The sequence below is a fragment of the Burkholderia sp. AU4i genome, assembly GCF_000466765.1.
Taxonomy (GTDB): Bacteria; Pseudomonadota; Gammaproteobacteria; order Burkholderiales; family Burkholderiaceae; genus Burkholderia; species Burkholderia cepacia.
In genome coordinates this window covers 1-56936 of record NZ_ASSI01000009.1, presented here as the reverse complement: position 1 = coordinate 56936, position 56936 = coordinate 1, and the positions used below count along the sequence as shown (strand labels likewise).

Annotated in this window: 52 protein-coding genes (1 of these 52 running past the window's edge); 27 read left to right on the top strand and 25 right to left on the bottom strand. The window is 66.9% G+C overall.

Annotated elements, in window-relative coordinates; genetic code table 11:
- From L810_RS00840 to L810_RS00830, 3 genes are all read left to right on the top strand, one after another.
- Positions 1-236: the 3' portion of an MFS transporter gene (locus L810_RS00840; protein ID WP_021156444.1), read on the top strand. It extends 1087 nt beyond the left edge of the window; only the last 236 of its 1323 coding nucleotides appear in the window; its start codon lies beyond the left edge, outside the window; its stop codon occupies positions 234-236.
- 2 nt (positions 237-238) lie between these two features.
- The gene (locus tag L810_RS00835; protein ID WP_021156443.1) at positions 239-1171 is read left to right on the top strand and encodes an amidohydrolase family protein; all 933 of its coding nucleotides are present in this window, start codon (positions 239-241) and stop codon (positions 1169-1171) included.
- A gap of 176 nt (positions 1172-1347) precedes the next feature.
- Positions 1348-1743 carry a tautomerase family protein gene (locus L810_RS00830; RefSeq protein WP_021156442.1) on the top strand — a complete coding sequence of 132 codons (396 nt, stop codon included), beginning with the start codon at positions 1348-1350 and terminating at the stop codon, positions 1741-1743.
- 146 nt (positions 1744-1889) lie between these two features.
- Here the strand turns inward: L810_RS00830 and L810_RS00825 are convergent, their stop codons facing one another.
- Both L810_RS00825 and L810_RS46795 read right to left on the bottom strand, forming a co-directional pair.
- A complete protein-coding gene (locus L810_RS00825) occupies positions 1890-2837 on the bottom strand; it encodes a GlxA family transcriptional regulator (protein WP_042972735.1) in 948 nt (315 codons plus the stop codon).
- A 104-nt stretch (positions 2838-2941) separates the two neighbouring features.
- The gene (locus L810_RS46795; RefSeq protein ID WP_155836091.1) at positions 2942-3109 is read right to left on the bottom strand and encodes a hypothetical protein; all 168 of its coding nucleotides are present in this window, start codon (positions 3107-3109) and stop codon (positions 2942-2944) included.
- A 42-nt stretch (positions 3110-3151) separates the two neighbouring features.
- Here L810_RS46795 and L810_RS00820 point away from each other — a divergent pair, with 42 nt between their 5' ends.
- The 4 genes from L810_RS00820 (at position 3152) to L810_RS00805 (ending at position 7684) form a co-directional block, all read left to right on the top strand.
- Entirely contained in the window at positions 3152-3961 is an 810-nt protein-coding gene (locus tag L810_RS00820; protein WP_021156439.1) for an SDR family NAD(P)-dependent oxidoreductase, read from the top strand.
- 34 nt (positions 3962-3995) lie between these two features.
- Positions 3996-4862, top strand: a complete 867-nt coding sequence (locus tag L810_RS00815; protein WP_021156438.1) for a type 1 glutamine amidotransferase domain-containing protein — start codon at positions 3996-3998, stop codon at positions 4860-4862.
- Positions 4863-5105: 243 nt separating this feature from the next.
- The gene (locus L810_RS00810) at positions 5106-6296 is read left to right on the top strand and encodes a M20 aminoacylase family protein (RefSeq protein WP_021156436.1); all 1191 of its coding nucleotides are present in this window, start codon (positions 5106-5108) and stop codon (positions 6294-6296) included.
- A 56-nt stretch (positions 6297-6352) separates the two neighbouring features.
- On the top strand, positions 6353-7684 hold the full coding sequence (locus L810_RS00805; RefSeq protein WP_021156435.1) for an MFS transporter: 1332 nt from the start codon (positions 6353-6355) through the stop codon (positions 7682-7684).
- A 41-nt stretch (positions 7685-7725) separates the two neighbouring features.
- Here L810_RS00805 and L810_RS00800 read toward each other — a convergent pair whose 3' ends face one another.
- Positions 7726-8646 (bottom strand): LysR family transcriptional regulator, encoded by a 921-nt coding sequence (locus L810_RS00800; protein ID WP_021156434.1) that lies wholly within the window; start codon positions 8644-8646, stop codon positions 7726-7728.
- 136 nt (positions 8647-8782) lie between these two features.
- On the opposite strand from L810_RS00800, the gene L810_RS00795 reads away from it, so the two are divergent.
- The gene (locus L810_RS00795; RefSeq protein WP_021156433.1) at positions 8783-9556 is read left to right on the top strand and encodes a transporter substrate-binding domain-containing protein; all 774 of its coding nucleotides are present in this window, start codon (positions 8783-8785) and stop codon (positions 9554-9556) included.
- Between the two features lie 59 nt (positions 9557-9615).
- Complete coding sequence (locus L810_RS00790) at positions 9616-10731, top strand: succinylglutamate desuccinylase/aspartoacylase family protein (RefSeq protein WP_021156432.1); 1116 nt, start codon at positions 9616-9618, stop codon at positions 10729-10731.
- A gap of 140 nt (positions 10732-10871) precedes the next feature.
- Here L810_RS00790 and L810_RS00785 read toward each other — a convergent pair whose 3' ends face one another.
- The gene (locus tag L810_RS00785) at positions 10872-11858 is read right to left on the bottom strand and encodes a LysR family transcriptional regulator (protein ID WP_042972733.1); all 987 of its coding nucleotides are present in this window, start codon (positions 11856-11858) and stop codon (positions 10872-10874) included.
- A 151-nt stretch (positions 11859-12009) separates the two neighbouring features.
- Here L810_RS00785 and L810_RS00780 point away from each other — a divergent pair, with 151 nt between their 5' ends.
- Positions 12010-13329, top strand: coding sequence for an MFS transporter (locus L810_RS00780; protein ID WP_021156428.1), 1320 nt, complete (start codon positions 12010-12012; stop codon positions 13327-13329).
- An 84-nt stretch (positions 13330-13413) separates the two neighbouring features.
- Positions 13414-14928, top strand: coding sequence for a M81 family metallopeptidase (locus L810_RS00775; protein WP_021156427.1), 1515 nt, complete (start codon positions 13414-13416; stop codon positions 14926-14928).
- A gap of 145 nt (positions 14929-15073) precedes the next feature.
- Here the strand turns inward: L810_RS00775 and L810_RS00770 are convergent, their stop codons facing one another.
- Complete coding sequence (locus tag L810_RS00770; protein WP_021156426.1) at positions 15074-15862, bottom strand: IclR family transcriptional regulator; 789 nt, start codon at positions 15860-15862, stop codon at positions 15074-15076.
- 227 nt (positions 15863-16089) lie between these two features.
- Here L810_RS00770 and pcaF point away from each other — a divergent pair, with 227 nt between their 5' ends.
- A complete protein-coding gene (pcaF, locus tag L810_RS00765; RefSeq protein WP_021156424.1) occupies positions 16090-17292 on the top strand; it encodes a 3-oxoadipyl-CoA thiolase in 1203 nt (400 codons plus the stop codon).
- Positions 17293-17406: 114 nt separating this feature from the next.
- Here the strand turns inward: pcaF and L810_RS00760 are convergent, their stop codons facing one another.
- The 3 genes from L810_RS00760 to L810_RS00750 form a co-directional block, all read right to left on the bottom strand.
- Positions 17407-17907, bottom strand: coding sequence for a DUF523 domain-containing protein (locus tag L810_RS00760; protein ID WP_042972719.1), 501 nt, complete (start codon positions 17905-17907; stop codon positions 17407-17409).
- A 109-nt stretch (positions 17908-18016) separates the two neighbouring features.
- The gene (locus tag L810_RS00755; RefSeq protein ID WP_021156422.1) at positions 18017-18577 is read right to left on the bottom strand and encodes a GNAT family N-acetyltransferase; all 561 of its coding nucleotides are present in this window, start codon (positions 18575-18577) and stop codon (positions 18017-18019) included.
- Positions 18574-19431 (bottom strand): class I SAM-dependent methyltransferase, encoded by an 858-nt coding sequence (locus L810_RS00750; RefSeq protein WP_021156421.1) that lies wholly within the window; start codon positions 19429-19431, stop codon positions 18574-18576. The genes L810_RS00755 and L810_RS00750 overlap by 4 nt, the downstream gene beginning before the upstream one ends.
- A 324-nt stretch (positions 19432-19755) precedes the next feature.
- Here L810_RS00750 and L810_RS00745 point away from each other — a divergent pair, with 324 nt between their 5' ends.
- On the top strand, positions 19756-21300 hold the full coding sequence (locus tag L810_RS00745; protein WP_021156420.1) for a methyl-accepting chemotaxis protein: 1545 nt from the start codon (positions 19756-19758) through the stop codon (positions 21298-21300).
- Positions 21301-21721: 421 nt separating this feature from the next.
- Positions 21722-23266: a methyl-accepting chemotaxis protein gene (locus L810_RS00740; RefSeq protein WP_021156417.1), complete on the top strand. Its 1545-nt coding sequence runs from the start codon at positions 21722-21724 to the stop codon at positions 23264-23266.
- A 71-nt stretch (positions 23267-23337) separates the two neighbouring features.
- Here L810_RS00740 and L810_RS44475 read toward each other — a convergent pair whose 3' ends face one another.
- From L810_RS44475 to L810_RS00725, 7 genes are all read right to left on the bottom strand, one after another.
- A complete protein-coding gene (locus tag L810_RS44475; protein ID WP_257008761.1) occupies positions 23338-23829 on the bottom strand; it encodes a hypothetical protein in 492 nt (163 codons plus the stop codon).
- A complete protein-coding gene (locus tag L810_RS49695; RefSeq protein WP_373453087.1) occupies positions 23789-23986 on the bottom strand; it encodes a M35 family metallo-endopeptidase in 198 nt (65 codons plus the stop codon). The genes L810_RS44475 and L810_RS49695 overlap by 41 nt, the downstream gene beginning before the upstream one ends.
- A 66-nt stretch (positions 23987-24052) precedes the next feature.
- Positions 24053-24436, bottom strand: a complete 384-nt coding sequence (locus L810_RS48855) for a hypothetical protein (RefSeq protein WP_257008760.1) — start codon at positions 24434-24436, stop codon at positions 24053-24055.
- Between the two features lie 4 nt (positions 24437-24440).
- Entirely contained in the window at positions 24441-24977 is a 537-nt protein-coding gene (locus L810_RS00735) for a PAAR domain-containing protein (protein WP_042972731.1), read from the bottom strand.
- A 10-nt stretch (positions 24978-24987) separates the two neighbouring features.
- Positions 24988-25161, bottom strand: coding sequence for a hypothetical protein (locus tag L810_RS46790; protein WP_021156414.1), 174 nt, complete (start codon positions 25159-25161; stop codon positions 24988-24990).
- Between the two features lie 544 nt (positions 25162-25705).
- Entirely contained in the window at positions 25706-27175 is a 1470-nt protein-coding gene (gabD, locus tag L810_RS00730) for an NADP-dependent succinate-semialdehyde dehydrogenase (protein ID WP_021156413.1), read from the bottom strand.
- Positions 27176-27258: 83 nt separating this feature from the next.
- Complete coding sequence (locus tag L810_RS00725) at positions 27259-28542, bottom strand: 4-aminobutyrate--2-oxoglutarate transaminase (RefSeq protein ID WP_021156412.1); 1284 nt, start codon at positions 28540-28542, stop codon at positions 27259-27261.
- A gap of 126 nt (positions 28543-28668) precedes the next feature.
- On the opposite strand from L810_RS00725, the gene pdxR (L810_RS00720) reads away from it, so the two are divergent.
- Positions 28669-30180, top strand: coding sequence for a MocR-like pyridoxine biosynthesis transcription factor PdxR (gene pdxR / locus L810_RS00720; protein ID WP_021156411.1), 1512 nt, complete (start codon positions 28669-28671; stop codon positions 30178-30180).
- Positions 30181-30230: 50 nt separating this feature from the next.
- Here the strand turns inward: pdxR (L810_RS00720) and L810_RS00715 are convergent, their stop codons facing one another.
- A complete protein-coding gene (locus L810_RS00715; protein ID WP_021156410.1) occupies positions 30231-31067 on the bottom strand; it encodes a DMT family transporter in 837 nt (278 codons plus the stop codon).
- 115 nt (positions 31068-31182) lie between these two features.
- On the opposite strand from L810_RS00715, the gene selD reads away from it, so the two are divergent.
- The 3 genes from selD (at position 31183) to L810_RS00700 (ending at position 34205) form a co-directional block, all read left to right on the top strand.
- Positions 31183-32247: a selenide, water dikinase SelD gene (gene selD / locus L810_RS00710; RefSeq protein ID WP_021156409.1), complete on the top strand. Its 1065-nt coding sequence runs from the start codon at positions 31183-31185 to the stop codon at positions 32245-32247.
- Positions 32248-32319: 72 nt separating this feature from the next.
- Positions 32320-32841, top strand: a complete 522-nt coding sequence (locus L810_RS00705) for a LysE family translocator (protein ID WP_021156408.1) — start codon at positions 32320-32322, stop codon at positions 32839-32841.
- 284 nt (positions 32842-33125) lie between these two features.
- Positions 33126-34205: a purine-nucleoside phosphorylase gene (locus tag L810_RS00700; protein ID WP_021156407.1), complete on the top strand. Its 1080-nt coding sequence runs from the start codon at positions 33126-33128 to the stop codon at positions 34203-34205.
- 208 nt (positions 34206-34413) lie between these two features.
- Here L810_RS00700 and L810_RS00695 read toward each other — a convergent pair whose 3' ends face one another.
- The gene (locus tag L810_RS00695) at positions 34414-34707 is read right to left on the bottom strand and encodes a DUF4148 domain-containing protein (RefSeq protein ID WP_042972716.1); all 294 of its coding nucleotides are present in this window, start codon (positions 34705-34707) and stop codon (positions 34414-34416) included.
- Positions 34708-35151: 444 nt separating this feature from the next.
- Positions 35152-36156 (bottom strand): putative multidrug efflux transcriptional regulator CeoR, encoded by a 1005-nt coding sequence (gene ceoR, locus L810_RS00690; protein WP_021156406.1) that lies wholly within the window; start codon positions 36154-36156, stop codon positions 35152-35154.
- A 174-nt stretch (positions 36157-36330) separates the two neighbouring features.
- Here ceoR and L810_RS00685 point away from each other — a divergent pair, with 174 nt between their 5' ends.
- The 4 genes from L810_RS00685 to opcM are packed head-to-tail and all read left to right on the top strand — an operon-like array spanning position 36331 to position 43234.
- Positions 36331-37191, top strand: a complete 861-nt coding sequence (locus L810_RS00685) for an alpha/beta hydrolase (RefSeq protein ID WP_021156405.1) — start codon at positions 36331-36333, stop codon at positions 37189-37191.
- Positions 37192-37224: 33 nt separating this feature from the next.
- The gene (ceoA, locus tag L810_RS00680) at positions 37225-38442 is read left to right on the top strand and encodes a multidrug efflux RND transporter periplasmic adaptor subunit CeoA (RefSeq protein ID WP_027790469.1); all 1218 of its coding nucleotides are present in this window, start codon (positions 37225-37227) and stop codon (positions 38440-38442) included.
- Between the two features lie 45 nt (positions 38443-38487).
- Positions 38488-41688, top strand: coding sequence for a multidrug efflux RND transporter permease subunit CeoB (ceoB, locus tag L810_RS00675; RefSeq protein ID WP_021156403.1), 3201 nt, complete (start codon positions 38488-38490; stop codon positions 41686-41688).
- 10 nt (positions 41689-41698) lie between these two features.
- Positions 41699-43234, top strand: a complete 1536-nt coding sequence (opcM, locus tag L810_RS00670; protein ID WP_021156402.1) for a multidrug efflux transporter outer membrane subunit OpcM — start codon at positions 41699-41701, stop codon at positions 43232-43234.
- A 189-nt stretch (positions 43235-43423) separates the two neighbouring features.
- Here the strand turns inward: opcM and pdxR (L810_RS00665) are convergent, their stop codons facing one another.
- Complete coding sequence (gene pdxR, locus L810_RS00665) at positions 43424-44938, bottom strand: MocR-like pyridoxine biosynthesis transcription factor PdxR (RefSeq protein WP_021156401.1); 1515 nt, start codon at positions 44936-44938, stop codon at positions 43424-43426.
- 138 nt (positions 44939-45076) lie between these two features.
- On the opposite strand from pdxR (L810_RS00665), the gene L810_RS00660 reads away from it, so the two are divergent.
- Together L810_RS00660 and L810_RS00655 are read left to right on the top strand one after the other, a co-directional pair.
- Positions 45077-45814 carry an NAD-dependent epimerase/dehydratase family protein gene (locus L810_RS00660; RefSeq protein ID WP_021156400.1) on the top strand — a complete coding sequence of 246 codons (738 nt, stop codon included), beginning with the start codon at positions 45077-45079 and terminating at the stop codon, positions 45812-45814.
- A complete protein-coding gene (locus L810_RS00655) occupies positions 45811-46347 on the top strand; it encodes a cupin domain-containing protein (protein WP_042972713.1) in 537 nt (178 codons plus the stop codon). The genes L810_RS00660 and L810_RS00655 overlap by 4 nt, the downstream gene beginning before the upstream one ends.
- A gap of 159 nt (positions 46348-46506) precedes the next feature.
- On the opposite strand, the gene L810_RS00650 is transcribed toward L810_RS00655, so the two are convergent.
- Positions 46507-47397: a LysR family transcriptional regulator gene (locus tag L810_RS00650; protein WP_021156398.1), complete on the bottom strand. Its 891-nt coding sequence runs from the start codon at positions 47395-47397 to the stop codon at positions 46507-46509.
- 98 nt (positions 47398-47495) lie between these two features.
- Here L810_RS00650 and L810_RS00645 point away from each other — a divergent pair, with 98 nt between their 5' ends.
- The gene (locus L810_RS00645) at positions 47496-47939 is read left to right on the top strand and encodes a PACE efflux transporter (protein WP_042972729.1); all 444 of its coding nucleotides are present in this window, start codon (positions 47496-47498) and stop codon (positions 47937-47939) included.
- A gap of 208 nt (positions 47940-48147) precedes the next feature.
- Here L810_RS00645 and L810_RS00635 read toward each other — a convergent pair whose 3' ends face one another.
- The 5 genes from L810_RS00635 to L810_RS00615 form a co-directional block, all read right to left on the bottom strand.
- Positions 48148-48999: an alpha/beta fold hydrolase gene (locus tag L810_RS00635; RefSeq protein ID WP_042972712.1), complete on the bottom strand. Its 852-nt coding sequence runs from the start codon at positions 48997-48999 to the stop codon at positions 48148-48150.
- A gap of 279 nt (positions 49000-49278) precedes the next feature.
- Complete coding sequence (locus L810_RS00630; RefSeq protein ID WP_042972728.1) at positions 49279-49608, bottom strand: DUF3579 domain-containing protein; 330 nt, start codon at positions 49606-49608, stop codon at positions 49279-49281.
- 22 nt (positions 49609-49630) lie between these two features.
- Positions 49631-50992, bottom strand: coding sequence for a sigma-54-dependent transcriptional regulator (locus tag L810_RS00625; RefSeq protein ID WP_021156393.1), 1362 nt, complete (start codon positions 50990-50992; stop codon positions 49631-49633).
- Positions 50982-52865 (bottom strand): sensor histidine kinase, encoded by a 1884-nt coding sequence (locus L810_RS00620; protein ID WP_042972711.1) that lies wholly within the window; start codon positions 52863-52865, stop codon positions 50982-50984. The genes L810_RS00625 and L810_RS00620 overlap by 11 nt, the downstream gene beginning before the upstream one ends.
- A 115-nt stretch (positions 52866-52980) precedes the next feature.
- A complete protein-coding gene (locus tag L810_RS00615) occupies positions 52981-54345 on the bottom strand; it encodes a 2-hydroxycarboxylate transporter family protein (protein WP_021156390.1) in 1365 nt (454 codons plus the stop codon).
- Between the two features lie 422 nt (positions 54346-54767).
- Here L810_RS00615 and L810_RS00610 point away from each other — a divergent pair, with 422 nt between their 5' ends.
- Positions 54768-55598 (top strand): MetQ/NlpA family ABC transporter substrate-binding protein, encoded by an 831-nt coding sequence (locus L810_RS00610; protein WP_021156388.1) that lies wholly within the window; start codon positions 54768-54770, stop codon positions 55596-55598.
- 11 nt (positions 55599-55609) lie between these two features.
- Positions 55610-56936 (top strand): LLM class flavin-dependent oxidoreductase (locus L810_RS00605; RefSeq protein ID WP_042972710.1); only part of this gene is annotated, 1327 nt, incomplete at its 3' end.

Sequence of the window (56936 nt, the reverse complement as noted above, 5' to 3'; positions counted from 1 at the left end):
ACATGCTGTCCAACAGCACCGTGGCGGCCGGGCTCGCGACGGTCAATGCGATCGCGAACCTGCTCGGCGGCGGGCTGATGGTGAACGTGTACGGGTGGGTGAAGGCGGCGACGGGCAGCTACGCGCTCGCATTGATGCCGCTCGCGATCCTCACGCTCGTGAGCGTCGCGACGCTGCTGCTGCTCACGCGCGATCATGCGTCCGGCAAGCTGGTCGGCAAGACGGGGACGATCTGATCATGGCGCGCATCGCGAGACGCGAATTCCTCAGGATCGCCGGCGCGACGCTGGCTTCGGCCGCATTGCCGACGCTGGCCGCGGCCGACGAAACGTGGTCGAGCGGCATCGAGCGCCCGGTGTTCCAATTGCCCGAAGGGGCGATCGACTGTCACATGCACATCTACGACGATCGGTTTCCGGTCGCGCCGGGCACGACGCTGCGGCCGCCGAATGCGACCGTCGCGCAATACCGGCGCGTGCAGACGCGTATCGGCGTGACGCGCAACGTGGTCGTGACGCCGTCGACGTACGGGACGGACAACCGCTGCACGCTGGCGGCGCTCGCGCAGTTCGGCGACGACGCGCGCGGCGTGGCCGTCGTCGACGGCACCGTGAGCGACGACGAACTTCGGGCGCTCGATCGCGGCGGCATCCGGGCGATCCGGTTCAACCTGAGCTATCCGGGCGCGACGACGCTCGACATGCTGGCGCCGCTCGCCGCGCGCATTGCGAACCTCGGGTGGCATATCGAACTGGTGGTGCAGGGCGCGCGGCTGCCGGAGCTGGAGCCATATCTTGCGGCGCTGCCGTGTCCGCTCGTCATCGACCATATCGCGCATGTGCCGCAGCCCGGCGGGCTGTCGTCGGCCGCGTTTCGGACTGCGAAACGCCTCGTCGAAAAGGGCCATACGTGGATCACGTTGTCGGGACCGTACGTTGACAGCAAGTCGGGCGCGCCGGCCTACGACGACGTCGCGCCGGTCGCGAAGGCGCTGATCGACATGGCGCCGGAGCGCATGCTGTGGGGCACCGACTGGCCGCACCCGACGCAGAAGACGGACAAGCCGGACGACGCGAGCATGCTGGACGTGATCGCCGGCTGGATCGGGCGGGCGGACTGGCAGCAATTGATATTCGTCACGAACCCGGCGAAGCTGTACGGATTTGCGTAGCGCGGGGGGATGTCGCGAGACTCCTCCGCGAATAGGTGTCGTTTTTGAACCCGTGTCCGGAATCATGGCCTATTCGACATTGCGAGGGCGGCGAGCCGGGTGCCAGAATCGGCGTGCGGCATCCGGACAGGCCGATGCCGCACGTGTTCGATCGATCACCCGGAATCCTGAATACCATGCCCTATCTGCAACTGGACGTGAACGACCACTATTCGGCGGAAACCAAGCGGTCGCTCGCCGCCAAAATGAGCGAGACCTATGCGCGGATGATGTCGGTCGATATTCGGCGTATCAGCGTCGCGATTCGCGAGCTGGGGCAAGGTGGCGTGTGGCGTATTGCCGAGGCCGGCGAAGCGCCGGTCCCGGTCGCCGTGATGATGCTGGATATCCGTCGGGGCCGCCCGCCCGGGCAGCGTATGGAACTGGCGCAGGCACTTTGCGCGCACTGCGTGGAGATGCTCGGCTTGCGTGAGGATCGGCTCAATGTCGAATTCACGCAGCATTCCGGCGATGAAATGTACCACCCGGCGCTTGGCGGCTATAGCCCGGAGTGGGCTCCCGGCGAGCAGTAGATTTTCCGCCTGGACAGCGCGCGGCTGGCAGCCGCGGCACGTCGTTGACGGGGCCCCCCTCGTCATGCGCGATGGACGAAGCGAGCGCTCACGGTTTGAGCCAGCAAGACTGCGCGGGACCTGTCTGCCTGTTGGTTCAACAAGTCCTAATTCATGAGCGGCGCCACCCCGGAGGCTCGCTGGATGGTCTGCGGGGGTTGCCCAAACGCGCGCAGAAATGCCTGGCGCATGCGCTCGCGGTCGCCGAATCCGGTTTCTCTCGCAATGATTTCGATCGGGTGGCGCGTCGTTTCCATCATCAGGCGGGCGGCTTCGACGCGCAGCCGCTCAACCGCCTTGGCGGGGGATTGCCCCGTTTCCTCCCGGAACACGCGGCTGAATTGGCGCGGGCTCAAACGTGCCGCCTCTGCCAGACGTTCCACCGACAGATCGCTCGCCAGGTTTTCGCTCGCGTAGGTCAGCGCCATTTGCACGCGGTCCGATCGCGCGTTCAGTTCCAGCAAGGTCGAGAATTGCGACTGGCCACCGCCGCGCCGTTGGTACAGCACGAGCTTGCGCGCGACCATACGCGCCGTTTCCAGCCCGAAGTCGCTTTCGACGATCGCCAGCGCCAGATCCACCCCGGCGCTCATGCCGGCCGAAGTCCAGACCTGACCGTCTACGACGAAGATGCGATCTTCGTCGAGCTGCACGTTCGGATATTGCTTCTTGAAGGCCCGCGCGTGATACCAGTGCGTCGTGGCACGTTTCCCGTCGAGGAGCCCGGCGGCCGCGAGGACGAAGGCCCCCGTACATATCGACGCAATGCGCCGCGAGTGGAAGGGCGCACGATGCAGGAAGTCCACCAGCGTCGCCGACGGCAGCCGGCATTCGTTGTCGCCGGCGACGATCAGCGTGTCATATCCCGCTTCGGCCAGCGGTTCGGTGTTGACCGAAAAGCCCTGTGACGACATGACCGCGCCACCGTGCTCGGACGCGATCCGGAACTGGTACACCTCTTCGCCGCGCAGCAGATTCGCGTACTCGAACACACTCGCCACTGCGAGCGCGAGCGACTGGAACTGGGGGTAAACAACGAGCCCGACGGTGTGCATGACGTCCGCCATGTGTGTGTCCTGATCAATTGAATCTAGCATAAAACGGACATCGTCACGGGCGGCGTCGGCGTGCCATCAGATGGCATGGCGCGCGGTCGCCTTCAGGAAGCAATGCGCCGAGCGGAGCCACCGACAGCACCGATTTTGGGTAATCGGGCGCCTGTTTCAAAGGACGAATCTGCAAGGTTTCCGGTCAGCGTGCGGCTGGCATGAATCATTGCATATATGACATTGAGGATGAGTTCGGTCGACGCCAGAATTCGTTCCACGAACCGACACCCGGTCGGCTCAATTCACGGAACGGAAAAATCATGACCACTTCCACGAAAGGCACCGCGCTGATCACCGGCGCATCGGCTGGCATCGGCGCCATTTACGCAGACCGCCTCGCGAAGCGCGGCTACGACCTCGTCCTGGTGGCGCGTAACCAGGACCGTCTGAACACGCTCGCGCGCCGCCTCACGGCCGAAACAGGCCGCTCGGTCGAGACCGTCGCCGCCGATCTGAACGACAAGGCCGCGCTCGCGAAGATCGAAGGCATCCTGCGCGAGAACAGCAACATCACGATGCTGGTGAACAACGCGGGAATCGGCTCGGTCGCGTCGATTCTCAACGGCGACGTCGACACGATGGAGTCGATGATCAATCTGAACATCACCGCGCTGACCCGCCTGACTTACGCCGTCGCACCGGTGTTCGCCAGCAAGGGCACGGGCACCATCATCAACATCAGCTCGGTCGTCGGTATTGCGGTCGAACTGCTCAACGGCGTGTACAGCGCATCGAAGTCGTATGTGCTGAGTTTCGGTCACACACTTCAGCGCGACCTGGCGGACAAGGGCGTGCGCGTGCAGACCGTGCTGCCTGCCGCGACGGCGACCGAGTTCTGGGACGTGGCCGGCTATGCGAAGCAGAAGGAGGCCGCCAGCACGATGACGGCCGACGACCTGGTGGATGCCGCGCTTGCGGGCCTCGATCAGGGCGAGCTGGTGACGATCCCGACGCTGCACGACGGCGACGGCTGGACGCAATGGGAAGCGGCCCGCCGCGCACTCACGCCCCAATTCGCCAACGCCAAGGCCGCTCCGCGCTACGTGGCGGATGCCGGGACCGGCGCTTGAACCGGCTCGCTCGATTTTTCGGAAGGGATTGATAATGAACATTCTCAAGATCGGTGCGGCCGTACTCGCAACGGCCACCGCGTTGGCATTGCCGGTGGGCGCGTCGGCGCAGTCGCGCGGCAAGGTGCTGGTTGTCATGTCGAGCGTTCACGCGCTCGATTTGCGCGACGGCAGGCAATATTCGACGGGTTATTACCTCAATGAATTCGTCGTGCCGTACCGCAAGCTCGTCGAGGCCGGCTACGAGCCGGTGATCGCCAATCCGAACGGCGACATGCCGGTGATGGACGCGAACTCGAACAACACGCTGTTTTTCGGCGGCGACGATGCAGCGCGCGCGGACGCACTGAAATACGCTCAAGGGATCGCGCAACTGAAGCATCCGAAGACGCTGGCCTCCGTCGTCTCGGAGGGGACCGGCGGTTACGTCGGCCTGTTTATCCCGGGCGGCCATGCGCCGATGGTCGACCTGCTCAAGGACCGGAATCTCGGCAAGATCCTGGTCAGCTTCCACGACAGCGGGCGTCCCACCGGGATCATCTGTCACGGGCCGATCGTGTTGCTGTCCACGCTGCGCGACCCGAATGCCTTCGTTGCATCGATGGTCGCCAACGACGGCAACGCGAATTCCCTCGCGGCCGGCTGGCCGTATGCCGGTTACCGGATGACCGTCTTCTCGACGGGCGAGGAGCAGCAGCTCGAAGGTCCGAACGGGCTCGGCGGCAACGTGCAGTTCTATCCGGTGAACGCGTTGGCCGAAGCCGGCGCTCACGTCGACACGGTGGCGAACTGGCACAGCAACGTGGTCGTCGATCGCGAGCTGATCACGGGGCAGCAGCCGATGTCGGCGCCGGAATTCGGCGACGTCCTCGTGGCGAAACTGAACGCCCGGGCGAACTGAATTCGTCTGCGATGGCAACGGCCGGGCGTGTCGCGCCCGGCCGCTCCGACTGGGTTGCCGATTATCGGAAAGCCGTGACGTTCGCGTCGAAAGCGATGAGCCGACTACGCATTAACCCTGATTAAAAATACTTATCACGGTGAAAAATTCCGCATCTTCTTGAACCGATATCGGCTGGCTATAGTGGCTCGCTTTCGCGCACGCATCCCCGGCGTGCGCAGACGAACGGCAGGAGCCCTCTTGATGACCACCGATACCCGCTTCACCGAAGTCGAGGATCTGATGCCCGCCGCCGGCGGGCTGCGCGAGATCCGTCACCACATCCATCACCACCCCGAACTCGCGTACGAAGAGCACGACACGGCCGCGCTCGTCGCGGACAAGCTCGAGCAATGGGGCTGGCAGGTGACGCGAGGGGTCGGCAAGACGGGCGTGGTCGGCACGCTGCGGGTGGGCGACGGCGCGCGCAGCATCGGCATTCGCGCGGACATGGACGCGCTGCCGATCGTCGAGGCGACCGGCCTGCCGTATGCGAGCGGCACGCACGGCAAGATGCACGCCTGCGGCCACGACGGCCACACGACGATGCTGCTCGGCGCCGCGCAGCATCTCGCGAAGACGCGCAACTTCTCCGGCACCGTACACCTGTACTTCCAGCCGGCGGAAGAGCACGGCGTCGACAGCGGCGCGAAGAAGATGATCGACGACGGCCTGTTCGAGCGCTTCCCATGCGATGCGGTGTTCGGCATGCACAACCATCCGGGCGCGGCGCCCGGCGTCTTCCTCACGCGGCGCGGCCCGTTCATGTCGGCCGGCGACAAGGCGATCATCACGATCGAAGGCGTCGGCGGCCACGCGGCACGGCCGCACCTGACGGTCGATCCGGTCGTCGTCGCGGCAAGCATCGTGATGGCGCTGCAGACGATCGTCGCGCGCAACGTCGACCCCGCGCAGCCGGCGGTCGTCACGGTCGGCTCGATGCACGCGGGCACCGCGAACAACGTGATCCCGAACGGCGCGCGCCTCGAACTCAGCGTGCGCTCGTTCAGCCCCGAGGTTCGCGCGCTGCTCAAGCGCCGCATCACCGAGCTGGCCGAAACGCAGGCCGCGAGCTACGGCGCGAGCGCGACCGTCGAGTACATCGAGGGCTATCCGGTCGTCGTCAATACGGATGCCGAAACGGATTTCGCCGCGCAGGTCGCTCGCGAACTCGTCGGCGATGCGCACGTGGTCGAGCAGACCGACCTGCTGATGGGCAGCGAGGATTTCGCGTTCATGCTGCAGCAGCGGCCGGGCTCGTTCGTGCGGCTCGGCAACGGCGAAGGCGAGGACGGCTGCATGGTGCACAACCCGAAATACGACTTCAACGATCGCAACCTGCCGATCGGTGCGGCGTTCTGGACGCGTCTCGTCGAGCGTTACCTCGGGCAGTGATCGCGGCGGCGGCGCGCGGCCGCCGCTTCCGGCCGCATTGACAGGAGAGGATAGCGATGCAGAAAGACCATCTCGCGCTGCACCCCGCGCCGACGGGCGTGGCCGAAGCCGGCGTGCCGGGCGCGCCTGCCGTCACGCGGCGCGGTGCGATCGCGGCGGCCGTGATCGGCAACTGGCTGGAATTCTTCGACTTCACCGTGTACGGCTTCTTCGCGGTGCTGATCGGCAAGCTGTTCTTCCCATCGAGCGACCCGACCACGTCGCTGCTGCTGTCGGTGGCGACGTTCGCCGCAGGCTTCTTCACGCGGCCGCTCGGCAGCGTCGTGCTCGGCGTCTACGCGGACCGCAAGGGGCGCAAGGCCGCGCTGAACCTGACGATCATGCTGATGGCGCTCGGCACCGGCCTGATCGCGATCGCGCCGACCTATGCGCAGGTCGGCGTGGCCGCGCCGTTGCTCGTCGTGTTCGCGCGCTTGCTGCAGGGCTTCTCGCAGGGCGGCGAATTCGGCGCGGCGACGACGACGCTGCTCGAACAGGGCGGCACGTCGCGTCGCGCGTTCCGCGCGAGCTGGCAGCTCGCGACGCAGGGCGGCGCCGCGCTGATGGGCTCGGGTTTCGCGGCGCTGCTGTCGAACACGATGACGAAGGACACGCTCGAAAGCTGGGGCTGGCGGCTGCCGTTCCTCGTCGGCGTGCTGATCGCGCCGGTCGGCATGTACCTGCGCCGCCGGCTCGCGGACGATGCGCCCGGCGACCGCCATCATGGCATCGAGCGCGGCGTGCTGCACGAGCTGTTCTCGAAGCACACGCGCACGGTGCTGCTGCTGATGCTCACGGTGATGGGCGGCACGGTGTCGACCTACATCCTGACGTTCTACATGCCGACCTATGCGATCCACACGCTCGGGCTGCCGATGAAGCTGTCGATGTTCGTCGGCGTCGCGTCGGGCTGCGTGATGCTGGTCACGTGCCCGCTGTTCGGCTGGCTGTCGGACCGGCTCGGCAGCCGCCGCCTGCCGATCTTCGTCGGCCGCGGCGTGCTGGTCCTGTTGCTGTTCCCGGCGTTCTGGCTGATGAACCATCACCCGACGCTGTCGGTGATCCTGCCGCTGACCGCGCTGATGCTGCTGTTCTATTCGCTCGGTTCGGCATCGGAAATGGCGCTGATGTGCGAGTCGCTGCCGCGCCACGTGCGCGCGACCGGCATCTCGATCGCGTATGCGCTCGCGGTGACGATCTTCGGCGGCACCGCGCAGCTGATCGCGACCTGGCTCGTGAAGACGACCGGCAGCAAGCTCGCGCCGGCCGGCTACGTGGCCGCGTGCGTGGTGCTGTCGCTGATCGCGGTCGCGATGCTGCGCGAGACGGCGCGGGAGTCGCTGGACTGACGCGCGGCACGGCAAGGCGGGCGGCGGGCTGCAGTACGCGCTTACCGCCCGCGCACCATCCGCAGGTACGACGCGAGCATCGTCGCGAGTTCCTGCGCGGCCGGCGTCAGCGGCACGGCCGCGCGCTGCAGCAGGCAGATGTCCTGCGATTCGGCCTGCTCGCGCACGGGCACCTTCGCGAGCGCGCCGGCGAACGGCCCGTGCCGCGTGATGGCTTCGGTTTCGAGCGCGAGGGAATCGGTCTGCGTGACGATCTGCAGCGTCTCGAACATCCCTTCGACGGTCGCGAGAATCCTCGGCGGCGGCTGGCCGTGCGCGTCGAAGTACGCGAGCAGCCGGTTCACGACCGGGTCGGCGCTCAGGTTCGGCGAGCGCGTGGACACCCACCCGTAACCGGCCAGTTCGGCGAGCGATTTTGCGTGCATCGCCGGATGCCCGTTGCGGCACACGACCACCGGCGCTGAAGCACGCAACGGCGTGACCGCGAGATCGGTCGTGTCGGTCTGCTTCGCGACCAGCGCGATCGCGAAATCCACCGCGCTTTCGCGCAGCCAGCCGATCATCATCCGCGACGTGCCGGTGCGCAGGTGCACGTCGACGTTGTCGAAGCGCGCGCGGAACGCGCTGAGCACCGGCGCGAACGCGTCGATCAGCGGTTCGGCCACGAGGCCGAGCGTGACGGTGCCTTCGTACGCGCCGCTCAACTGCCGGATCTCCCGCTCGACCTGCTCGCATTCGCCGAGGATCGAACCGGAGCGCGCGAGCAGCCGCTGGCCGACGGCGGTCGGCACGATCCCGCGATTGGTGCGCGTGAACAGCGTCGCGCCGAGCGTCGCCTCGAGGCTCTGCAGCTGCTGCGTGACGCCGCTCTGCGCGAGATCGAGCGCGCGTGCGGCGGCGCGCAGGCTGCCGTGCTCGACGACGGCCTGGAAGATGCGGAGCTGGGAGAGCGTGAACGCCATGGGCACGCGCGGGGCCGGTGATCGGAAATACCGATCATGATAAGGCAGTCGATGGTTCCGGCGGCGGCCCGTGCCGCCTACGATCGCAGGCAGTCCGGCTGATGCCGTTTGCGTTCCTTCCTGTCCTCCGTCGACCATGAAACGTATCCTCGTCCCGCTCGTTTCTCTGTGCCTTGGCTGGGCTGCCACGTCCGCGTTTGCACTCGACGCGCACGTCGTGCGCCTCGGCATCGATCCGACCTATCCGCCGATGGATGCGAAAGCGCCCGACGGCAGCCTGAAGGGCTTCGACGTCGATCTCGGCAACGAGATCTGCCGCCGCGCGCAGTTGCACTGCCAGTGGGTCGAGCTTGAATTCTCCGGGATGATTCCCGCGCTGCAGGCGCGCAAGATCGACGCGATCCTGTCGTCGATGGCGATCACCGAAAAGCGCGAGAAGCAGATCCTGTTCTCGTCGAAGCTGTTCCGCTTCAAGTCGCGGCTCGTCGCGCGGCCCGGGAGCGGCCTCGGCGGCACGACCGCGTCGCTGGCCGGCAAGCGTGTCGGCGTGCAGTCGGGCACGCAGTTCGAATCGTGGGCGCTCGCGCACTGGGCGACGGCCGGCGTGAGCGTGGTGCCGTACAAGAGCCAGGACGACGTGTTCGCCGATCTCGTCAACGGCCGCCTCGATGCGGCGCTGCTCGGCACCGTGGAAGCCGACTACGGCTTCCTGCGCCAGCCGCGCGGCAAGGGCTTCGCGTTCGTCGGCGCGCCGCTCGACATGGGCGATCGCGGCGTCGGCATCGGCATGCGGCAGTCGGATACGGCGCTCAAGGCGTCGATCGACGGCGGGATCGCGTCGATGCTGAAGGACGGCACGTACGACCGGATCGCGAAGCAGTATTTCGACTTCAACCCGTACGGCGACTGAACGCCGAGCCACCGCGCCGTTGCACCCGCGGCGCCGTTTTCATCCGTTCGAGACCCTCGATGCAGATTCGCACCACGCCACTCCTGTCGCCGTCGATCGGCACGCAGCGCACGCTGACGAGCTTTCATTTCGGGCCGGCCGGCACCGGCCGCAAGATTTACCTGCAGGCCGCGCTGCACGCGGACGAGACGCCCGCAATGCTCGCGGCGTTCGTGCTGAAGCAGCGTCTCGCGCAGCTCGACGCCGAAGGCCGGCTCGCGGCCGAGATCGTGCTCGTGCCGGTCGCGAACCCGGTCGGCCTCAATCATCATCTGCTCGGGCAGTTCATCGGCCGTTTCGATCTTGCGAGCGGCCGCAACTTCAATCGCGGCTTCCTGCCGCTCGCGGACATCGCCGCGCGTGCGCGCGACCGGCTCGGCGACGACGGCGAACGCAATCGCGCGATCGTGCGCGAATGTGTCGGCGCGGCGCTCGACGATATCGCACCGCGTACGGAATTCGATGCGCTTCAGCTGGCGCTGCTGAAGCTGTCGTTCGATGCCGAGGTCGTGATCGACCTGCATTGTTCGCTCGAAGCGGTGATGCACGTGTACACGAGCGATACCGCGTGGCCGCAAGTCGAGCCGCTTGCGCGCTATCTCGGCGCGCAGGTGTCGCTGCTCGCCGAGGATTCGGGCGGGCACGCGTTCGACGATGCGCATCATCTGCTGTGGTCGCAGTTGCGGCAGCACTTACCGGCCGGCACGCCGATGGCGGCCGGCACCGTGGCCGTGACGGTCGAGTGCCGGGGGCAGCGCGACGTCACGTACGACCATGCGGAGCGCGATGCCGATGCGCTCGTCGCCTATCTCGTGTGGCGCGGCGCGGTACGCGGCGAACGCGTGCCGCTGCCGCCGCTCGCCGCGCCGGCCACGCCGCTCGCGGGCAGCGAGCAGTTCTACGCGCCGGTGAGCGGGATCCTCGTGCACCGCGCGGCGATCGGCGCGACGATCCGCGCCGGCGATCCGCTGTTCGACATCGTCGATCCGCTGACCGACGCGATCACGACGATCTCGAGCGGGACCGACGGCGTGTTCTACATGCGCCGCGCGATTCGTTTCGTCACGGCCGGCGCGCCGCTCGGCCGCGTGACGGGTGCCGTGCCGGTGCGCAAGGGGATGTTGCTCGGCGCGTGACGAGCGGCGCGCGTCGCGCGCGACGAACCCGACCTGTACGAAATCGTCGAGAAACTTCGGTTTCCTCAGATAATCGCTGGGCGCTCGATCCTGGCCTGCACCGGGTCGGCGGACGCAGGCCGCATCGTCAGCCGGGCCGTTCACGGCCCGCCGCGACGCACGGCAGCACGCTTGCCTGACTTGCCGCGCGCCGTTGTCCCGCGGTTGCGGCCGCCCGCGTCCGAAAACATCTTCATGTCCCGAAGGATGCCGCGCAGCAGCGTATCGGCTGCCACCCCGAGCGTGCGTCCGGCCTTGACCAGCAGCCGCGCGTTGGCTGCCTCGAGCAGCGGATGGGCGACGGGAACGGCGACGAGTTCTCCCGCCTCCAGTTCCTGATAGGCCGCGAACGCGGCGAGCAGCGTGACGCCGTCGTTGCGCCTGACGAAGTGGCGCAGCACGGCCAGCGAATTGGTGGTCAGCGTCGGGTGGAGCTGGATGTTTTCCGCATAGGCGAGCATCTGCACGGCCTGCCCGAGACCGAACGCCGGCGGCATCAACGCAAGCGGATACCCGGCGAGTTCGTGTACCGCGACGGGCCGGCCCCGCACGGCGAGCGGGTGCCCGGGATGCACGAGCGCCACCACCGGCTGCGGCGCGGTGGCGACGTACTCGATGTCCGGATGCGCCGGGGGATTGTAGGCGAGGCCGATATGCGCGCGGCTCTCGGCGACTTCCTGCAGCAAGGTGCTGACCGGAAGGATATCGACGGTGACGTCGAGCTTCGGATAGCGCGCGCAAAAGTCGGTGAGCACCTCGTCCATCAGGCAGTCGATATAGCCTTCGCTGGTGGCGATGCGGATCTGGCCGTGTTGCAGGCCGTGCAGCGCCTGCAGGCGGTCTTCGAACAGTTCCTGCTGGGAGCGGCAGCCGCGCCAGTATTCGAGCAGGTGCGCCGCGGCTTCGGTCGGCCGGACGCCGCGCGGCTGGCGCTCGAACAGCGGCGCCCCGATTTCTTCCTCGAGCAGCCGGATCTGCCGCGTGATGACGGACGGCGACGTGTTGATGCTGTCGGCCGCGCCGCGGATCGAGCCGTGCGTCAGGACTTCATGGAAATAGCGCAGGCGGCGCTGGTTCAGTTCGCGCATGGTGTCGGTCCGTTTGCCGTGGAAGTGTTGCTCGTTGAGCAACGATAACTCGCTTAGGTTGCTATTGCGCTGCTTTTTCGGCTCCTCGACGATTCGAACAGAGTCGATCATCGATGCGGGATTCGAAGCAATACGCCCTAAAGGAGAGCGCATGTCCGCCATTCCATCCCCTCAAGACCCGGTCGCGCCCGACAGCCCGGCGCATCAGGCCCTGTATCGCAAGCTGAACTGGCGCCTGCTGCCGTTTCTGCTGCTCTGCTACACGTTCGCCTATCTCGATCGCGTGAATATCGGGTTCGCCAAGCTCTCGATGCAGAGCGACCTGGGGATCTCCGATGCGGTGTACGGGCTGGGCGCGGGCATCTTCTTTCTCGGCTATGTGCTGTTCGAGATCCCGAGCAACCTGCTGCTGCCGCGGATCGGCGCACGCAAGACCATCAGCCGGATCATGGTGCTGTGGGGCCTGACCTCGGCGGGCATGATGTTCGTCCACGACGAGACCACCTTCTACGGGATGCGCTTCCTGCTCGGCGTGTTCGAGGCCGGTTTCGCGCCGGGGATGATCTTTTACCTGACCTACTGGTATGGCCAGCGCCGCATGGCGGGCGTGATGGCGGTCGTGATGCTCGCGGGCCCGATCGGCGGCGCCTTCGGCTCGCCGCTGTCGGCGTGGCTGATGACCGGGCTGTCCGGTGCCCACGGCCTGGCCGGCTGGCAGTGGATGTTCATCGTCGAAGGCCTGCCGTGCGTGCTGCTCGGCGCGCTCGCACTCAAGGTCCTGTCCGACCGGCCGGCCGACGCAGCCTGGCTGACCGGCGACGAGAAGCGGTTGCTCGCCGCCGAACTGCACGCACCCGGCGCCGGTCATCACTCGTTCGGACAGGTGTTGCGCGACCCGCGCGTGTACCTGCTGGCGTTCGCGTACTTCACGATCATCTGCGGAATCTACGCGGTGAGTTTCTGGCTGCCGTCGATCCTCAAGGCCGACGGCGTGACCGACACGATGCAGATCGGGCTGTACTCGATGATCCCGTACGTCTGCGCCGCGATCGCGATGATCGTCATCGGCCGCCGGTCGGACCGCCGCGGCGAACGCCGTTTCCACAGTGCCGTGCCGGCCCTGATCGGCGCGATCGCGCTGGCCGTGGCGACGACGGCCAACGGCAATCTCGTCGTCTCGCTGGTCGGCATGACGATCGCCACGTCGATGATCTGGGCCGCGTACACGGTGTTCTGGGCGATTCCGTCGCAATACCTGAAGGGCGACGCGGCCGCGGGCGGCATCGCGCTGATCAATACGATCGGCCTGATCGGCGGCTTCCTGAGCCCGACCATCATCGGCGCGATCCACTCGGCGACGGGCAGCATGGCAGCCGGCCTGCTGGTCATGGTCGCGCTGCTGGTCGCGGGCGCCGCGGTGCTCGTGGCGAACCGGCTGCCCGCGCCGCACGACGCGTTGGCGACGGCGTGATATCGCGGGCCCGCGGGCGCTCGCGACCTCCGTCGCGGCGTGGCGCGGCCCGTGCCTTGACTACCTGTTTCCGGAGACACGTTTTTGAACACGCGGATCTTGATTGCCGGCTTTCAGCATGAAACCAATACGTTTGCGCCGTCGAAAGCCGCTTACGCAAACTTCGAGCGCGGCGAGGGCTTCCCGGCCATGGTGCGGGGCGACGACGTGCTTGCCCTGCGCGACGTCAACATTCCCGCGGGCGGATTCATCGTCGCGGCGGAACGACGCGGCTGGAGCCTGCTGCCGGTCATCTGGGCGGGCGCGAGCCCGTCGGCCCACGTGACCGAGGATGCGTTCGAGCGCATTGCCGGCGAAATCCTCGCGGCGGTTCGCAGCGGAGGCTACGACGCGGTGTACCTCGACCTGCACGGCGCGATGGTCGCCGAGCATACCGACGACGGCGAAGGCACGTTGCTGGAGCGCGTGCGCGCCGTGGTCGGCCCGGCCGTGCCGGTGGTCGCGTCGCTCGACCTGCATGCCAACGTGACAGCGAAGATGCTGCACGAGGCCGACGCGCTGGTCGCCTTCCGCACCTATCCGCATGTCGACATGGCCGAGACCGGCGAACGCGCGGCCGTGCTGCTCGAGCGCCTGCTCGTCTCGCGGGCGGCGGGTAGCCGCCCGCTGCATCGCGCAGTGCGGCGGCTGCCGTTCCTGATCCCGATCAACGGCATGTGCACGCTGCTCGAGCCTGCGCGCGGCATGTATGCGGAGCTCGCGGCGCTGGAAACCGGGGCCGTGGCGTCGCTGTCGTTCGCGCCGGGTTTTCCGGCGGCCGATTTTCCCGAATGCGGCCCGGTCATCTGGGGTTACGGCGACGACGCCGCGTCGGCCGAGGCCGCCGTGCAGGCACTCTACGACAGGATGCTGGCGGACGAGGCCGCGTGGCAGGTGCCGTTCCTGTCGCCCGACGCCGCCGTGCGCGAAGCGATGCGGCTTGCCGACGGGGCCGACAAGCCGGTCGTCATCGCCGATACGCAGGACAACCCCGGCGCGGGCGGCGACTCGAACACGACGGGCATGCTGCGGGCATTGCTGCGCAATGGCGCGAGAGAGGCGGCGATCGGCCTGATCTGGGACCCCGCTGCCGCGGCGGCGGCTCATCGCGCCGGGGTCGGGGCGTTCGTCGAGCTGGCGCTCGGCGGTGTTTCCGGCGTGCCCGGCGACGAGCCGGTCCACGCGCGTTTCGAGGTCGTGAAGTTGTCCGACGGCGTATGCCGGTACGACGGCCCGATGATGAACGGCATGCGCGCGGATATCGGCCCCGTCGCCTGCCTGCGGATCGATGGTGTGCTGATCGTGGTGAGCAGCGGCAAGGCGCAGATGCTCGACCGCAATCTCTATCGCGTGGGCGGCGTCGAGCCGGAAGCGATGCGTATCCTCGTCAACAAGAGCTCGGTGCACTTTCGCGCCGATTTCCAGGGGATCGCCGAGGCGGTGCTCGTTGCCACGGCGCCGGGCCCGATGACGGCCGATCCGGCCGAGTTGCCCTGGACCCGGCTGGCCCCGGGCATCCGGATGAAGCCGATGGGCGACGCATTCGCCGGCAACGGCTGAAGCACGGCACGCCGCCGGCGCGCCGGTACGCCTGCGAGCAGGCGGCTGTCCTGGACAACGCCGTCGCGCCGGCCGACACAGGGCGCCGCGCGTCGTTTCACGCCGCGCGGCGTGCTTGTATCCGTGCCCGCGCGCGGGGCGGCGCTCACCCGCGCCGCGCCACCAGCTCCGACACCGTCTGCGCGGCCTGTTGCAGCGGCTCGAGAAACTCCTTCACCATCTGCTTCGCGGTATGCCGCTGCGCGTTGCCGCTGATGTTCATCGCCGCGATGATCTGCCCGCGCCGGTTGCGAATCGGCGCGGACAGCGACATCAGGCCCACTTCGAGCTCCTGGTCGACCACGGCCCAGCCCTGCTGGCGCACCTGTGCGATCGCCGCCTTCAGTTCGCCGAGGTCGGTGATCGTGCGCGGCGTATGCGCGCGGATGCCGCTTTGCGCGAGCGTTTCGTCGAGCGCGGCGTCGTCGAGCGCGGACAGCAGCACGCGGCCCATCGACGTGCAGTACGCGGGCAGCCGGCTGCCGATCGACAGGTTGATCGTCATGATCTTGCGGGTCGGCACGCGCAGCACGTAGACGATCTCGGTGCGGTCGAGCACGGCCGCCGAGCAGCTTTCGTGGATCTGCTCGGACAGTTGCTCCATCACGGGATCGGCGAGATTCCAGAACGGCATCGACGTGAGGTACGCGAAGCCGAGCTCGAGGATCTTCGGCGTGAGCCGGAACAGCCGGCCGTCGGCCTCGACGTAGCCGAGCGTCTGCAGCGTGAGCAGGATCCGGCGTGCGCCCGCGCGCGTGAGCCCGGTGGCCGAGGCAACTTCGGTGAGCGTCTGCTCCGGACGGGCCGCGTCGAACGCGCGGATCACCGCGAGGCCGCGTGCAAACGACTGTACGTAGGAGTCGCCGGGTTTCGTCTGAGTGTCTTCGGTAGTCATGAGCGCCTGGAAAATCGTGCAGCCGAGAAGATAGCGCACGGGGCCCGACACGCCAACCGTACGGCGGGCCGGGCGCTTGACAGGTCGTCCCCGCACTCCCTATGATGCGTTGAACGTTCGATACACGATCTTATGTTCGTATATAGAACATTTAAGCGCATCCCGGCGGGCAATGCAAGGGGCGCGCCCTGTTCATTCCCCAGCCTGTCCTGGGAGCGGAGACACTGATGACCGAAGCTTTTCTGTGTGATGCGATCCGTACGCCGATCGGGCGTTACGGCGGTGCACTGTCCGGCGTGCGCGCCGACGATCTGGGCGCGGTGCCGCTCAAGGCGCTCGTGGAGCGCAACCGCGACGTCGACTGGACGGCGATCGACGACGTGATCTACGGCTGCGCGAACCAGGCCGGCGAGGACAACCGCAACGTCGCCCGCATGTCCGCGCTGCTCGCGGGGCTGCCGCAGGGCGTGCCGGGTTCGACGATCAACCGCCTGTGCGGCTCCGGGATGGATGCGGTCGGCGTGGCCGCCCGTGCGATCAAGTCCGGCGAGGCCGCGCTGATGGTCGCGGGCGGCGTCGAGAGCATGACGCGCGCGCCGTTCGTGATGGGCAAGGCCGCGAGCGCATTCGCGCGCCAGGCCGACATCCACGACACGACGATCGGCTGGCGCTTCGTCAATCCGTTGATGAAACAGCTGTACGGCGTCGATTCGATGCCGGAGACGGCCGAGAACGTTGCGGTCGACTACAACGTCAGCCGCGCCGACCAGGACCTGTTCGCGCTGCGCAGCCAGCAGAAGGCCGCGCGTGCGCAGCAGGACGGCACGCTCGCCGAGGAAATCGTGTCGGTCACGATTCCGCAGAAGAAGGGCGATCCGGTGGTCGTGTCGCGCGACGAGCATCCGCGTGAGACGTCGCTCGAAACGCTTGCGAAGCTGAAGGGCGTCGTGCGTCCGGACGGCTCGGTGACGGCCGGTAACGCGTCGGGCGTCAACGACGGTGCCGCCGCGCTGCTGCTCGCGAACGAGGAAACCGCAAAGCGCTTCGGCCTGACGCCGCGCGCTCGCGTGCTGGGCATCGCGACGGCCGGCGTCGCGCCGCGCGTGATGGGCATCGGTCCCGCGCCCGCCACGCAGAAGCTGCTCGCCCGGCTCGGGATGACGATCGACCAGTTCGACGTGATCGAGCTGAACGAGGCGTTTGCGTCGCAAGGTCTCGCGGTGCTGCGCATGCTCGGCGTCGCCGACGACGATCCCCGCGTGAACCCGAACGGCGGCGCGATCGCACTGGGCCATCCGCTCGGCGCATCGGGCGCGCGTCTCGTGACGACCGCGATGTACCAGCTGCATCGCACGAACGGCCGCTTCGCGCTGTGCACGATGTGCATCGGCGTCGGTCAAGGCATCGCGATCGCGATCGAACGCGTCTGACCCGCGTTTCATGTCTCGTGGCGAAGCGGCGGCCACGAGCCGCTTCGCCGCTCGACTGATTCGCCGCTTTGGAAACGATGCGCGGCACGAGGATGCTCGTGCCGCGCATCGTCGTTAACCGGCCTGCGACAGCTCCCTGAGACGCGCCTCGAGCGCGTCGATCTCGGTGTCCGCGAACACTTCGATCCCGTGCTCGCGCAGCAACGCCGCCGTGACACCGGCGCCCGCGTGCCGCCGGTTCCCGAAACTCCCGTCATGGATGAACGTGCTGCCGCACGACGGACTGCCGTCGGCCAGGATAGCGAAGCGGCAACCGTGCGCGCGCGCGAGGGCCAGCGCGGTTTGCGCGCCGGCGACGAACGGTGCTGTCACGTCCGTGCCGTTCACGTCGACGATGCGCGCGGCGCCCGACAGCACCTGCTGACCCGATGCGCCGCCGGCGATTTCGGCGGGCGGGCGCGGCACGCTGAAGCCGCCGGCCAGTTCGGGGCAGACGGGCACGAGACGCCCTTCGCGCTGCCACCGTTCGAGTGCCGCGTGCGCGGCGGTCTTGGCCGAGCCGTTGTAACGCACCGGATGGCCGACCACGCACATGCTGACGAGGATCTTCTGCATGGTTGGTCGCTGTGCTTCGTCCTGCAATTTTGCTCTCCGTAATTGCGCGATGGCCGATGGCAGATGAGGCAAGGCGGGACATCCCGCGCTTCATCCGCGTGCCGGAGCGTCAGGCCACCGACCTTTCCAGATGAATGTCTTCCGGCTCGAGCGCGTAAAGCGCCGGGTCGGGCGATGTGCTGACCGTGAAGCCGAGCCGCAGGTAAAAGTCGATCGTGCGCTGCGACGGCGTCGCGGACACGTACAGGCGTGCGGCGCCCATCGCGCGCGCCTGCTCGCGGGCCGCGCGGTAGAGCTGCTCGCCGAGCCCGCAGCCGCGCCAGTCGCGGCTCACGTGCAGGAACTTCAATTGCAGCATGTCGCCGTGCGGGCCGAGCGGCCGGCTGTCGACGACGACCGCCGCGACGAGCCGTTCGCCGTCGAACATGCCGAGGCACCAGCCGCCGCGATCGTGGCAGTCGATCAGGATCGGCGTGTAGTGGTCGGCTTCACCTTCCGGCCAGCCGCCGACGTCGTAGAACTCGGGAACGAGATGCAGCGCGCCGTCGCGCAGCACGTACAGGTGCTCGATGATCTCGCGCCGGTCGATGGTCCACACGAGCGGCACTTCGTCGCGCGTGAGCGGGCGTGCGGAAAGCGCGTCGCGTTCGGCGGCGGTGCGGCGCGTCATGCGGCCTCCCGATGTGCGGCGATCGCATACATCAGCGGCAGGCTCGGCATGTGAGCGGGCGGCACCATCCGGCGGCCGTCCAGCTCGCGCATGCCGTCGAAGCCCTTCCAGCCGTTCGAATACGGATATTCGGTCAGGCGGTCGATGGTGAGCCCCGCCGACACGAGTGCGTTCACGACCTCGCCGATGCCCCACATGAACTCGTAGCTCGGATGCGGGTTCGCGAAATCGACGACGCCAGGATGGTCGTGCTGCGCGCCGAGCCCCGTGCCGGATACGGCGACGTAATCGCCGACGCCTGCCGGTTCCTCGGTCGCGTCGCTTTTGAAATAGTCATAGTGCGGCTTCCACTGTTCGTCGAAATACAGCGCGAACGGATGGAACTCGACCATCGCGAAACGGCCGCCCGGCGCGAGCAGCGCGGCGATTCCGCGCGCCCACGCGTTCAGGTCGGACAGCCAGCAGATCGCGCCATACGACGTGAACACGCGATCGAAGCGCTCGCCGCGCGCGGCGGCCTCGGGCATCCAGTCGAGCACGTCGGCGCGCTCGAAACGCGCGGGCAGGCCCGCGTCGGCCGACAGTTGCCGTGCGAAGGCGATCGCTTCGTCGGAGATGTCGACGCCCGTCACATCCGCGCCCTCGCGCACGAGGCTCAGCGTGTCCTGCCCCGCGTTGCACTGCAGGTGCAGGAGCCGCAGCCCGCCGACGTCGCCGAGCAGTTCGCGTTCTTCCGGATAGAGCGTCGAGCCGCCCGCGCGGAAAAACGCGGCCTGATCGCCTTTGTGGCTGTTATGCGCGACTGTCGCGCTATTCCAGGACAGCCGATTCAGTTCGTGTAATGCCTTTTTCATCGAATTCGAATACCGGTTGAATGGAGCAGGATAAACGGAATCGTTTCGCCGCGCGCAACGGCTGATGGCGTTGGTCTGCCGCGCGACGTCGTCGCGCAGCGTGGCGTGACACCCGGATGAACGCTCGCGGCGATTATTGCCGGATTATTTGATCGAAATCATGGCGGCGGGCGAATTGGATATTTTATGCGAGGAAAGGGTAAGGTTTTTCCCCGATATGCCGACAGTAAGATGAAGACCGTCGTTAAGCGATAAACCGTTTTTCGGCTACTGAGCGTGATTTCAGCGCGACGCGGACGACAGATCCGCCTTTCGGAGCCTTGCATGCGTAATAACCAGCCCGTTACCCAACAGGAATTCGATTTTCCCGACGACGTCACGCTGATGTCGACGACCGATGCAGACAGCATCATCACCTACGCCAACACGACGTTCGCGCAGGTGAGCGGCTTCACGACCGAGGAACTCGTCGGCCAGCCGCACAACGTCGTGCGCCACCCGGACATGCCGCGCGAGGCGTTTGCCGACATGTGGGCGACGCTCCAGCGCGGCGAACCGTGGACCGCGCTCGTGAAGAACCGCCGCAAGAACGGCGATCATTACTGGGTGCGCGCGAACGCGATACCCGTGATGCGCAACGGCGAGCCGCAGGGCTACATGTCGGTGCGCACGAAGGCGCCGCACGACGAGAGCGCGGCCGCCGATGCGCTGTATCGCGCGTTCCGCGACGGCAAGGCCGGCCAGCGCCGGTTCCACAAGGGGTTGGTGATCCGCACGGGGCTGCTGCGTATCGCGTCGCTGTCGCAGACGATGTCGGTGCGGGCGCGCGTGCATTCGGCGCTGTGCGTGCTTGCGCCGGCGGTCGTCGGCGCGGGCTGGGCGTGCGGGCTCGCCGGTGGCGGCCTCGCGGCATTTGCCGGCGTGGCGGTCGGCGTGGCGGCGGCGGCCGGCCTGTGGCTCGATGCGCAGATCGTGCGTCCGCTGAAGCGGCTGCACGACCAGGCGCTGAACGTCGCGACCGGCGAAAGCCGGCGCGGCGTGCGGATGAACCGCGTCGACGAGATCGGCATGACGCTGCGCACGATCAACCAGCTCGGGCTGATGTTCCGCTGGCTCGTCGACGACGTCAGCGAGCAGGTGCACAACGTGCAGCGCGCGAGCAACGAGATCGCGCAGGGCAACAACGACCTGAGCGCGCGCACCGAGCAGGCGGCGTCGAGCGTGCAGGAGACGGCTGCGTCGATGGCCGAGATGACGGCGACCGTCGACAGCAACGCGGAGACCGCGCTGCAGGCGAACCGGCTCGCGATGTCGGCGAGCGAAGCGGCCGGGCGCGGCGGGCAGGCGGTGGGCGAGGTCGTCGCGACGATGAGCGACATCACCGCCAGCTCGCGAAAGATCTCGGACATCATCGGCGTGATCGACGGCATCGCGTTCCAGACCAACATCCTGGCGCTGAACGCGGCCGTGGAAGCGGCCCGCGCCGGCGAACAGGGGCGCGGCTTCGCGGTGGTTGCCGGCGAGGTGCGGGCGCTCGCGCAGCGCAGCGCGAACGCGGCGAAGGAGATCAAGACGCTGATCGGCGCGAGCGTCGAGCGCGTCGAGTCGGGCGCGCGGCGCGTGGACGAGGCCGGCAAGACGATGGAGGACATCGTCGCGCAGGTGAAGCGCGTGTCGGATCTGATCGCGGAGATCAGCTCGTCGACGGCCGAGCAGAGCACGGGGGTTGCGCAGGTCGACCAGGCGGTGGTGCACCTGGACAACATCACGCAGCAGAACGCGGCGCTGGTCGAGCAGAGCACGGCGGCATCGGAGAGCCTGAAGCAACAGGCAACGCGTCTCGTGGATGCGGTGAACGTGTTCCGGTGATCGTCGGGGCGCGCACGCCATGTGCGCGCCCGATCGATGCATCGTGACATCGTGATTGACGCGCGCAATGCGCGTTCAGGTTTTTCGATTCAATCAAAATGCGCGAAACGAGAAATATTCGTATTCAAGATCCTGCATTTATGCATTGAATCGATTTTGGCGAATTACGCGAATTAATCAGACGAATATCCGGAAAACCGTTGCCTGTCATGGTGTTTAGTTTCATCAGTAAACGAATTGTTCGGTAAAGACAAGGTGATGCATTTTTAATGCATATTTACCCGGGCAAGGCATAATGTTTTCGTAGAAGTTGCCGAAAGTGCAGGAGCATGACCAATGCGCATGCGGATTGACCGCAATGTGCAGGGTCGCGAATCAATCGACAAGCGGACGCAAGATCCGTTACCCGGAGCTCCACACCATGCGCAACAACCAGCCCGTCACGCAACGCGAATTCGATTTTCCCGACGACGCGACGTTGATGTCGACCACCGACGCGAACAGCTACATTACCTACGCGAACGCGGCATTCATCCAGGTCAGCGGATTTTCTCCCGAAGAGATCGAGGGCCAGCCGCACAACGTCGTGCGGCATCCGGACATGCCGAAGGAGGCGTTCGCCGACATGTGGGCGACGCTCAAGGGCGGCGAGCCGTGGACCGCGCTCGTGAAGAACCGCCGCAAGAACGGCGACCACTACTGGGTGCGTGCGAACGCGATACCCGTGATGCGCAACGGCGAGCCGAAGGGCTACATGTCGGTGCGCACGAAGGCGACGCGCGACGAGATCGCGGCCGCGGAGGCGCTCTACAAGGACTTCCGCGAAGGGCGGGCCGGCAACCGGCATTTTCACAAGGGGTTGATCGTCCGCAAGGGCGTGGCCGGTTTCACGTCGCTGTTCCAGACGATGTCGGTGCGCGCGCGGCTCCATGCGGCGCTGTGCGGGTTTGCGCCGGTCGTGGTGGCTGGCGCATGGGCGTGCGGGCTGGCCGGTGGCGGGCTCGCCGCGTTCGCGGCGGTGACGGCCGGCGCCGCGGTGGCCGCGGGGCTGTGGCTCGATGCGCAGATTGCGCGCCCGCTCGTGCAGTTGCGCGACGAGGCGTTGCGCGTCGCGACCGGCGAGAGCCGCAGCGGCGTGCGGATGAATCGTGTCGACGAGATCGGCATGACGCTGCGCACGATCAACCAGCTCGGGCTGATGTTCCGCTGGCTCGTCGACGATGTCAGCGAACAGGTGCTGAACGTGCAGCGCGCGAGCAACGAGATCGCGCAGGGCAACAACGACCTGAGCGCGCGTACCGAGCAGGCTTCGACGAGCGTGCAGCAGACGGCCGCATCGATGGCCGAGATGACGGCGACCGTGTCGAGCAATGCGGAGACGGCGCTGCAGGCGAACCAGTTGTCGGTGTCGGCGAGCGAAGCGGCCGGGCGCGGCGGCCAGGCGGTGAGCGAGGTCGTCGCGACGATGAACGACATCACCGCCAGCTCGCGAAAGATCTCGGACATCATCGGCGTGATCGACGGCATCGCGTTCCAGACCAACATCCTGGCGCTGAATGCGGCCGTTGAAGCGGCGCGCGCCGGCGATCAGGGGCGCGGTTTCGCGGTGGTGGCGGGCGAGGTGCGGGCGCTCGCGCAGCGCAGCGCGAACGCGGCGAAGGAGATCAAGACGCTGATCGGCGCGAGCGTCGAGCGCGTCGAATCGGGCGCGCGGATCGTCGACGGCGCGGGCAAGACGATGGAGGACATCGTCACGCAGGTGAAGCGCGTGTCGGATCTGATCGCGGAGATCAGCTCGTCGACGGCCGAGCAGAGCACGGGGGTTGCGCAGGTCGACCAGGCGGTGGTGCACCTGGACAACATCACGCAGCAGAACGCGGCACTGGTCGAGCAGAGCACGGCGGCATCGGAGAGCCTGAAGCAGCAGGCGACGCGGCTGGTGGAGGCGGTGAACGTGTTTCGGTGATGGTGGGGGCGCGTGAAGCAGGAGGAAGCCGGCCCGCGTTGTGCGGGCCGGTTTGGGCGTGTCCTGCTATGTCATTGCGCCCTGGGTATGGGATTCAGGTTCGGGCAACAGTGGTTGGGGCACCCCGGGCCGAATGTGATCTCGACGCGCCGCCCGTTGTCGTCAAACTCGCTCCGGGGAAACGGCAGTTTGTAGATTCGCGCGATCATCGAATTTCGTTCGCCCCGAATCAAGAATTGATCTAGCGCGCTTTTGACGTTCGCTGCGCGTCGGTGCGCAAGCTCTTGCGCGCTTCGTTCCGTCGGTTCGGCCAATCCGACAACCGACACCACATCGACAATGGGGAAGCGATTGCGCATGTTGTTCGACCATACGGAGAGCTTCGCCAGTTCGGAGGTAGATAGGTCGCTTGAATTGTTGTCGAATCCAACATCAAAATCCCAACCGGGCATGTTCGACGGACCATCGCATGCGAACGCCGTATGTGCGCAGCTCAACACGAGCGCGGCGGCAGTGACGACCTTATTCAATGTCAACAACGTACCCCGCGATGCTGTCGGCATTGTTGATTGCCAAGTCTGGGTTTGACCGTCCCCAACCGGGGAGCAAGGGCGTAATCGTGTATTGGTCATCGGTCGACGACATGGTGTCTTGGAAATGGGTGGCTTCGTGAATGATAGTTGACACGTGTGAATCAGCGTTCGCTGTCCACGGGCGCATCGTGCAGAATCGCCCACTGATGGCGATCGTGTGGGTTGCCGTGTCCGGCGCGCATACGTGGGTGGCCTAGTTTGTCGTTCCTCGTGGGTGAGGCGTGCAACCCGTCGCAAGATCGCCAGCGCTGCCGCTTCGAACCACATTGTTCTCGTTGAATGCTCGAACCACGGCAAGCACTTTCGTCAGGCCGGTGAGTAGGTGCATACGCGTGCGCTCGTCGTTTCGACCGAACCATTTGAATACCCGGCCCTTATCGACCTTCGACCACTTTTGTAAATCAGCAATGCGGATCGTCAACCGGTCAATCGCTCGTCCTTGCGCTACGGAAAAAACCTTGCGGAATTCCGAGTTGGTCATGTTTTCGCAGATCGGTCGCAAGTCAACATCGGCAAATGTCTGCGATCCTGCGGTGGTGTTTGTTGTTGTCTCGGCGACGGTAGTTTGGTTTCCCATCGTATCAGTCCTCGATTACAAGCTTCAATGCTTCCGCATGTTCGGTTCGTACGCGCACGGTACAGCCGTGCCGATCACTCACGCCGGATGCATGCACGTTTCCGGATCGATCCTTGATCCAATAGCGTACGTTGCTTAACGGTTGCTTCGTCCTCACGTCGCGGATCACAAATTGATCGCTGTAAATGTCCGATGCCGGCGCGTAGCGCGTGGGTGCGAATGCCGAATATCCGGTGAACGGGGGCGCCGAGCGATGGCCGCTGCTGCTGCCAATGAAAAACATGCAGTTGTTGCTCGCGACTAAAAAGTTTTGACCGCATGGACAAAGTACCGCGTCGCCCTCGACGGCTACGGCACGTCCGTCACCGACGACGGATACCGCGCTTCCCGCTATCGGGAACCTTCCCTCGCAATTTCCACACGTCGCTTTGTCGCCGTCTAACGCAATGTGCTTGTCGTCCACGAATATGCTTGCTGTGCCAGCGATGACGATTCCGCCTGTCGTCGTAGCGTCACCGTTCCTGATTGCTCGTCGGCTCATGGTCATCTCCTCAATCCAGGTTCGCAAAAACCCAATCGACTGACTCCGGGCCATGAATCGCGTATTGATCGATCGTGACATCTTCAACTGCGACGATCGGCGGCGTGTGTAGCCGCTGCACCGTCGCGTAAAGACGGATCAACGAGCGAAGAAAGTAAGGGCAGGCGGCATGCTCTTCTTTCATGGACTCGGATGCCTTGTGTATGGATGAGCTACAGACAGTGGCCGGTAAGATTTTCCTCGTCTATAGAACGAGTACGATTTTTATTTTGGAGTCCAATGGAAGTTGATGATGTGAAGCGATCGTCGAGGCTGAGGCGAAGGGGGCGAGCAGAGCGCGACCGGGAAACCACCCACTCGTACTTCACGCCGGCGACTGTGAACATGTGTCACGGCGTCACCAGCTGTAGCGGCGACTGCGTGTGCTGACTCTGCGCACACCGGGTTGTCAGGGGAAGTGTTCAAGCGCGTGCACCCCGCATCGAGGCGGAACGCTCTACCCAGCGGCTTGCACTGAAATGGGAAACGAGACTTGACCGAGATTCGCGCGCGATATGACGTATCGGCGGATACAGCGATCGAAACAGGGTACGCAGAGCGTGGCGATCTCATGCGTATCGAGGCGACGCGGGCACGACGGAGAGGGACGCCGGCCCGCGTCGGACCGCCCGGTTCCGGCCGGGCGGTCAGGAGGGCCTGTCACCGAAGCGGTGCCAGGCCCTGAACCGTCAGACGGCGAGGCAGAGGTACTTGATCACGACGTAGTCGTCGATGCCGTAGTGCGAGCCTTCGCGGCCGAGGCCCGATTGCTTCACGCCACCGAACGGTGCGACTTCGTTCGAGATCAGGCCGGTGTTCACGCCGACCATCCCGTATTCGAGCGCTTCGGCGACCTTCCACACGCGGCCGATGTCGCGGCTGTAGAAGTAAGCGGCGAGGCCGAACTCGGTGTCGTTCGCGAGGCGGATCACTTCGTCGTCGCTGCCGAACTTGAACAGCGGCGCGAGCGGCCCGAACGTCTCTTCCTTCGCGACCTTCATCGCCGGCGTGACGCCCGTCAGCACGGTCGGCTCGAAGAAGCCGTGGCCCAGCGCGTGGCGCTTGCCGCCCGTCACGACGGTCGCGCCCTTTGCGAGCGCGTCCTCGATGTGCGCCTCGACCTTCAGCACCGCTGCTTCGTTGATCAGCGGGCCTTGCGTGACGCCCGGCTCGGTGCCGCGGCCCACCTTCAACTGGCCGACGGCAGCCGCGAGCTTCTGCGCGAACTGGTCGTACACGGCTTCATGCACGTAGAAGCGGTTCGTGCACACGCAGGTCTGGCCGCTGTTGCGGTACTTCGATGCGATCGCGCCCTGCACGGCCGCGTCGAGATCGGCGTCGTCGAACACGATGAACGGCGCGTTGCCGCCAAGCTCCAGCGACACCTTCTTGACCGTCGCCGCGCATTGCGACATCAGCAGGCGGCCGACCGGCGTCGAGCCGGTGAACGACAGCTTGCGCACGATCGGGTTCGACGTCAGCTCGCCGCCGATCGCCTTCGGGTCGCCCGTGACGACGCTGAACACGCCGGCCGGCACACCCGCACGCTCGGCCAGCACGGCCATCGCGAGCGCGGAGAACGGCGTCGCCTCGGCCGGCTTCACGACGATCGGACAGCCCGCGGCGAGCGCCGGGCCGACCTTGCGCGTGATCATCGCCGCCGGGAAGTTCCACGGCGTGATCGCCGCGCACACGCCGATCGCTTCCTTCGTCACGACGATGCGCTTGTCGCTCGCCGGCGTCGGGATCGTGTCGCCATACACGCGCTTGCCTTCTTCCGCGAACCATTCGAGGAACGATGCGGCATAGCCGATCTCGCCCTTCGCTTCGGCCAGCGACTTGCCCTGCTCGGTCGTCAGGATCAGCGCGAGGTCGTCGGCGTTTTCCATCATCAGGTCGTGCCACTTGCGCAGGACGACCGCGCGTTCCTTCGCGGTCTTTTTGCGCCACGCCGGCCATGCGGCGTTCGCGGCTTCGATCGCGTGACGCGTCTCGGCCGTGCCCATCGCCGGCACCGTGCCGAGCAGGCCGCCCGTCGCCGGGTTGCGGACTTCGAACGTCTCGCCGTTCGTCGCGCCTTGCCATTCGCCGTTGACGTACGCCTGCTGGCGGAACAGCGACGGATCTTTCAGTGCCAGGGTTTCCTGAACAGTGCTCATATGAATCGCCTGCTTTGAAGATGACGGATAAAAAGGCCGCCGCCGTCTTGACGACGGCGGCGGCGCATTCAGAAGGCAGGAACTCAGGCCGGCACGCCGACCGTTTCCTTCAGCACTTCCTCGAGGATCACGAGCGCTTCGTCGAACACGGCCTGCGGGATCGTCAGCGGGAACAGGAAGCGCACGACGTTCGAGTACACGCCGCACACGAGCAGCAGCAGGCCGCGCTCGAGCGCACGTGCCTGCACGCGCTTCGTGAATTCCGCATCCGGCTCGCCCGAACCCGGCTTCAGGAACTCGACCGCGATCATCGCGCCCGGGCCGCGCACGTCGGCGATCTGCGGCACGTCGGCCTGCAGCGCGTTCAGCTTCGCCTTCAGCACGTCGCCGAGTTGCGTGGCACGCTCGCACAGCTTCTCTTCGTCGATGATCTCGAGCACGGCATGCGCCGATGCGACGGCCAGCGGGTTGCCCGCATACGTGCCGCCGAGGCCGCCGGGTGCTGCCGCGTCCATCAGGTCGGCGCGGCCGACGACGCCCGACAGCGGCATGCCGCCCGCGAGGCTCTTCGCCATCGTGATCAGGTCGGCCAGCACGTCGTAGTGCTGCATCGCGAACAGCTTGCCGGTACGCGCGAAGCCCGTCTGCACTTCGTCGGCGATCAGCAGGATGCCGTGTTCGTTACAGATCTTGCGCAGCGCGCGCACGAATTCGGCCGGCGCCGGGTTGAAGCCGCCTTCGCCCTGGACCGGTTCGAAGATGATCGCGGCGACGCGCTTCGGATCGATGTCGGCCTTGAACAGCATCTCGATCGCCTTGATCGAGTCGGCCGTCGTCACGCCGTGCACGGCGTTCGGGTACGGCGCGTGGAACACGTCGCCCGGGAACGGGCCGAAGTTCAGCTTGTACGGGGCGACCTTGCCGGTCAGCGCCATGCCCATCATCGTGCGGCCGTGGAAACCGCCCGAGAAGGCGATGACGCCCGGACGGCCGGTGGCCGCGCGTGCGATCTTGATCGCGTTCTCGACGGCTTCCGCGCCGGTCGTGAAGAACGCGGTCTTCTTCGGGAAATCGCCCGGCGCGCGTGCGTTGATCTTCTCGGCCAGCTCGACGTACGACGCGTACGGGACGATCTGGTAAGCGGTGTGCGTGAAGTTGTTCAGCTGGTCCGCGATCGCCTTGACGATCTTCGGGTGGCGGTGGCCGGTGTTCAGCACCGCGATGCCGGCGGCGAAATCGATGAAGCGGCGGCCTTCGACATCCCACAGTTCCGCGTTCTCGGCGCGGGCTGCGTAGAAATCGCACATCACGCCGACGCCGCGCGGGGTGGCGGCGTTCTTGCGGGCCTGCAGGTCGGCATTCTTCACGGTCATCTCCTTGATGTTCTTTCCGGTGAGGTGAAAATCGGGCGCTTCGACAGCCCATGGAGGCGACTATAATCACATTTGGCTCTGGCAATCAGAGCCATTTCAATAAATATTCAGGAGCCAATCATGCGCGCGAGCGTGTTGTCGGACTGGCTGGCGCAGCGCCTCGTGCGAGGCGGCGAACAGCCGATCTACCGGCAGCTTCACCGGCTGCTGCAACAGGCGATCCTGTCGCGTGAACTGCCGGCCGGCACGCGCGTGCCGTCGTCGCGGCTCCTCGCGGCCGAACTCGGGATCGCGCGCAACACGGTCACGCAAGTTTACGAACAGCTTGCACTCGAAGGTTATGTGAACTCGGCGACCGGCCGCGGTACGTTCGTGGCCGACAGCGCGCCCGACGAGATCGTCGGCGCGCCGCCCGACGCGGCCGCCACCCACCCGGCGTTCGTGCAGCCGTCCGCGCGGCGGCTGTCGGCGCGCGGCACGCGGCTCGTCGAAGGGGCCGGCGTGTCGAAACGGCAGGGCGGCGCGTTCATGCCGGGCGTGCCCGATGTGTCGCGCTTTCCCGCGCGCGTGTGGACGCGGCTGCACAACAAATACTGGCGGCGGCTGCGCCCTGACCTGCTGACCTACGCGCCGGGCGGCGGGCTCGCGCTGCTGCGCGAGGCGCTGGCCGATTACCTGCGCACGTCGCGCTCGGTGCGCTGCACGCCCGAGCAGATCGTGATTACGACCGGCATCCACCAGTCGATCGACCTCGCGGTACGGCTGCTGACCGACCCGGGCGACGCGATCTGGACCGAGGACCCGTGCTACTGGGGCGTGCGCAGCGTGCTGAACGTGTCCGGGCTGACGACGCGGCCGATCCCGGTCGACGAGGAAGGCATCGCCCCGTCGGCGGCCGATCTCGCCGAACCGCCGAAGCTGATGCTCGTCACGCCGTCGCACCAGTATCCGCTCGGGATGGTGATGAGCCTCGCGCGGCGGCGGATGCTGCTCGAATACGCACGCCAGCACGGTTGCTGGATCATCGAGGACGACTACGACAGCGAATTCCGCTACGGCAGCCGTCCGCTTGCGTCGCTGCAGGGGCTCGACACGGCCGGGCAGGTGATCTACGTCGGCAGTTTCGGCAAGACGCTGTTCCCGGGGCTGCGGGTCGGCTACCTGGTCGCGCCCGAGCCGCTCGCGGAAAGTTTCGCGACCGCGAGCGCCGAGTTGTACCGCGAAGGGCAGTTGCTGCAGCAGGCGGTGCTTGCCGAATTCATCGCGGAAGGGCACTTCGTGTCGCATATCCGCAAGATGCGCACGCTGTACGGGCAGCGCCGCGAGGTGCTGCTCGACGCGGTCGCGCAACGCTATGGCGACACGCTGCACGCGCTCGGCAGCGATGCCGGGCTGCATCTGGTCACGCAGTTGCCGGAAGGCGTCGACGATCGTGCGGTCGCGCAGGCCGCACTCGAACGCAATATCGTCGTGCGACCGTTGTCGGGTTATTACGCGGACCGCGAACGCGCGGCGTCGGGGTTGCTGCTCGGTTATGCGTGCGTGCCGGAGGACGAGATCGCGACGGCGTTCGCGACGCTCGCCGAGGCGATCGACGAGCGGGCATTCGGCGGGGTGGCGGTCGCGGTTTGACGCCTGGCGGATCGCACAACCTGCAGACGAACGCGTGTCGCGCGCACCGCCTACAGGCGGATCAGCGCCGCGCCCACGACCACCAGCGCGCACGCGGCAAGCCGCTGCGCGCCGGGCCGCTCGCGCATCACGAGCCAGCCGATCGCGACCGCGAAGATCGAACTCGTTTCACGCAGCGCCGACACCGTCCCGACCGGCAGGTACCGGTACGCGAGGATCACGATCCCGTATGCGGCGAGCGAGATCGTGCCGGCGATCGCGCCCTGCGTGAGCGCCGTGCGCGAGGCGAGTACCGCGCGCGGGCCGCCACGTACCGCGCAGACCAGCACGAACTGCGGCACGCTCCACAGCACGTACACCCACGCGATGTAGCCGAGCGCACTGCCGGACACGCGCGAGCCGATGCCGTCGCAGATCGAATACGCGGCGATGAACACGCCCGTGAGCAGCGCAAACGGTACGCCTTCACCGGAGAACCGGAAGCCGCGCCGCAGCGCGAGCGACATGATGCCGAACGACACGAGCGCGATGCCCGCGAAGCCGAACGGGGTCGGCTGTTCGTGGAGAAAGGCGAGCGCGAGCACCGACACGAGCAGCGGCGAGATCCCGCGCGCGATCGGATAGATCTGCCCGAACTCGCCGCTGCGATAGGCGCGCGCCAGCGTGAAGCAGTACGCGACCTCGAGCGCGGCCGACGCGACGATATACGGCCACGCGGCGGGTGCCGGCGCGGGCAGCAGCACGACGCCGGCGATGCCGATCGCGAAATAGGGCAGCGACATCGTGCCGAGCTGTACGAGCCGGTCTTCGCTGACGTGGAGGAAGGCATTCCAGATGGCGTGCAGCAACGCGGAGCACAGCACGAGGCCGATGAAGAGGTGATCCATGGACGAAGGTGCGGGCGGCAGCGGGAGCGGGGAGTGCGCCGCCATTATGTGGGTATCGGGCGCACTCGCACGGAATTGTCGATAATGTCGTGTTGTTATTCACCGGATGCCGACGATGACCGAAGCCACCCAAGCCCAGCCTGCCGTTCCGCGCCTCACGAGCCTGTCGCACGGCGGCGGCTGCGGCTGCAAGATTGCGCCGGGCGTGCTGTCCGAGCTGCTGAAGCGCGCGACGCCGCCCGCGCTGTTCCCGGATCTGCTGGTCGGTACCGAGACGTCCGACGACGCGGCCGTCTACCGTCTCAACGACGAGCAGGCGATCGTCGCGACCACCGACTTCTTCATGCCGATCGTCGACGATCCGTTCGACTTCGGCCGCATCGCCGCGACCAACGCGCTGTCCGACGTGTATGCGATGGGCGGCAAGCCGATCCTCGCGCTCGCGCTGGTCGGGATGCCGATCAACGTGCTGCCGCACGAGACGATCGCGGCCGTGCTGCGCGGCGGCGAATCGGTGTGCGCGGACGCCGGCATTCCGGTGGCGGGCGGCCATTCGATCGATTCGGTCGAGCCGATCTACGGGCTCGCGGCGATCGGCGTCGTGCATCCGTCGCGCGTGAAGCGCAACGCGGCCGCGCGTGCGGGCGACGTGCTCGTGCTCGGCAAGCCGCTCGGCGTCGGCGTGCTGTCGGCCGCGCTGAAAAAGAACCAGCTCGATGCCGCGGGTTACGCGCAGATGGTCGCGACGACCACCAAGCTGAACCGTCCGGGCGCCGACCTCGCCGCGCTGCCGGGCGTGCATGCGCTGACCGACGTCACGGGCTTCGGGCTGCTCGGTCACACGCTCGAGCTCGCACGTGGCGCGCACCTCACCGCGCGCGTGCACTACGCGTCGCTGCCGTGGCTCGCGGGCGTCGAGGCGTTCGTGGCCGACGGCGTGTTCACCGGCGCGTCGGGCCGCAACTGGGCCGCGTACGGCGCGGACGTTCGACTGGCCGACACGCTGCCGCCCGTCGCGCAGGCGCTGCTGACCGACCCGCAGACGTCGGGCGGCCTGCTGGTCGCGTGCGCGCCCGAGGCCGTCGACGACGTGCTCGCATGCTTCCGTGCCGACGGCTTCGACCGCGCGGGCGTGATCGGCGAGATGGTGGACGGGCCTGCGCGCGTCGATGTCGCGTGACGCCGAATCGCCGCAGCGGAGATTTTTGCGTTCGCTAGAATCGGTGCCTTCCATCGAAGGCATCGACGACCGATGAACGATTTCCTGTTCGGGCTGATGATCGCGCTGTCGGTCGGGCCCGTTGCGCTGATGATCGCGAACTACGGGATGCGCGCCGGCACCGCCAGCGGCGTGCGCGCGGCGGTGGGTGTCGCGACGGCCGACGGCTGCTACGCGGTCGTCGCGTTCACGCTCGGCGCGATGCTGGCGAGCACGCTCGCGGCGCATCTGTCGCTGTTTCGTGTCGTTGGTGCGCTCGTGTTGCTCGCAATGGGCACGCGGATGCTGTGGCAGGCGCTGCGGGATCGGCGCCGCACGCTCGACGGCGATGCGCGGCCGCCGGGCACGCGCCCGTTCACATCGATGTTCTTCGTCACGCTCGCGAATCCGCTCACCATCCTGCTGTTCTATGGCTATGCGACGGCTGCCGCCGGTGCGCATCGCCACTGGCTGCTTGGCGCCGCGTGCGTGTTCGCCGGCAGCCTCGCGGCGAGCCATCTGGTCGCCGCGCTGGTCGTGCTCGGTTACGGCATCGCGGGGCTCGTGCGCGTGTAGCGGTTCGGGGAGCCGGCCGAAATCGATGTCGACGGGTGCGATACGCAGCGGCATGTCGGCAGGCATTCGTTCCTGCCAACCCGATAGCATTCCTGATGGTTGTCATGCACGGCGACGGTGCGAAACCGACGACGCACGTCGCATTGCGCAACACGCGCACGGTCGCACGAAACACGGGGAGTCGTTTCGTAGTCGGGTTCCGCAACGTGCACGCCCGTTCTATACTCCGTCGCGCAGTCTACGAGAGCCGTTCTCACCCAACATCATCGAAACAAGGAACGCCGATGCTGACTCGCTCCATTCTTTCCGCCGCTGCATTCTCGCTCGCAGCCTGTGCAACCGCGCCGTCGATCGCGCAGGACAACCAGGGCAACAACGCGGGCAACAATGCATTCGCCGAGACCGGTGCACAGGGCCGCCCGGTCAAGGTCATGATCATCACGATGTTCGGGCCGGAGGGCCAGGCCTGGCTCGACCGGCTCGGCCCGTGGCGCGACATCGCCGTGCCCGGCCTGTCGCCGGACTACCCGAACGTCCACTGCAACAAGCAGGACGTGTGCGTGGTCACGACCGGCATGGGTTATGCGAACGCGTCGGCGACGATCATGGCGCTCACATTCTCGCAGCGCTTCGATCTGCGCCGCACGTATTTCCTGATCTCCGGCATCGCGGGCGTCGACCCCGCGCAAGGCACGGTCGGCTCGGCCGCGTGGTCGAAGTACCTCGTCGATTTCAGTCTGCAGTGGGAGCTCGATGCACGCGAGATTCCGGCCGGCTGGAATACCGGCTTTCTCGGCATCAACACGAAGAGCCCGAACGACAAGCCGCCGCTCGACTACCGTACCGAGGTGTTCCAGCTCAACCCGCAGCTCACCGACGCCGCGGTCGCGCTGTCGCGCAACGTCGTGCTCGCCGACAGCGCACAGGCGCAGGCCGCGCGCGCGAAGTTCACGTATGCGCCGGCGAACCGGCCGCCGACGGTGATCCAGTGCGATACGTCATCGGGCAACACGTGGTTCTCGGGCACGCTGATCGGCGAGCGCGCGCGCCAGTGGACGAAGATCCTGACCGACGGCAAGGGCACCTACTGCATGACCGCACAGGAAGACAACGCGACGTATGAAGCGCTCAAGCGCGCGGCGAGCGTGAAGCGGGTCGACCTGTCGCGCGTCGCGGTGCTGCGTACCGGCTCCGATTTCGACCGGCCGTATGCGGGGCAGACGAGTGCGGACAACCTGCTGAACTACGCGGACCAGGGCGGCTTCGCCCCCGCGACCGAAAACCTGTATCGCGCGGGCAACCCGCTCGTGCAGGACATCGTGACGCACTGGGGCGAGTGGCGCGACGGGGTGCCGCGCCGTTGAGCGTCAGGCGACGGCTCGGTCGGTGGTCAATGCGAGTGCGGGGCCGAACGGAAAGGCGTCCACACCGGCGTGGTGTCGTCCCAATGATCGAGCGGCGAAGGAAGTTGGTCGTTCATCATGTGCTCCTGCAACTAACTGACTCAGCGAATCGTCGATAGGTGTGTCGCGACGCCGCGCACGGGGCACCCCGCTGCGCGGCGTTGCGCGTTTACCGGCCTCCGCCGGCGAGCTGGTTGCTTTCCGGCAACGAGCGATACGGGCCTTGCGCGAGTTCGAGCCCTTGCGGGTACGAATTCGCCTTGCGCAGGTACGCGAGCGTGCCGTCCTTGCGGGCCTGCTCGACTTCCGCGCTCACTTCGGCGCGCGTGCGCGGGCCGTTGTGCTGCGAGTACCACGACGTGTTGCCGTAGTCGCCGGCGTGCGGCGTGCCCGAATCGGCGAAGGCCGGAGCGGACACGGCGAGCGTGAGGGCCAGGGCGGAGAGAAGATGGCGGCGGTTCATGGCTAACTCCTGTCTTTCGGAGTTGGCGCCTGAGCGCTGACTCCGGTCCCATCAAGCGGGATCTGTTCGGTGCGCAACGAGGTGCGCGACAGGGTTTACTCTAGGTATCTGTTCCGTCGCGATAAATGCGGCAGATGCGAATTGAATTGTCGTGTCAGTGGAACAATCGACATCCGTACACCCGGCAGGGTTATGCGGAAATCGCTGGAACCCGCTTGCAGCGGGCCTCGCAAGGGGGCGACGGCGGCGCGCAACGACGCAGGCGCACGATTGCGTCGCCTTGCACAAAGGTTTGCTGCGGATTCGGGAAGGATCTGGCGCGCCGTACGGGGACGTGGCGCGGAGGCGGGACGCCGCGCGGGCCTTGCAGCCCGCGCGTGCGGTTCAGCGGCGTAGTTCGGTCACGTGGTTCTGACGATCAGGTCAGCCGGGCAGTTCAGCCACTTACGCGACCCACTCGTTGATGACCGGCGTGTCGAGCACCGGCGCGCGTTCGGCTTCCTCGAACGTACGCTTGCTGCACGTCGCGTCGAGGCTGCCCTTGCCGCTCAGCAGCGGGCAACGGTCGAACACCTCGGCGATCCAGTCGACGAAGACGCGCACTTTCGGCGACAGATGGCGGCTGTGCGGATACACGACGGAGATCGGCATCGGCAGCGGCTTGACGCCGGGCAGCACTTCCTTGAGCCGGCCTTCGCGCAGATGCGGCAGCACCATGAAGAGCGGCGGCTGGATCAGCCCGAAGCCTTCGATCCCGCAGGTCACGTATGCATCGGCATCGTTCACCGACACGATGCCCTCCATCTTCATCTCGACTTCCTGGCCGTCGGTCAGGAACGTCCAGTCGATCGTGCGGCCGGTGCGGCTCGAGAAGTAGTTGACGGCCTTGTGCTGGCTCAGGTCGTCGATCGTCTTCGGCTCGCCGTGACGCTCGAGATAGTCGGGCGACGCGACCGTCACGCATTCGAACAGGCCGACCCGGCGCGCGACGAGCGACGAGTCCTGCAATGCACCAACGCGGATCACGCAATCGACCCCTTCCTGCAGCAGGTCGACCGGCCGGTCGGACAGGCCGAGCTGCAGGTCGATGTCCGGGTAGCGCGTATGAAATTCGCACAGCGACGGAATCACGAGCAGCCGCCCGATCGAGCCCGGCATGTCGATACGCAACTTTCCGTGCGGCTTCCGGTTGTTCGCCTGAAAGCTCGCCTCGGTTTCCTCGACGTCCGCGAGGATCCGCACGCATCGTTCGTAGTACGCGGCGCCGTCCGGCGTGAGCGACAGCCGGCGCGTGGTCCGGTGCATCAGCCGCACACCGAGGAATGCTTCGAGATTCTGGATGATCGTCGTGACGGACGCCCGCGGCAGGCTGAGCGTTTCTGCTGCCTTGGTGAAGCTGCTTGTATCGACGACGCGAGTAAACACCTGCATGGCCTGAAGCCGGTCCATCACAACCTCCGCAATCTAATTTGCCACCGGAACAAAGAGGCTGCGCTACCTCGTGGGTAAACGCAGCCTCGGATTGTTCGGGGGCGTTGAATTGTGTTGCCGGATTATAGGCATTTATCCCAATGTCTGCCGGACCCAGAATTCGTTCCATCTCGAAATGGATGCTGCATCGTCATGGACGCTTCTGAATTCAGCAAATTCCTGAAGGCCGCGTTGCCCGCCCAAGCCACGGCGGGCGCGGCGCTGACGGTCGCCGAAGTGGAAATTCCCGGCTACGCGCAGGACATCGTGCTGCGCCTGTACCGGCGCCCGGACAAGACCGGGTTGCCAGTGGTGCTTTATTTCCACGGCGGCGGCTTCGTGCGCGGTTCGCTCGAAGACGCCGATTTCGCCGCGCGCTTTTTAGCAGAACGCTTACCAGCTCTCGTAGTGTCGGTCGACTATTCGCTCGCGCCGGCCTTTCCCTTTCCGGCCGCGCCGGAGGATGCGTATCGCGCCGCCGTGTGGGCCGCGACGCGCGCCCGCGCGTTCGGCGGCAACCCGAAGAAGATCGGTGTCGCGGGTCACGACGCGGGCGGCCAGCTCGCGAACTGCCTCGCGTTCATCGCGCGCGATCGCGGCGAAGTGTCGATCGCCGCGCAGGCGCTGTTCGGGCCGATGCTCGACCCGAGCATGACGCGCATCGGCGACGCCGAGCGCCTCGCGTCCGACATCACCGCGCGCGAATGCGCGGCCTGTTATCGCGCGTATCTGCCGCAGGCCGCGCAACGCATGCACCCGTATGCGGCACCGCTCGAATCGGTGCGCCTCGCGGGGCTGCCGCCGACGCTCGTCGTCACCGCGCAGAACGACGTGCTGCACGTCGAGGCGGAGAAATATGCGGGCTGCCTGATCTCGTCGGGCGTGCTCACGCAGGTGATCCGCTATCCGGACATCACGCACGCCGCGCTCGCGACGCACGAAGCCGCCTTCGAGGAAGCCGTGCGCTTCTTCCAGTGCCGCTTCCAGGCGCGCCAGCCCAACCGTTCCGAATAACCAGAACCAATCCACGCTTACCTGGAGATCCACATGGCCATCCTACGCACCTCCCGTTCCCGAATCGCGACAGCGGCGATCGTGACGCTTGCCGTCGTCGGCCTCGGAACGTTCGGCGCAATGCGCGTGAACGCGAACGCGCCCGAGAAAGCGGCTGCACCGCTGCCCGAAGTCGACGTCGCGACCGTCGTACCGCAGACCGTCACCGACTGGCAGAGTTATTCGGGCCGTCTCGAAGCGGTCGAGAAAGTCGACGTGCGCCCGCAGGTGTCGGGCACGATCGTCGCGGTGAACTTCAAGGACGGCGCGCTCGTGAAGAAGGGCGATGTGCTGTTCGTGATCGACCCGCGCCCGTACCAGGCCGAAACCGATCGCGCGGCCGCGCAGCTCGCGGCCGCGCAAGCGCGCAACGGTTACGCGCAGACCGACTGGCAGCGCGCACAGCGGCTGATCGGCGACAACGCGATCGCGAAGCGCGATTACGACGAGAAGCAGAACGCGGCGCGCGAAGCGGCCGCGAACCTGAAGGCCGCCGAAGCCGCGCTCGAAACGGCGCGCATCAACCTCGGCTATACGCGGATCACCGCGCCGGTGTCGGGCCGCGTATCGCGTGCGGAAATCACGCTCGGCAACGTCGTGTCGGCCGGTGCGTCGGCCGCGCCGCTCACCACGCTGGTGTCGGTGTCGCCGATCTACGCATCGTTCGACGCAGACGAACAGACCTACCTGCAATACATCAACGGCGCGCGTAACGGCCGCAAGGTGCCGGTCGAGCTCGGCCTCGCGAACGAAACCGGCTACTCGCGCAGCGGCGAGATCGACTCGGTCGACAACCGGCTCGACACGTCGTCGGGCACGATCCGCGTGCGTGCGCGCTTCGACAATGCGGACGGTGCGCTCGTCCCGGGCCTGTACGCACGCGTGAAGGTGGGCGGCAGCGCGCCGCACGAGGCGCTGCTCGTCGACGACGCGGCGATCAACACCGACCAGGACAAGAAGTTCGTGTTCGTCGTCGACCAGCAGGGCCGCGTGTCGTACCGGGAAGTGCAGCAGGGGCTGCAGCACGGCAACCGGCGCGTGATCGTGAGCGGCCTCGCGGCAGGCGATCGCGTGGTCGTGAACGGCACGCAGCGCGTGCGCCCCGGCGAACAGGTGAAGCCGCACATGGTCCCGATGACGGGCGGTGACGCGCCGTCCGCGCCGCTGGCGGACAACGCGAAGCCGGCCGCCCCGGCGAAGGCGGATTCGTAAGCGGCCCGCCGCTTCGCATCCGCGTTCAACCAGACAGAGCCACACATGAACATTTCAAAATTCTTTATCGACCGGCCGATCTTCGCAGGAGTCCTATCGGTGATCATCCTGCTCGGCGGGGTGATCGCGATGTTCCTGCTGCCGATCTCGGAATATCCGGAAGTCGTGCCGCCTTCCGTGATCGTGAAGGCGCAGTATCCGGGCGCGAACCCGAAAGTGATCGCCGAGACGGTCGCGTCGCCGCTTGAAGAACAGATCAACGGCGTCGAGGACATGCTCTACATGCAGTCGCAGGCGAACAGCGACGGCAACATGACGATCACCGTCACGTTCAAGCTCGGCACCGATCCGGACAAGGCCACGCAGCTCGTGCAGAACCGCGTGAACCAGGCGCTGCCGCGCCTGCCGGAAGACGTGCAGCGGCTCGGCATCACGACAGTGAAGAGCTCGCCGACACTGACGATGGTGGTCCACCTGATCTCGCCGGACAACCGCTACGACATGACCTACCTGCGCAACTACGCGCTGATCAACGTGAAGGATCGCCTGTCGCGGATCCAGGGCGTCGGCCAGGTGCAGCTGTGGGGTTCGGGCGACTACGCGATGCGCGTATGGCTCGATCCGCAGAAGGTCGCGCAGCGCGGGCTGTCGGCCGAGGACGTCGTGCAGGCGATCCGCGAGCAGAACGTACAGGTCGCGGCCGGCGTGATCGGCGCGTCGCCGTCGCTGCCCGGCACGCCGCTGCAGTTGTCGGTGAACGCGCGCGGCCGTCTGCAGACGGAAGACGAGTTCGGCGACATCGTCGTGAAGACCACGCCGGACGGTGGCGTCACGCACCTGCGCGACATCGCGCGGATCGAGCTCGACGCATCCGAATACGGGCTGCGTTCGCTGCTCGACAACAAGCCGGCCGTCGCGATGGCGATCAACCAGTCGCCGGGCGCGAACTCGCTGCAGATCTCGGACGAAGTGCGCAAGACGATGGCCGAGCTGAAGCAGGACATGCCGGCGGGCGTCGACTACAAGATCGTCTATGACCCGACGCAGTTCGTGCGTTCGTCGATCAAGGCCGTCGTGCATACGCTGCTCGAAGCGATCGCGCTGGTCGTGATCGTCGTGATCGTGTTCCTGCAGACCTGGCGCGCGTCGCTGATTCCGCTGATCGCGGTGCCGGTGTCGATCATCGGCACGTTCTCGCTGCTGCTCGCATTCGGGTATTCGATCAATGCGCTGTCATTGTTCGGGATGGTGCTCGCGATCGGGATCGTGGTCGACGATGCGATCGTGGTGGTCGAGAACGTCGAGCGCAACATCGAAAGCGGGATGAACGCGCGGCAGGCGACCTACAAGGCGATGCAGGAAGTGAGCGGGCCGATCATCGCGATCGCGCTGACGCTCGTCGCCGTGTTCGTGCCGCTCGCGTTCATGTCGGGCCTGACCGGCCAGTTCTACAAGCAGTTCGCGATGACCATCGCGATCTCGACGGTGATCTCGGCGTTCAACTCGCTGACGCTGTCGCCGGCGCTGTCCGCGATCCTGCTGAAGGGGCATGGCGACAAGGAAGACTGGCTCACGCGCGTGATGAATCGCGTGCTCGGTGGCTTCTTCCGCGGCTTCAACAAGGTGTTCCATCGCGGCGCGGAGAACTACGGCCGCGGCGTGCGCGGCGTGCTGTCGCGCAAGACGCTGATGCTCGGCGTGTATCTCGTGCTGGTGGGTGCGACCGTGCTGGTGTCGAAGGTCGTGCCGGGCGGCTTCGTGCCCGCGCAGGACAAGGAATACCTGATCGCGTTCGCACAGCTGCCGAACGGGGCGTCGCTCGACCGCACCGAGAAGGTGATCCGCGACATGGGCTCGATCGCGCTGAAGCAGCCGGGCGTCGAGAGCGCGGTCGCGTTCCCGGGGCTGTCGGTGAACGGCTTCACGAACAGCTCGAGCGCGGGCATCGTGTTCGTCACGCTGAAGCCGTTCTCGGAACGGCATGGCAAGGCGCTGTCGGCGGGCGCGATCGCGGGTGCGCTGAACCAGCAGTACAGCGCGATGAAGGACTCGTTCGTCGCGGTGTTCCCGCCGCCGCCGGTGCTCGGCCTCGGCACGCTCGGCGGGTTCAAGATGCAGATCGAGGATCGCGGCGCGGTCGGCTATGCGCGGCTTGCGGATGCGACCAACGACTTCATCAAGCGCGCGCAGCAGGCGCCGGAACTCGGCCCGTTGTTCACGAGCTACCAGATCAACGTGCCGCAGCTCAACGTCGATCTCGACCGCGTGAAGGCGAAGCAGCTCGGCGTGCCGGTGACCGACGTGTTCAACACGATGCAGGTGTATCTCGGCTCGCTGTACGTGAACGACTTCAACCGCTTCGGGCGCGTGTACCAGGTGCGCGTGCAGGCCGATGCGCCGTTCCGCCAGCGTGCGGACGACATCCTGCAGTTGAAGACGCGCAACGACAAGGGCGAGATGGTGCCGCTGTCGTCGCTCGTCACGGTGACGCCGACGTTCGGCCCGGAAATGGTCGTGCGCTACAACGGCTACACGGCGGCCGACATCAACGGCGGCCCGGCGCCGGGCTTCTCGTCGGGTCAGGCGCAGGCGGCGATCGAGCGCATCGCGCATGAAACGCTGCCGCGCGGCGTGCGGTTCGAGTGGACCGACCTCACGTACCAGCAGATCCTTGCCGGCGATTCGGCGATGTACGTGTTCCCGATCAGCGTGCTGCTCGTGTTCCTCGTGCTCGCCGCGCTGTATGAAAGCCTGACGCTGCCGCTCGCGGTGATCCTGATCGTGCCGATGAGCATTCTGTCGGCGCTGACGGGCGTGTGGCTCACGCAGGGCGACAACAACATCTTCACGCAGATCGGCTTGATGGTGCTGGTGGGGCTGTCGGCGAAGAACGCGATCCTGATCGTCGAATTCGCACGCGAGCTCGAACACGACGGCAGGACACCGCTCGAGGCCGCGATCGAGGCGAGCCGGCTGCGGCTGCGCCCGATTCTGATGACGTCGATCGCGTTCATCATGGGCGTCGTGCCGCTCGTCACGTCGACGGGGGCCGGTTCGGAAATGCGCCATGCGATGGGTGTCGCGGTGTTCTTCGGGATGCTCGGCGTGACGCTGTTCGGGCTGATGCTGACGCCGGTGTTCTACGTCGTGTTGCGTACGCTGGCAGGCGGCAAGATCCACGTCGCCGGCAAGGACTCGGCCGGCTACGGCGTGCCGGCCCAGGGCGTACCGGCTTCGGATGCTTGAGGATAAAAAGATGGACAACATGCACAACACGAACGGCCTGATGCGCTTCGCGAAGGTGGCGGCCGCGAGCACCCTGCTCGCGACGCTGCTCGCCGCGTGCGCGGTGGGCCCCGACTACAAGCGCCCGGACGCGGCGGTGCCCGCCGCGTTCAAGGAAGCGCCGACGCTCGCCGCCGGCGAGCAGGCCGGCACATGGAAGACGGCCGAGCCGGCGGACGGCGAGCATCGCGGCGAATGGTGGAAGGTGTTCGGCGATCCGGTGCTCGATTCGCTCGAGACGCAGGCGCTCGCCGCGAACCAGAACCTGAAGGCCGCGGCCGCGCGGGTCGAGGAAGCGCGCGCGGCGACGCGTTCCGCGCGCTCGCAATGGTTCCCGCAGGTCGGCGCCGGGTTCGGGCCGACGCGCGAAGGGCTGTCGTCGGCGTCGCAGTTCCAGCCGCAGGGCACGGGCCCGACCAACGCGACGCTGTGGCGCGCGCAGGGTACGGTGTCCTACGAAGCCGACCTGTTCGGCCGTGTCGGCCGCAACGTCGAGGCGTCGCGTGCCGACCAGGCGCAGAGCGAAGCGCTGTTCCGTTCGGTGCAGCTCGCGCTGCAGGCGGACGTCGCGCAGAACTATTTCGAACTGCGCCAGCTCGACTCCGACCAGGACCTGTACCGCCGCACGGTGGAGTTGCGCGAGCAGGCACTGAAGCTCGTGCAGCGCCGCTTCAATGAAGGCGACATCAGCGAGCTCGACGTGTCGCGCGCGAAGAACGAGCTGGCCAGCGCGCAGGCCGATGCGGTCGGCGTCGCGCGCCGGCGCGCGGCATCCGAGCATGCGCTCGCGATCCTGCTCGGCAAGGCGCCCGCGGACTTCGCGTTCAAGGAAACGCCGATCGTGCCGGTCGCGGTGAAGGTGCCGCCGGGCCTGCCGTCCGCGCTGCTCGAACGCCGTCCGGACGTGTCGGCGGCCGAGCGCGCGATGGCGGCGGCGAACGCGCGGATCGGCCTCGCGAAGTCGGCGTATTTCCCGAAGCTCGACATCACGGGGGCGTTCGGCTATGAGGCGTCGACGCTCGGCAACCTGTTCCTGTGGTCGAGCCGCACGTTCCTGCTCGGGCCGTTCGCGGGCACCGCGCTGACGCTGCCGCTGTTCGACGGCGGACGCCGTGCGGCAGGCGTGCAGCAGGCGCGCGCGCAGTACGACGAGCAGGTCGCGAACTACCGGCAGCAGGTGCTCGTCGCGTTCCGCGAGGTCGAGGACAATCTCGCCGACCTGCGCCTGCTCGACGACCAGATCCGCGCGCAGGATGCGGCCGTCAATGCGTCGCGTCGCGCGGCGACGTTGTCGCGCACGCAGTATCAGGAAGGGGAAGTCGCCTATCTCGACGTCATCGACAGCGAGCGCTCGGTGCTGCAGTCGCAACTGCAGGCGAACCAGCTCACCGGTGCGCAGGCCGTGTCGACCGTCAACCTGATCCGCGCGCTCGGCGGCGGATGGGGTGCCGCGCCGACGGCGGTCGGCGATGCGGCGTCCGTCAAGGCGGAAGTCGCCGCGCGATGAGCGCGAACGGCGAGTGGTTCGTCGCTCGCCGGCCGTGAAGCGAACAACCCCGGCACGCAGGCTCAGGCCCGCATGCCGGGGTTGTTCCATGGTTCATCGTCAATGGTCGTAGAGGAACGTCGGCGACCGGCCATTTCGTCAACCAGGTACGCGCATGCCAATCCTGGAGATGATGAGGGTTCCGAACAGTCAATGCGTCAGCACACGCGCAACAGCGATCACCCCCGACTGGATGGTGTCGCTGCCGACAGATGCAAAACCCAATACCAACCCTGCCGGCGCCGGACGGTCGATCGCGTAGAGCGAGAGCGGCCGTGTCTCGATGCCCTCGCGCGCCAGACGGCGTGCTACGTCGGCGTCGTCGACGCCGGCCGGCAAGAAAGCCGCCGCATCGAGTCCCGCGACGAGTTGCGGCACCTCCAGCAGTCCGGACAGATGCCGGGCGGCAGCCATCTTCAGTGCTTCGGCACGCTCGCCGTAGATCATGCGCATGCGCCGGATGTGCCGGCCAAAATGACCGTCCGCGATGAATTCATGCAGCACCGACTGCGGGTCGAGCGGCACATGCCGAGCCGTCAACGAAAACGCGGCCACGAACGGATCGACCAACCGGTCCGGCAAGATCGCATACGCGATACGCAGCGCCGGAAACATCAATTTGCTGAACGTGCCGCAGTAGATCACATGTCCATCGTGGTCGAGACTCTTCATCGCGGCCAGCGGATGGCCCTCGAAGCGAAATTCGCTGTCGTAGTCGTCTTCGATGATGACGGCGCCGCGATCCCGTGCCCATTCGAGCAGCGATAACCGCCTCTCCAGCGCGAGCGGCGGCCCCAGCGGCGCTTGCCGCCCAGCCGTGACATAGGCGAGGCGAGCGTCAGGGACGTGCCGCCGCGCCCAGTCCACGTCGACGCCGCCTGCATCGACAGGCACGCCGACAACCCGGGCGCCCGCGGCTTCGAGCACGATGCGCGCGCCGGGGTAGCCCGGATCTTCGATCCATGCGGTGTCGCCCGGATCGAGGAGCAGACGCGCGCCCAGATCGATCGCCTGCTGGACGCTGCCGAGAACCACGACGTGATCCGCCGTGCACGTAATACCGCGCGACATTCCCACATACGCGGCGATCGCGTCGCGCAGCGGCCGATAACCTTGCGCGTCACCGTCGCCGAGCAGGTCGCGGCGCGTGCGGCGCACGCGCTTTGCCGCCAGTCGCGCCCACAGTTCAAACGGAAACGCATCGAGATCGGGTTGACTGGCACGAAACGCCCGAGCCGGACTTCCACGGCCGGTCACCTGGAACGGGGTTTGCGCAAGCAGCCTGCCCCGGCTCGACAGTGCGATGCGATGCGCGAGCGCGGCACCATCCCGCTCCTGTGCGCTCGATCGCCCGTCCTGCTTTTTGACCGATACTCGATCGTTGCTGTCGATACGTCGGTCCGGCAGTTCGGGCGCGACGAAACTGCCTCGCCCTGTGGCTGCCGTCAAATATCCTTCGGCATCGAGCTGCGAGAACACGCTCAGTACCGTGCCGCGTGACAACGCAAATCGTGCCGCGAGATCGCGTGACGAAGGCAGGCGTGCGCCGGGCGGTAATCGGCCCGCCAGGATCGCCGAGCGCAATTCGTCATACAGCCAGCGTTGCAGCGACGTACCGGGCGGTCGCGGCGCCAGTGCAAGTTCGATCTGCTCGGCTCGGCGCATCGTCAACCCCTCCCGAATTGGCTCAATCAATATCGCAATAATGGACCTTTTTCACGACCATTAACAGCCTTACCCTGTTCCTCGTCGCAAGAGCGCCATACCGTTGCAAGCGCTCGCCATCGCAGAGAGGAGAAAGAAATGACACACAGGGTTTTTGTGGCCGGAGCGAGCGGCGCCATTGGCACCGCGCTCGTACCGTTGCTGGTCGCCGCAGGCTATACGGTGTTCGGTAGCACCCGGCGCGCCGACCGGGTGAAAAAGCTTGAAGACGCCGGGGTCGCACCGGTTGTCGTCGATGTATTCGATGCGGCCGCGCTCCGCGACGCGCTGGCTCGCATCGCGCCGGACAGCGTGATTCATCAATTGACCGACCTGCCCGCTGCACTTGACCCCGCCCTCATGGCGCAGGCGGTGGCGGCGAACGCTCGCATTCGCGACGAGGGAACGCAGAACCTGGTTGCTGCAGCCATTTCTGCCGGCTGCAAGCGGATGATTGCGCAGAGCATTGCGTGGGCGTATCGGCCAGGCGTGACGCCCTATGACGAAAACTGCCCGCTCGACCTCGATGCGCAAGGCATGCGCAGGACAAGCGTACGCGGCGTTGCAGCGCTGGAGCGGCACGTGCTGACAACGGCGCCGCTGGTTGGCACGGTACTCAGGTACGGACAGATTTACGGGCCAGGCACCGGTGCCGATTCGCCGACGGGTTCGAGCCCGCTGCATGTCGATGCCGCCGCGTATGGAGCGTTGCTTGCGCTTCAACGAGGCACGGCAGGCGTATTCAACATCGCGCAGGACGACGCTGAGGTCAGCAGCGCCAAGGCGAAGCGTGAGCTGGGTTGGTCGCCGGACATGCGATCGGCAACGCGCGTATGAACGCCCGTGCATGGTTGCTTGTGGCGCACCCGCCTCGCGTGGCCGGCAGGCCCGCGATGCTTGCCGCGCTGGCGGCGGCCGTGCTGACGCTCGGCCCCGCAGCGCCGCGTTCTGCCGTCGACTGGCTGACGGACATCTGCGGCGGCGGCGGCGATCGGCTGCTATCTGCTGCATCGCCGAATGCCGGCGCCATGAACCGGCCTCCTTCCACCGTCAAGGTTCTGTCGTGCGAACCGCTGCCTAACGTCCCGGGCAAGTCGGTGACGACCGCCATCGTCGACTTTCCGCCACTCGGATTTACGCCCGCACATCGTCATCCGGGTTCGGTCGTGGCGGTCGTGCTGGAGGGGACCATCCGCTCTCAGCTGGAGGGTGGCGCGCCTGTCGACTATGCGAGTGGACAAACGTGGTTCGAGCCGCCGCGCGCGCTTCACCTGTTCGCCGAGAATCCCGATCCGACGCGCCCGGCAAGATTGCTTGCGACATTCGTTGCAGATACCGGTTGTGGGGCATTGGTGCTTCCGCCGGACTGAGACGTCCCGGCTGGACCGCACTACGAATGTCCGCTTCGAAGAATGTCGACGGACTGTCGTGGGTCGTCGCCGGCGCGCACAAGCGCATCGTTCGATGCACACCCGGCACCTGCCGACGGTGCAGCTGCGTCCGGCCACCGCCGTCACGTACGAAGCTCCTTAACGTTCGTCCGCCGTCACCCGCAGTGCCCGCACCAGCTCGCTCGCCGCCTTGCCGAGCCTCGTGTGTTTCGGCCGGCGCAGGTACACGGGCAGCGGCAGCCCGTTGCGGATGTTCGCGAACACGAGCGGCGCGAGTTCGCCGTCGGCCACATACCGGTCGATGATCGATTCCGGCAGGTTCGCCCAGCCATGCCCGGCCTTCACCAGCGCGATCGCGGTGGCCATGTCGGTCACCTTCCACGTGCGGTTGCCGATCAGCGGCCGCACGTCGGTGAGCGGCCGTTCGGGATCGGCGATCACGATCTGGCGGAAGCCCGACAGCCGCTCGATCGCCCCGGGTTGCGCGCATTCGGCGATCGCCGGATGGCTCGGCGCGGCGACCGCGACGAGCGTCTCGGTCCACAGCGCGTGGATCTGTTCCTGCGGATGAAGATCGAGCCCGCCGTACGCGACACAGAGATCGATGGCGCCGCGATGCAGCGCGTCGACGGTCACGTCCTGCGGCGCCGTGACGATGCTGATCGCGAGCGCCGGATATTTCGCGGCCACGGCCGTCAGTGCACGGGCAACCGGCGCGCCGTCGATTTCGGCCGCGAGCCCGAGCCGCAACGTATCTTCGACGCCTTCCGACAAATGCTGCGCATGCGCGCGCAGCGCGTGCAGCCGCTCGGCGATCGAGCGCGCGTCGGACAGCAGCGCGGCCATCGCGGCGGTCGGCGTCGGGTCGCGCGTGCCGCGGTCGAACAGCACGAGGTCGAGTTCGGCCTCGAGGTTCGCGATCGCCATGCTGATCGCCGACGGCGTGCGGCCGAGCGCGCGCGCGGCTGCCGAGAACGAGCCCTGGTCGACGACGGTCAGCAGCATGTCGATGTGGTCGCTGGTCAGCATGCACCGCCTCCTGTCAGAAAAATTGAAAGGACCTGACTTTGGCGAGCGGGGGCCCGCTGATAGTCTCGCCACCTTGTTCGAGATGAAGGTGGATGGTCATGCAAGGGTGGAAGAGACGCATAGTCTACGTCGTGATGTTCGAGGTGCTCGGCATCCTGGTCGCATCGTCGGTGCTCGGCATGCTGAGCGGCGCCAGCGTGGCGGCGAGCGGGCTGCTGGGGGTGATGATCTCGACGACGGGCGTCACCGTCAATTTCCTGTACAACCTCGCGTTCGAGGCGTGGGAGCGCCGCAGCGCGGCGACGACGCGCACGGTCGGCCGCCGCGTGCTGCATGCGATCGGGTTCCAGGTCGCGCTCGTGACGTTCCTGATTCCGCTGATCGCGTGGTGGCTCGACGTGTCGCTGCTGCAGGCGTTCCTGTACGACGCGGTGCTGATCGTGTTCTTCCCGATCTTCACGTTCGCGTACAACTGGGCGTTCGACGGCGTGTTCGGACTGCCGGATGCGGTCACGCGCAAGGCGGAGCCGGTCGTCTGGTGAACGGTGGCGCGGCGGCGCGTGCGCATGCAGCGGCCATCGGCATGGGCGAGCGTCGGGTGACGTACTGGCGCTTCGATGGCAGTACGTATCAGCCGGGCGACTCGTGGATTGAAACGGGCGCCGGCAGCGATGCCGACGGCAACGGCCCGGCTATCGCACAGGGCGGGACGTCGGTCGGGGTGACCTGCCGATAGCCGCCCGACAGAACTTACGCGGCGACGAACTCGTGCACGTAGCGGTTGAACACGGCGGGGCTCGCGGCGTTCATCCCGTGCGATGCGCCGGCGACGGTCTGCCGTTGCGCATTGCCGATCCACTGCGTCAGCGTATCGACGTTGTGGCGGAACATCTTCGGGCTGCGCTGGCCGTCGATCAGCAGCGTGCGGCACGCGATGTCGCCGGCCGTGTGCTGCGAGTACGCCGGCAGCGGGTCGCGCAACTGCTTCGGCAGCGTGCTTGCGTTGTCGATCGCCATCGTGCGGAAACGCGACGTGCTTTTCTTCCACGCGCCGGGCAGGCTCACGGAATCGACGAACATCTCGAGGCCCGCTTCGACGTCGCCTTGGCCGATCAGGCTCACGGCCTTCGTGCGCAGTGCGATCGCGGCGGCCGGCAGCGCGGCTTCGCGCACGCCCGGCTGTTGCAGCGGGCCGCCCGGATCGGCGAGCGTCAGCGATTCGACGAGGTGCGGATGCTGGCGTGCGACGTTGAACGCGACGCTGCCGCCGCGCGAGTGGCCGACCAGATGCACGGGGCCGAGATCGAGCGCGTCGATGAACTCGGCGAGCTCGTCGACGTGGTTCTGCCAGCTGAACTCGTCCTGGATGCCCGCTTCGACGGCCGGCCAGTAATGGCTGAGGCTCGGCGCGATGCAGCGGTAGTGGGCCGACAGCGCAGCGAGCTGCGGATCCCAGTAGCGGTAGTCGCACAGCGAGCCGTGCACGAACACCATCGGCGCACCGCTGCCCCGCTCGACATACGGCAGGCTGATGCCTGACGAAAGCGTCGCAAATTGCAGGTCGGGGTTCGCGAGCACGGACGGCTCGATTCGCATGTTCATGACTGAAAGACTCAAAGGTGCGTCAACACGACGCAACTATGCATCACGGCGACCTGCAAGGAAAACGCATAATTTTCATCGTCGCGATCAATTTTTTTGATGGCTCGGCTGGAAACCCTTGTCGGAAGGGGATGGGTGTCGATGCTTTCAATCGTCTAACGATTGACAGTGAAGCCGGACAGGCCCGGAAAGGCGCGTGCGACGGCCTGCGCACCTGTGCATCGCAACCGGGGAAACGGGGAAACGGGAGGGGCGCGCGCCGCGAAAACGGCCCGCGTTTCAGCGCACCGCCAGCGCGGGCACCGTCTGAAGCTCGACGGGGAGGTCGTTGTCGGTCGCGAACTGCATCGCGAAATCGAAGGCGTCCGTGCAGACGGTGCGCAATTCATCCGACACGAACAGGCATTTGACGTTACCGTCGACCACCGGCATCGCGAGCCGCGACAGCGCGCACGGATAGCCGGGCCGCCGCTCGCCGACGAACAGCGTGATGACGCCCGCGAGGCGCTCGGGCCAGTCGCTCGGGCGGAAGGTTTTCTGCGCGCGCGTGACGCCGCGGATCAGGTGGCCGGCGACGCGGCCCTGTTCGGTGACTTCGATGCGATCCATGCTCTGCGTGTCCTCGTTCGCGTCATTCGCCGCCATCGGCCGCTGCGTCGCCGCGCGCGGGAATCCGCAGGTTGCGCAGCTTGTGATAGAGCGTCTTCTTCGGCATGCCGAGCGCTTCGCTGGCCTCCGCGACGTTGCCGTTGTGACGCTGCAGCATGTCCTCGATCAGCATCCGCTCGAAGTACGCGAGCTGCTCCGCGAGCGTGCCGCCCGCGGTCGGGGTGCCGCCGGACGACAGCAGGCTGTCGCCGGTCAGCCCGAGCACGAAGCGGTCGGCCACGTTCTGCAGTTCGCGCACGTTGCCGGGCCACGCGTGCGTCATCAGTTCGGACACCTGCGCAGCCGTGACGACCGGTGCCGGCTGCCCGAAGCGCCGTGCGGCCGCGAGCACGAAATGCTCGAACAGCAGCGGCACGTCTTCGCGCCGCTCGCGCAGCGGCGGCAGTTCGATCTGCGCGACGTTGAGGCGATACAAAAGGTCGGCGCGGAAGCGGCCGTCGGCCGCCAGTTCGGCAAGATCCGCCTTCGACGCGGCGACCACGCGGCAGTCCACCGGAATCAGCTCGTTCGCGCCGAGCCGCTCGACCACGCGCTCCTGCAGCACGCGCAGCATCTTGACCTGCAGCGGAACCGGCATCGTCTCGATCTCGTCGAGGAACAGCGTGCCGCCGTCCGCCCATTCGATCTTGCCGATGCGCTTCTTGATCGCACCCGTGAACGCGCCGGCCTCGTGGCCGAACAGTTCGCTTTCGAACACCTGCTCGGGCAGGCCGCCGCAGTTCAGCGCGACGAAATGCGCGTCGCGCCGGCCGCCGAAGTCGTGCAGGCTGCGCGCGATCAGTTCCTTGCCGGTGCCCGTTTCGCCGGTGATCAGCACCGACACCGACGTATCGGCGAGACGCAGGATCTTCTTGCGCACGTCGGCCATCGCGGGCGACTTGCCGAGCACGAACGCCTCGATGCCCTGCCAGTTGTTCAGCGCCGCGCGCAGGCCCTGCACCTCGAGCGTCAGGCGCCGCTTCTCGACCGCGCGTGCGACGCGCCCCGCGATCACGTCCGACGAGAACGGTTTCTCGATGAAGTCGTACGCGCCGACCTGCATCGCGCCGACGGCCGTCGAGATATCGGCGTGGCCGCTGATCAGCACGACCGGGATCTGCGCGTCGATGGCCATCACGCGATCGAGCAGCTGCAGCCCGTCGATGCCCGGCATCCGCACGTCCGACACGATCACGACCGGCGCGCCGGGCGCGACGTGATGAAGCGCGTCGGCGGCCGACGCGAAGGCCTCGACCGCGAAGCCGGCAAGCGCCACCGCCTGCTCGACGCCGATCCGGACGTTTTCATCGTCCTCGACGACCAGCACCCGAATCTCATCTTCCATGCTCTGTCCTTTGCAGCGTTGCCGCCGCGAATTCGATACTGAACTGCGCGCCGCCTTCGTCGCGGTTCGTCGCGGCGATCTTCGCGCCGAACGCCTCGACGATACGCGACGTGATCGCGAGGCCGAGCCCGAGGCCCTGGCCGCGCGGCTTGGTCGTGACGAACGGCTCGAACAGGTGCGGCAGCACCTCGGGCGCGATGCCCGCGCCGCTGTCGGCGACCGTGAAGCGCACGCGGCCCGCTTCATCCGGCCCGGTGGCCTCGATGACGATGCGGCGCACGGGCGCGTCGCGCACCGCGTCGAGCGCGTTGCCGAGCAGGTTCACGATCACCTGCTGCAACTGGCTCGATTCGGCGGACACGGCGGTGCCGGGCGCGATGCGCACGTCGAGTTGCACGCCTTCGTCGCGGATCCGTGCATCGTAGATGAGCCGCGCATGCGCGACGGCCTCGTTCAGCGAGACCGCGACGCGCTCGACGTCGGGCTTGCGCGCGAAGGTCTTCAGCTCGCCGGTGAGCACGGCCATGCTGTCGACGAGCTTGCCGATCCGTTCGAGATTGGCGAGCGCCGGCGCCGGCTGGCCGCGCTCGAAGAACGTGCGCGCGTTGTCGCACAGCGTGCGGATCGCGACGAGCGGCTGGTTCAGCTCGTGCGTGAGGCCGGCGGCCATCTGCCCGAGCACCGCGAGCTTGCCCGCGTGCACGACTTCCTGCTGCGACGCGCGCAGCCGCTGCTCGGTGCGCTCGCGCTCGACGATCTCGCGCTGCATCCGTTCGTTCGCGGCCGTCAGCGCGGCCGTGCGCTGCGCGACGGTCAGCTCGAGCCGGTCGTTCGCGCGCCGCAGCGCGTCCTGCGCGTTCAGCCGCGCGACGATCGCGCGGCGGCGCTGGATCGCGTAACCGGCCAGCAGCGCGGCGATCAGGAACGCGCCGGTGACGAACACGAAGGCCGTCTGCTGCTGGCGCCGCGCGCCCGCGATGTCGAGCAGCACCATCAGCGAATCGCCGGCCTGCGGCGCGGGGCGCGACATCACGAGATAGCGTGTGGTGCGGCCGGCGTGGCGCGGATCGGGGAAGGTGCCGAACCATGCGGCCGCGCTGCGGTCGCCGATGCGGCGGTACGGCAGCGCGTCGACGGTGCGGCCCGCGTACTGTCGCGACGCCTGGATGTCGCGCTGCTGCTGCGCGGTGATCGGGCGCAGTGCGGTGAATTTCCACGCGGGTTCGGTCGAAATCACGACCACGCCGTTGCCGTCGACGACCATCGCGGCGACGCCCGGCGCGCGCCACGCCGATTCGAGCGGATCGACGCTGATCTTCACGGCGGCGACGCCGATCGGCACGCCGTCGTCGCGCACCGCGCTCGCGAAGTAGACGCCCGGCACGCCGGTGTTGGTGCCGATGCCGAAGAAGCGGCCGCTGCCGCGCGCGAGCGCGTCCTTGAAATACGGCCGGTACGACACGTTGGTGCCGACGAAGCTGAGCGTCTCGTTCCAGTTGCTGGCGGCGATCACGTCGCCCTGCAGGTCGATCACGTCGACCGCGCCGCTGCCCGCGTCGCGGTTCACGGCTTCGAGGTAGGTGTTCACCGTGTGCACGAGCTCGGGCGCTTCGTGCGGCACGGCTTTCAGCATCGCGCGCACGCGGTCCTGCCGCGCGACCAGGCCGGGCAGGATCTCGAAGCGGCCGAGTTCGCTCTTCAGGCTCGACGCATAGAGGTCGAGCCGGTGCGCGCCGGTTTCCTCGAGCGCGTCGATCGCGCGTTCCCACGCGAAATCGACGGCCGCGGCCGCCACGCACACGTACAGCACGCCGGCCGATGCCCAGCCCCACCACGAGATTCCCTTGAAGCTTTTCTGCACGTTCGCCCTCATCGAAGCCCGCAACCGGCCGCCCGGAGCGACGCCCCGAACGACGCGCGCCGCGCGCCGGCAAGGCCGGCGGCGGCGCGTGCGAAGCGGCCTGCGCGACGGAGCGCGCGGCGGCGCGTCATCCGAAATGTGCGATCAGGATCAGCGTGACCGTGACGACGATCGCGCCGCCGATGCGGGTCGCGATCTGCGCGAACGGCATCAGCTGCATCCGGTTCGCGGCAGTGAGGATCGCGACGTCGCCGGTGCCGCCTTGCCCGCTGTGGCAGGCGTTCACGATTGCGGTGTCGATAGGGTACATCTTCATCAGGCGGCCGACCACGAAACCGGTGCCCATCAGCGTCGCGACGGTCGACACGATCGTGACCACGTTGACGATCGTGAACGCGGCGGTCAGCTTGTCCCACGGCGTCATCGCGACGCCGATCGCGAACAGCAGCGGGTACGTGACGGCGGTCGAGAAGAACTTGTAGACGACGAACGCGCCTTCCTGCAGCGGCGGCGACACCGCGCGCGCGAGCTTCACGAGCACCGCGAGGAACAGCATCGCGACCGGCGCGGGCAGGCCGAACAGCTTGTGCGCCATCAGGCCGACCAGGTACAGCGTGATCGCCGTGATGCCGGCGCCCGCGATGTGCGAGACGTCGACGTGGCCGCGGATTTCCTCGTTCTCGGGCGTCATGTCGCCCGATTCGCCGACCTGCAGGCGGCCGTTGCCGGTCAGGTGCGGGAAGCGCTTGCCGAGCATGTCGAGCGCGCCCGACAGGATGATCGCGGTCAGGCTGCCGAGCATCACCGGCGGCAGCACCATCGCGAACATCTCGCCTTGCGGCAGGTGCATCAGTTCCGAATAGCCGATCGACAGCGGAATCGCGCCTTCGCCGACGCCGCCCGCCATGATCGGCACGACGATGTACAGCAGCGTGTGGCGCGCGCCGAGGCCGAGCGCGGTACCCACCGCCGTGCCGACGATCGCGGCCGCGACCGAGCCGGCCGCGAGCGGGATGAAGATCTTCACGAAGCCCTGGATCAGCACGCGCCGGTCCATGCTCAGGATGCTGCCGACGATGATCGACGCGATGAACAGGTACAGGAAGTTGGTCGACTTCGTGAACTCGACCGTCAGGTTCAGCACCGGCTTCGGCAGCACGTGGTAGTACGTGAGCGCCGACGGCACGAAGGTCGCGAAGATCGCGGCCGCGCCGATGTTGCGCAGGAGCGGCAGGCGCTTGCCCAGTTCCGCGCAGGTGAAGCCGAAGAACGCGAGCACCGCGATCGCCATCGAGATCTCGCCGGGCACCTTGCCGGTGACCGAGAAGCCGACGATCAGCGCAAGCAGGATGAAATAGACGGGCAGCGGGATGATGCCGATGCGGATTTCCATCAACTTCCACCAGCCTTCCGGCCAGAAGCGCTCGCGCGGGGCGGCGACGGCGTTGGAAACCGGCTCCGGATGGGACGGGGTATGGATAGAGGTCTGCAAGACGTGTCTCCTGATGTTGGAATGCCTGCATCGCTTCGCGGCATCGTGTGCCGTCTATTACGCAACCCCCATGCCAGCAATGCGGCCTGCCGGAATATTTTTAATGCATTGATTCATAAGGGATTTATTTCGTCTGCGGAAATGGCGGCACGGCCGGCTGGCCGAGATTTCGGAATTCGCCCGGCGTCCAGGCCGAGATTTCGGCCGGGCGCCCGGTCGGGCCGCCGATCCTGCGTGGCCGCCGGCCATATCGCCGCGCGCGATTTTCTTCGCACAATCGCTTCGTAGACCGTCCTCGCTCCGCTCTCTATCATCGGCTGATCCTTTTCCGACGTGCTTGACCCTTGTCCGGAGAACGCCCGTGCGTTCGCCGCGGCGTCGCTCATCCGTCGATACCGTCTTTGGACAGGAGAGTGGTTCCCATGCTGCATGCCGTTTTTTCCGCCCGTCTTTCCGCCGGCCGCGTCGCGCGCCTGCTGGCCGCCGCCCTGCTCGGCGTCGCACTGCTCAATGGTGCACGGGCCGACACCGCGCCGCTGAAGGTCGGCATTTCGACAAGCCCGCAGATCGAGGCGCTGAAGGTGGCCGCCAAGGAGGCGAAGGCGCAGGGGCTCGACGTGAGGATCGTCGAATTCACCGACTGGAATACGCCGAACGCGGCGCTCGCGAACAAGGACATCGACGTCAACTACTTCCAGCACATCCCGTTCCTCGAGAACGCGAACAAGCAGGGCGGCTACAACTTCGTGTCGATCGCGCCCGGCACGATCATGAAGATCGGCCTCTATTCGAAGAAGGTAAAAAGCTTCAGCGAGCTGAAGGACGGCGCGAAGGTCGCGATCGCTAACGATCCGGTGAACGGCGGGCGCGGGTTGCTGCTGCTGCAGCGCGCGGGGCTCATCAAGCTGAAGCCGGGCGCCGACTACCGCGCGACGACGCACGACATCGTGTCGAATCCGAAGCACCTGAAGATCATCCCGCTCGAGGCATCGCAACTCGCGCGTTCGCTCGACGACGTCGATCTCGCGCAGGGCTACCCGAGCTTCATCAAGCTCGCCGGCACGACCGACCCGAACAGCGCGCTGCTGTTCGACGGCACCGAGAACAAGATCTTCGCGATCCAGTGGGTCGTGCGGCCGGACAGCGTGAACGACCCGCGCATCCGCAAGTTCATCGCGATCTACCAGCAGTCGCCGGCCGTGCGCCGTGCGCTCGACAACGCGTTCGGCTCGCTGTACGCGATCGCGTGGTGACGGAGGCAGGCATGACGACGGCGAACCGCAAGAAGATCCTGCTCAACGCGTTCAACATGAACTGCGTCGGGCACATCAACCATGGGCTGTGGACGCATCCGCGCGACCGCTCCGCACACTACACCGATCTCGACTACTGGGCCGACCTCGCGAAAACGCTCGAACGCGGCAAGTTCGACGGGATCTTCCTCGCGGACATCGTCGGCGTGTACGACGTGTTCGGCGGCGGCCCCGATGCCGCGCTGCGCGAATCGGTGCAGGTGCCCGTCAACGATCCGCTGCTGCTGGTGCCCGCGATGGCGCAGGTCACGCGGCATCTCGGCTTCGGCGTGACCGCGAACCTGACCTACGAGCCGCCTTACCTGTTCGCGCGTCGCATGTCGACGCTCGATCACCTGACGAAAGGGCGCGTGGGCTGGAACATCGTCACCGGTTATCTCGACAGCGCCGCACGCGGGATGGGCCTCGCGCAGCAGATCGGCCACGACGACCGCTACGAGCGCGCGGACGACTACATGGACGTCGTCTACAAGCTGTGGGAGCAGAGCTGGGACGACGACGCGGTGATCCGCGATGCGCAGGCGCGCGTGTTCGCGCAGCCGGGCAAGGTGCGGCGCGTGAAGCACGACGGGCCGTTCTATTCGATCGATGCGATCCACCTGAGCGAGCCGTCGCTGCAGCGCACGCCGGTGCTGTACCAGGCCGGTTCGTCCGCGCGCGGCGTCGAGTTCGCGGGCCGTCACGCCGAATGCGTGTTCGTGAACGGGCAGAGCAAGGCCGCCGCGCGTGCGGCGGCGCTCGACATCCGTGCGGCTGCCGCGCGGCAGGGGCGCGATCCGGCGTCGATCAGGATCTTTGCCGGCGTGAGCGTCGTGACGGCCGAGACCGAATTGCTCGCGCGCGAGAAATTCGACGAATACCGGCGCTATGCGAGCCCCGAAGCGGGCCTCGCGCATTTCGCGAGTTCGACCGGCATCGACTTCGCGAAGTACGGCCTCGACGAACCGATCTCGTATGTGAAGACCGACTCGATCCAGTCGGCCGTCGACGCGATCTCGCGCAAGAGCACGACCGGCACGTGGACCGTGCGGCGGATGCTCGAACAGATGTCGCTCGGCGGCCGGTATGCGCCGATCGTCGGCTCGCCGTCGCAGGTCGCGGACGAACTGCAGTCGTGGATCGACGAGACGGGCATCGACGGTTTCAACCTGACGCGCACCGTGATGCCCGAGTCGTTCGAGGATTTCGTCGACTGGGTCGTGCCCGAGCTGCAGAACCGCGGCGTCTACAAGGAAGACTACGATCCCGCGCCGACGCTGCGCGAGAAACTGTTCGGCG

What these genes read in the sequence shown, in the direction of transcription:
- ceoB (WP_021156403.1), top strand. Translation starts at nt 38,488, where the DNA reads ATGAACATTTCAAAATTCTTTATCGACCGGCCGATCTTCGCAGGAGTC.
- L810_RS44475 (WP_257008761.1), bottom strand. Translation starts at nt 23,829, where the DNA reads ATGCCGACAGCATCGCGGGGTACGTTGTTGACATTGAATAAGGTCGTC.
- L810_RS00750 (WP_021156421.1), bottom strand. Translation starts at nt 19,431, where the DNA reads ATGAAAAAGGCATTACACGAACTGAATCGGCTGTCCTGGAATAGCGCG.
- L810_RS00715 (WP_021156410.1), bottom strand. Translation starts at nt 31,067, where the DNA reads ATGGATCACCTCTTCATCGGCCTCGTGCTGTGCTCCGCGTTGCTGCAC.
- L810_RS00625 (WP_021156393.1), bottom strand. Translation starts at nt 50,992, where the DNA reads ATGGAAGATGAGATTCGGGTGCTGGTCGTCGAGGACGATGAAAACGTC.
- L810_RS00735 (WP_042972731.1), bottom strand. Translation starts at nt 24,977, where the DNA reads ATGAGCCGACGAGCAATCAGGAACGGTGACGCTACGACGACAGGCGGA.
- L810_RS00825 (WP_042972735.1), bottom strand. Translation starts at nt 2,837, where the DNA reads ATGCACACCGTCGGGCTCGTTGTTTACCCCCAGTTCCAGTCGCTCGCG.
- L810_RS00620 (WP_042972711.1), bottom strand. Translation starts at nt 52,865, where the DNA reads ATGAGGGCGAACGTGCAGAAAAGCTTCAAGGGAATCTCGTGGTGGGGC.
- L810_RS00740 (WP_021156417.1), top strand. Translation starts at nt 21,722, where the DNA reads ATGCGCAACAACCAGCCCGTCACGCAACGCGAATTCGATTTTCCCGAC.
- pdxR (WP_021156411.1), top strand. Translation starts at nt 28,669, where the DNA reads ATGCGCGCGAGCGTGTTGTCGGACTGGCTGGCGCAGCGCCTCGTGCGA.
- opcM (WP_021156402.1), top strand. Translation starts at nt 41,699, where the DNA reads ATGGACAACATGCACAACACGAACGGCCTGATGCGCTTCGCGAAGGTG.
- L810_RS00790 (WP_021156432.1), top strand. Translation starts at nt 9,616, where the DNA reads ATGCAGATTCGCACCACGCCACTCCTGTCGCCGTCGATCGGCACGCAG.
- L810_RS00785 (WP_042972733.1), bottom strand. Translation starts at nt 11,858, where the DNA reads ATGCGCGAACTGAACCAGCGCCGCCTGCGCTATTTCCATGAAGTCCTG.
- L810_RS00800 (WP_021156434.1), bottom strand. Translation starts at nt 8,646, where the DNA reads ATGGCGTTCACGCTCTCCCAGCTCCGCATCTTCCAGGCCGTCGTCGAG.
- L810_RS00650 (WP_021156398.1), bottom strand. Translation starts at nt 47,397, where the DNA reads ATGCTGACCAGCGACCACATCGACATGCTGCTGACCGTCGTCGACCAG.
- L810_RS00660 (WP_021156400.1), top strand. Translation starts at nt 45,077, where the DNA reads ATGACACACAGGGTTTTTGTGGCCGGAGCGAGCGGCGCCATTGGCACC.
- L810_RS46790 (WP_021156414.1), bottom strand. Translation starts at nt 25,161, where the DNA reads ATGAAAGAAGAGCATGCCGCCTGCCCTTACTTTCTTCGCTCGTTGATC.
- L810_RS00830 (WP_021156442.1), top strand. Translation starts at nt 1,348, where the DNA reads ATGCCCTATCTGCAACTGGACGTGAACGACCACTATTCGGCGGAAACC.
- L810_RS48855 (WP_257008760.1), bottom strand. Translation starts at nt 24,436, where the DNA reads ATGGGAAACCAAACTACCGTCGCCGAGACAACAACAAACACCACCGCA.
- L810_RS00610 (WP_021156388.1), top strand. Translation starts at nt 54,768, where the DNA reads ATGCTGCATGCCGTTTTTTCCGCCCGTCTTTCCGCCGGCCGCGTCGCG.
- L810_RS00705 (WP_021156408.1), top strand. Translation starts at nt 32,320, where the DNA reads ATGAACGATTTCCTGTTCGGGCTGATGATCGCGCTGTCGGTCGGGCCC.
- L810_RS00645 (WP_042972729.1), top strand. Translation starts at nt 47,496, where the DNA reads ATGCAAGGGTGGAAGAGACGCATAGTCTACGTCGTGATGTTCGAGGTG.
- L810_RS00685 (WP_021156405.1), top strand. Translation starts at nt 36,331, where the DNA reads ATGGACGCTTCTGAATTCAGCAAATTCCTGAAGGCCGCGTTGCCCGCC.
- L810_RS00695 (WP_042972716.1), bottom strand. Translation starts at nt 34,707, where the DNA reads ATGAACCGCCGCCATCTTCTCTCCGCCCTGGCCCTCACGCTCGCCGTG.
- pdxR (WP_021156401.1), bottom strand. Translation starts at nt 44,938, where the DNA reads ATGCGCCGAGCCGAGCAGATCGAACTTGCACTGGCGCCGCGACCGCCC.
- pcaF (WP_021156424.1), top strand. Translation starts at nt 16,090, where the DNA reads ATGACCGAAGCTTTTCTGTGTGATGCGATCCGTACGCCGATCGGGCGT.
- L810_RS00630 (WP_042972728.1), bottom strand. Translation starts at nt 49,608, where the DNA reads ATGGATCGCATCGAAGTCACCGAACAGGGCCGCGTCGCCGGCCACCTG.
- L810_RS00815 (WP_021156438.1), top strand. Translation starts at nt 3,996, where the DNA reads ATGAACATTCTCAAGATCGGTGCGGCCGTACTCGCAACGGCCACCGCG.
- L810_RS00700 (WP_021156407.1), top strand. Translation starts at nt 33,126, where the DNA reads ATGCTGACTCGCTCCATTCTTTCCGCCGCTGCATTCTCGCTCGCAGCC.
- L810_RS00805 (WP_021156435.1), top strand. Translation starts at nt 6,353, where the DNA reads ATGCAGAAAGACCATCTCGCGCTGCACCCCGCGCCGACGGGCGTGGCC.
- L810_RS00745 (WP_021156420.1), top strand. Translation starts at nt 19,756, where the DNA reads ATGCGTAATAACCAGCCCGTTACCCAACAGGAATTCGATTTTCCCGAC.
- L810_RS00810 (WP_021156436.1), top strand. Translation starts at nt 5,106, where the DNA reads ATGACCACCGATACCCGCTTCACCGAAGTCGAGGATCTGATGCCCGCC.
- L810_RS00835 (WP_021156443.1), top strand. Translation starts at nt 239, where the DNA reads ATGGCGCGCATCGCGAGACGCGAATTCCTCAGGATCGCCGGCGCGACG.
- gabD (WP_021156413.1), bottom strand. Translation starts at nt 27,175, where the DNA reads ATGAGCACTGTTCAGGAAACCCTGGCACTGAAAGATCCGTCGCTGTTC.
- L810_RS00760 (WP_042972719.1), bottom strand. Translation starts at nt 17,907, where the DNA reads ATGCAGAAGATCCTCGTCAGCATGTGCGTGGTCGGCCATCCGGTGCGT.
- L810_RS49695 (WP_373453087.1), bottom strand. Translation starts at nt 23,986, where the DNA reads ATGCGCCCGTGGACAGCGAACGCTGATTCACACGTGTCAACTATCATT.
- L810_RS00770 (WP_021156426.1), bottom strand. Translation starts at nt 15,862, where the DNA reads ATGACTACCGAAGACACTCAGACGAAACCCGGCGACTCCTACGTACAG.
- L810_RS00780 (WP_021156428.1), top strand. Translation starts at nt 12,010, where the DNA reads ATGTCCGCCATTCCATCCCCTCAAGACCCGGTCGCGCCCGACAGCCCG.
- L810_RS00635 (WP_042972712.1), bottom strand. Translation starts at nt 48,999, where the DNA reads ATGAACATGCGAATCGAGCCGTCCGTGCTCGCGAACCCCGACCTGCAA.
- L810_RS00820 (WP_021156439.1), top strand. Translation starts at nt 3,152, where the DNA reads ATGACCACTTCCACGAAAGGCACCGCGCTGATCACCGGCGCATCGGCT.
- ceoR (WP_021156406.1), bottom strand. Translation starts at nt 36,156, where the DNA reads ATGGACCGGCTTCAGGCCATGCAGGTGTTTACTCGCGTCGTCGATACA.
- L810_RS00755 (WP_021156422.1), bottom strand. Translation starts at nt 18,577, where the DNA reads ATGACGCGCCGCACCGCCGCCGAACGCGACGCGCTTTCCGCACGCCCG.
- L810_RS00795 (WP_021156433.1), top strand. Translation starts at nt 8,783, where the DNA reads ATGAAACGTATCCTCGTCCCGCTCGTTTCTCTGTGCCTTGGCTGGGCT.
- selD (WP_021156409.1), top strand. Translation starts at nt 31,183, where the DNA reads ATGACCGAAGCCACCCAAGCCCAGCCTGCCGTTCCGCGCCTCACGAGC.
- ceoA (WP_027790469.1), top strand. Translation starts at nt 37,225, where the DNA reads ATGGCCATCCTACGCACCTCCCGTTCCCGAATCGCGACAGCGGCGATC.
- L810_RS00655 (WP_042972713.1), top strand. Translation starts at nt 45,811, where the DNA reads ATGAACGCCCGTGCATGGTTGCTTGTGGCGCACCCGCCTCGCGTGGCC.